Raw genomic sequence first — 56872 nt, forward strand, 5'->3', positions numbered from 1 at the left:
TCTCTACTTTCAAAATAAGCGCTACTTGAAAAAGTTGCTACAGCAGAATCGGTGAAAAAGTCAACGACACTTGCTTGGAAGCCTAGATAATTATTATTAGACTTGTAATTCATTAAAAATCGCTGACTAAGATTATCGGCCTCATTAGGCATTAAATGTTGAGCAACCAGCTGTTTTGATGTCTTTAGAACCGTCTGATGATGATACCCCGATAAGGATAAGTGATTGGTATTAAATTCAAATAATTGTCTTGCCTTTTCCGACGTTAGGGGGGGACGATTGTCTAAAACGTGTTTATCTTTCGTAAAAAATGGCATAGTGATCTTCCTATCTTATTCTACCAAACATATAGTAATTAGCAGGTACCACTTAGTACCTGCTAATTACCTCGAGACACTAGAACCAAGACGATTACCACTGCCTCATGTCCTAACACCTCCATTTAATACTAGTCTCACCAACTGTTACGATAGGTAACCTAGTCGCTAGCAAACTAATCACGTTGATATGCCATTAAATTGAGGTATTAAATAGATTATTTACCTGGTGTATAGCTTCCGCTACCACCTTGAGCACTACCGCCCCCAACGTTAATTGAGAAGCAACATGTAGTACAGCAGCAGCAGCAGCCTCCAGGAGCAACTTGAGTTGTTTCAGCTACACTAGTAGCTAAAATATTTGAAGTAAATTGTAACATAACGATTACCTCCTTATCCAACAAATAAACAACTGATAAGAGTTCGTATAATTGTTTTTTTAGATAGCCCTAAATGTGACCTCATGACAAGGCTAGCTTTTGTATGATTGTCACCAAACAACTATTCAATTCTTATCACCTATATTATAGTAAAAAATGATTTAAATGTAAACCCTTTCTTTCTCATTTTGGGAAATTTTTTGTCTAAAAATAACAATTAATTAATACAAAAATGATAATTAAGAAAGACTCAAAAAACTTTAATGGAGGAAATCGCGAGACAACGAGAACCTAACTCTCAAAATTACTTCTTTCATCTTTGTACTCCTCTACTAACTCCTTTTTATCGTGGCCATTCTAGTCAGCCTAACTGGGGATGCGACGACAAAATCGTATTCTACGAATGACCGATCTCTGTCTTACCGCAAAAAGAAAAGACTTGGATAACATATCCAAGCCTTCCTCAATAACTTTACCTCGCTAATACATTAGCTCAGGATAAATTAGTCCACAATTAGTTTTCACTCTTTACAAAGAAAAAAGCTTGGGATTTCCCAAGCTTTCTATTCTATCACTTTTGCGTCGTAGCTGTCTGAACGCTCACTCCTTTTGTCGTGACCAACCTAGTCAGCCTGACGGGTGGGGGCGACAACGAAATCGCATTCTACGAATGACCGATTTCTGTCTTACCGTCTATTTTTTTAAGTTATCCCAATATCAAACAGTTCAATAAAATATGCTAAATTACTAACCTACTTTTTACCCGTTTAACTCTAAAATGTAAAGTACAAACATATACAATATACTAAAGGGGTAGTAAAAAAGGTATTAAATTATGAGTTCAGCAGGCAAGAAAATAGCACCCTATGAGGTGCTATTTTTTACATATTTTACTTTTTATTTGCGCTTATCTAATTTTAAAATTTCATTATATACATCTTTAATCGTTAAGTCAATATCTTTTTGACTCAATTTTAGAATAGGAGAATTCTGTAATTTTAGACTTTCAGTTTGACTATGTTTAGTTTCTTGAGATTTAAAATAAGTTTGAAAAATTAGTGACATGAAAATCTACCTCCTTTTCCTATTAGAATACTCCAAATTTTTAGAGATGTCAAAATATTCTTTCCTATTAATCCAAATTGGCCCATCTCCTTTGGATATCACCAAGACATCAACTGGTCCCCCTACCGTTTCAAGTGAATCTGTTATATGACGTTTAAAAGATGTTAAGTTTACTAACGTTTCAGCCATATTCGCTAACTCTGGTAACGCTAACGTTCTTACGACACCTAAAATCGGATTTATAAATTGTTGTTTCTGCTGTTCACTAATTTGATTAATTATATTATATTTCTCATCTTCTGATAAATTGTCTAGACCGATAATTGACTGACTTACTACTTCATTCATAAAAGGATCCATGCCTGTCAAGATAGTTGAAATCATGTCTGACTGGGCAAATGGGACTATCGAGGCATCACTGTTTAGAAGATCTACATTATTACTATTAGTCTTCTCTATTTTTATTTCATCTCTAAATGCATAACTTATTTCATATGATACCAAGGAAGGGAATAATTCTTCACTACCATATCCACCTATAACTATCCCAGAAATCGAATCAAAACTATTTTTAGAAACGACAATCTGGTATGACAATTCTATAAAGATATCCGTTATTTTTTGTAAATACTCGTCTGCCAAGTAAACATTCTCTCGTAATATCCCTTTACAATATTCTGAGAAGTCTGAGTGAAAAGTTTCTTTATCAAGATTTTCTAATAATATAATATCATTATCTGTATTAAGGTTTTCAATAATAATTTCCGAAATAATTTCAATTATTTTTTCTGAAGAAATTGGGACTTCTGGATTATCTGCCTGTATATCATTGAGTTTTTTACTTGAAATATCCAGTAATTTCTGTAGTAATAATAAAATTACAGATTGGATCATTCGCTGTGAAATAGCATCATTTTTGAATTTTTCCTTCTTAAGAAATTCAAGGAAAGCTATAGAGCAATCTTCCAATCTAACAAATATTTTATTACAATACTCTTTTCTAAATTCCTTGATAATAATTTCCCAAGGTATATCCATAAACTCAGCATTTCCATAAATCATAATCCCTATATCATGATGTCCACCAAGTGAAAATAGTTTATTTACTGCGTTATATGTCTTTGCTTGCCCCTGTCCAAAACTAACAGTTACTGCACTATCAGCCGCTAGGACGATGCCATGTTTGTTTAATATACTAATTTCAGCCGTCATATTCTACCTCCTGTAATAAATCTAGCTTACCTGTTCGCCCTCTATGGGTACAACAGCTAAAGTCTTACCCAAACTAGCCAATACTTTTAGCACTGTATCAAGCTGTGGGCTTGTCTTTCCTGTTTCCATCCTAGCGATAACAGGTTGACTAACACCACTCATCTCCTCTAGTTTCTTCTGGCTAATGCCCTTTTCATTTCTAGCCTCGATAAGCTCGCTCATGATAGCCACGCGCATATCACTTTCCAAAATTTCTTCTTTGCTGAATAATTCAGCTCTTACATCTTTCCAGTTACTACCAATAGCATTATTTTTCATTATCTAAACCTCTTTCTTTCAAATCTGCTAGCTCACGTTTAGCTTGATCAATCTCTCTTTTAGGTGTTTTCTGTGTCTTTTTCATAAAGTGATGTAGTAAAACAAAACTACCATCAATCCAAGCCACAAATAAAATTCTATCTCTAAGTGGTCTTAGTTCCCAAATTTCAGCATCTAAATGCTTAATATAGGGTTCTCCTGCGCGTGTTCCATGCTGGCTTAGTAACTCAATATAATCATTGATTTTATTGAGTTTAATTCTACTATCTTTCCCTTTTTTACTAGCAAGCTCTCGCATATAATCTAAAACAGGCTCATTCCCATTCTTATCCTTATAAAAATAGATATTATGCACTATTAGCACCTCTTTCTAAGAGATATTATAACCTAAAAGTTATTATTTGTAAATACTTTTAAGTTATTAAAACAAAAAAAGCACCTAGTTTCCTAGATGCTAGCACAATGACACGGATTCGCACCGTGGCTACCTCTATCACAACATCCAAGGTTGTTCCTCGTATTTTTTCTTTCATATTTCTTTACTCCTTTATAAAAATTAGATGCTTAGCATCTCATGATATATCCCCCATGTTTGGCAAAGGTACAACGCTAAAATACAAATCAGAATAGGTATCAAACCACTTATTCAACTTGTCATAAGCTGGCGATTGGCTAATAAATAATATCCGCTGACAAGCTCCGATAACATTCATATGATTATACACATAAACCTCTTTTACAGCCTCTAAAATGTCAGCCTCGCTTGTTTTTACCCTAATATCTGTTATCTGCTTGATAGTTGCGTATTTTTGATAAGCTAGCATATCTTGATTTTTAGCAGCATCAAACATTTTTCGCTCAAGAATACTATACTTAGGCTGTTCTTTATCTCGCATGAAATACCACTTGAGCCATAAAATCTTTTCTCGGTGTATTACAGAAATACGCTCAATTTTTTTCTTAGTCATTGATACCTCCTAAATTATCAATCTAACAGCTCTAGCCATTCACTTTTAGAAATTGTCACATAGGGCTTGTTTATCGTATGATACAAAGGTTCTAGACCTTTGTTAACCCTAATATAGTCCATATTATCCTCATGAGTTGGAAAATAAATTATCTCTGAAAAATCATCACTTATGCTACGATTAGTATCGTCATCTATGATAATTGACACATCCCACTCATCCCACTTTTTGAGATTTCCCAAAAGTTCAACATCACTAAATAGCTCACCATCAACTTGAAAAAACTCACCTAAGTCATTGTTTCCCTCAACAATGATAAACTCTGGCAAATTTCTACTACTCAATAACTCCTTGAGTTCTTGTAACTCTTTGATTTCCTTTAGATACTTCTTCAATTTCCAACCTCAATTCTTCAATCTGCCTTACAACTCCAAAAATTTCATGGGTCTTATAAGATTGTTCAAGTATAGCCTTTGCTGCTTGTGTTCTTATAAACGGGTTGACCTTACTGTCCATCATAATATCATTGAGTACAGAAACAGCGTTAGACGAGGCTAGGTATAGCATTTGAGTTGTTTTATCCATCATCTCATCTTGCTTTATCCTTAACGTCTTTCTAACAGCTGCAATATTCAGATACTTATGCCCTGTTGCCCTAGCTATCCCTGCTTTTTCGCATGCTTTTTCTATCGTTGGTTCAGTAAGCATGGCATCTATAAACTTCACTTGTTTAGTTGTAAGGCTATCATTTTCATTTCCTGCCACTTACTACCTCCTAACATGTAAAGGGGGATAATACCCCCCTACGGACTAAAATAACCAACCATTTTAGCTATACCCTTTTTAATGACTTGCCTAACTTTCTGCCAACTCGTAAAGGGTGATGGCTGTGAAATTTGCCCCTTTTCAAAGGCTCTGATAATTCTTTTTGAGTATAGAATAGCTGATTTAATCTGATGTTTTGGTACTTTCTCTTGTTCCAAAATATCAGCATATAAATTAAACGCTTTTTCCTCTAACTTAGTATCTTTTAGCAGATGTTGCAAAACCAGCGTAAATACCAGCGCTGTATGATACTTCTTATAAATCATCCAAGATTAACCCCTAGGCTACGCCCTGCGGCATATAACTTTTGATATGTCTCATAGTCTAGCGGTAGCGCCGTAGCTAAAGAGTGATTATCAGCACCGATAAAAGTTGTTTGCCCACTGAATGCCTTTCTAAAATCTTCATTGACAATCTGTGACAGCACTTGTTTATTAAACTCTGATGGTTTCTTGGTATATTGACTAAGCAAGGAAACTGTTTCTTTAAAGCTATTTAATGTTTGTTCTGTCAGCTCCTTAACTTCTTCGTTTTGCCCCCATTGTTCAACTACATACGTATGATACAACTCTTCAACTTCACGTAACTTATTAGGTAACTCCGTATCAAGTTCGCGTTCTAAGGCACTGTATCGACTTTCAACACGCATGATATAATGGATGTATACTATAAAAGTAGACAAAACTTTGTGTGTTATAATCTGTTTTAAAAGACACAAAAACGAAAGGACAACCTATGTCAACAGTTAAACGCTACGATGAAGAATTCAAACAATCTCTTGTCAACCTTTATCAAACTGGAAAAACTCAGTCTGAACTCTGTAAAGGCTATGGGGTATCCGCTTCTGCGCTTGCAAAATGGATCAAACAGTATTCTCAAGTCAAACTCGAAGATAATTCTGTACTTACTACCAAGCAAATACAAGAGCTACAAAAACGTAATGCGCAGCTTGAAGAGGAGAACCTTATCCTAAAAAAAGCAAGTGCCATATTCATGCAAAACTTAAAGTAAGACTCCTCGCTGTCTATCGGTTACGCTTTGAACACGCCACAACAACCTTGTGTCGTGGTTTACGTGTCAATCGCTCCACTTACTATAAATTTCTAAAACATAAGCCCTCAAAAAGAGAATTGGATAATCAAATTTATAGAAAACAAATACTTGAAATTTATACCAAAGCAAACAAAAGACTTGGTGTGAAGTCTATCAAGGTCATTCTTCAAAGAGACTACGACACAAAAATCTCTGAAGGAAGAATTTACCGTCTAATGAAGAATATGGCGCTCCCTAAAATGGCTACCATTAAGCCAAAAACAGCTCTTAAAAAGACTCAAAAAACGTATCCTCAAAACTTACTCAACCAGAAATTTTATCCTGACAAACCTAATCAAGTATGGTCTACTGACTTCACCTATATTTCTATTGGATATAAGAAATATGTCTATCTCTGCGCAATACTTGATCTCTATTCTAGAAAATGTATTGCTTGGAAATTGAGTCACCGTATGGATGCAAAGTTAGCATGTGACACTCTAGAATTAGCTCTTAATAAAAGAAAGATTGAAGGAACACTTCTCTTTCATTCCGACCAAGGGTCACAATTTAAGGCCAGGGAATTGAGAAAAATAATTGATGACAACAATATCATGCATTCTTTTTCTAAACCTGGATATCCTTATGATAATGCCGTAACGGAAGCATTTTTCAAGTATTTAAAGCATAGACAAATCAACCGAAAACATTATCAAAATATCAAACAGGTTCAATTAGACTGCTTTGAATACATTGAGAATTTTTATAACAATTACAACCCACATACGGCTAATCTAGGACTAACCCCTAATCAGAAAGAAGAAAATTATTTTATCGCAATAAAATAACACGGTTTTCTGTCTACTTATTTGACATTAGTCCATAACTTTCTAACTCTGACACCTTATTGTCAGTTTCAAACGAGAAATTCTTTTCCCTGTTAGTTTTGGCTTGTTCTAATTCCGCCTTAACTGCATCAAGTTTTTGTTTGTGCTCATCCACCACATCACGTTTAGTATTTACTTGAGATACGATAGATTGAATTTTAGGTAATACATTTGACGTTGTCATTTTAAAATCCTCCTTATGACAAAATAAAAGAACCCAACACAATAACAAAGCTATACGCCTTGAAATTTGCATTGGGTTCTTCCTCTAGCATTATTTATTAAATTAAACTGTCAACATGTTCAGTCTTTTTGTATGGCACACCATCTCTAAAATGGATTTCTACACTACCATGACTTACGTTATTGACTTTCTTAATTATACCATCTTTTTCTAAAATTATCCAGCCTTGGTTTAATAACTCGGCTACTGATTCCATTGGTTTAATATCTTTAAAATACATGTTTTCGCTCCTTTATTTGATTTTATTATAATCTGAATATCCCTAGTCTATTGATTTCACTAGGTTTTTAGGGTTCGTATGCTAAAATACTACCCTTTTTGTATACCTTATGGCTGTTTTTCAAATTGGTTAGTTTGTCACGCTTGATTTATATGGTCAAGGAAAGCATGGCTATTACTTCTCAAAAGGGCGATTTCTCACCCCATGAAAAGTGTCTATTTTTGTTTAGGTTTGTAAGTTATTTCATTATCACATATTACTCTTTAACTGATTGATTGAGTATCGCTTATCTTTAATACCGAACGCCTTAAAAGTGTTACCCTCAAGCCCTTTTAGAATACGGCTATAATTCCGCTCGTTGTACACTGTCTTGAGTTCATCGCTATCAAGATTTGTATTAAATATAGTATTTTCTCGATTATTTAGTACATCAAAAAGTAAATCCTGCTCCCAATCGCTCTTAGGTTTAATGACAGCATTTTTTGCACCTAAATCATCAATAATTAAGTAATCAACAGATTTCATGAGTTCAATCGCTTCAAACTCTGTAAGCGTTGCACCTTTACCATAATTCCATCCCTCTTTTATCTGTTTGATGATTTCAGTCAAGCTAACAAATAATACACTCTTAGGCTCTCCTTTCGTCTTATAGCCCTCATTGATACTTTTAGCAATAGCAACCGATAGAAGTGTTTTGCCGATCCCTGTACCTCCTGTGATAAGCGTATTTCCTCTCATGCCATCAAGATATTTTTGTACCTGACCTTTTGCAAATTCTAAAAATCGCTTTTCTTCTGATGTTATAGCATTAAAATCATCAAATGTTTTAGTTTTCAACTCATTTGGTACATAGCTTTTATTGCTCATCAATACATTATAAGTTTTCAAGTATAGATTAGCATTCAAATTATCAGTAATTGCATTTTCTTCATCCTGCTTTTTCTGTTCTATTTGGCATTGTGGGCAGAAAGGGGGAACTAAACGCATTTCCTTTATTGGTTGTCCATTTTCATCCTGCCCAATAGTAACACTCATCTTCTTTGAAATTTGATAAAGTTTTATACCATGTTTTACACAAATTTCATCAACTTCAACTGTCTCAATATTTCCTAAACTAGATTGTAATGATTTCATTTTCTGACCTCCTAAAATAGATTTTCTTGTGTTGGTATCCAATCTTCATAGCTAGTAGGCTCTGGTTGATTGGTTTGCTGTTTCTTAGCGTCATGCGTTGCTCTGCTCTGCTTAACTTGTTCAACGGTATTAAGACCCTGCCCTTTCCATCGCTCAAGTATGGAACGTGTATATCTAATTGACCTACCATTATTCAAAATAGTTTCATCTAGGGCATGCATCACTAGGACTTTCCCATGGCTTTCTAGCAAATCCTCCACTTCTCGAACGATTGTGCCAGATATTGCCATCTCTCCAAAAGCCTCTTTTAGTTTTTCAAAGATTGGATTTTTACCAACTCCAGCAGCATTTTTTTCTTTTTGCTCTAGCTGTTGCTCTTTCTCTATATCTAACTCTTTCTCTAACTCTATCTCTGTTGGACATGAGTTGGAATTTGTCAAATTTGATTGGACATTATCTAACTTCTCCTTTTCCCTCTGATTTCTTTTGTATCCAGCCCAGTTTGTTTCACTCATAACAATAGCTTTAGCTTGGGGCATCTCGGCATTTTTATCTTCATCAATCTGAATTAGCCCACATTTTATAAAATATGCCATAGTCATGTCTATATCATCTTCTGACACATCCAACTTCAAAGCTAACTCCTCTTTCAGAGTTTCAAAATAACCCTCATAGTATAAAACGCAATCACGATCGAGACTTTCTAGCATTAGCCTAATGTAAATAACAATCATAGTATAGCCCCCCGGAACAGTCTTTAACCTTTTGATAAAAATGTTCTCAAAAAATTTTTTATCAATCTTGAGCCAAAAATATACTTTAGTTTTTGCCACGTTGTCGCATTTCCTCCATTCTACGCTCGTTCACTTTTTTAAATAGTTGATATAACGAGTTATCGTCTGGTATTATTGGCTTTGCTCTAGCAAATTCTTCTGATGTAAATTCAGTGTCTTTATCCAAAATAGTACCATCTCCAAGCATATAGCCCTTTGGTAGCACGTTTATTACTTCATAATGTTCATTAGGCATTCCCTCACCTCCAAATTGTTCTACTAATTGATTTCGTCACACGTTCAATCAGTTCATTGTGCGCGTGCTTATCTACTTTATTACTGATAAACACAACATCTAAACTGGGGCTATAATGCGCCATGCCTCTCCACGCATCACCATCAATAATAAATACTTTCAAAATAGACCTCCTAGCGTATTGTCAGAAAGTTAATCACATCAGAAACTTTAAAATAAAGTTTTTTGCTGCTTTCAAAGGGGGATTGGTACGAAACGAGACCAATATCCATCCAGTTTTTTAATGTTGTTCCGGAAATATCCAGCTCATCTTTAAGTTCCTTGGCTGTGATTAGACCTGTTTTCTTTTGCAACTTCTTCTCTAGCTCTAGTTTTTGTTGTGCCAGCTTATCAACCCTATCTAATAAACCCTGTTCAAATTCAACTGAAAATGTCGCCATGCTCCCCTCCTAATTGAAATGTTTGTTAGAAAGCCAAATATAAGCCCCGTAGCGCTCTTGTACGTAGTCAGTGGTATTTTCCTCTACCTTCTCAGTTTTTGGGATAATATCAAGCTCTACATAGCTCTCATAGCACAATAACAAGGCTAATATAACCAAACATATGATAATCAAGATAACACTTTGTGTTGGTGTTAGATTTAATTCATTCATTTTTAGACTTCCTCATATAGCTTGTCATGTAATTCTTGTAAATCATTTGATAAACATTGGTTAAGGTCATAAACTGCATTCAGTGCTTTTACAGCTGCCAAATTTCTAATAGCGTTATCCTCGATGCTGATAATTGCATCAAATGCAATAGATTGTAAATCTAACGCTCTCTTTACAGCCTCTGCCATATCTGCTAAATCAGCAAACTTCTTTTTCTTATTTTCTAGCTCTTGTTGTGATTTCATTTCTTCCATTTTGATTTTCTCCTTTGTTTTTGGTAAAATAAAAGTAAATATATTTGATAAGGGCGGCTTTTCCCTTACTAAATACCTAACAAAACCACGCGCCTTGCCTTTGCTTGAGTTTTGTTAATCCCTTAGCCGTGTACATTGGTTTGGTCCTCTGTACATGGCTTTTTTTGTACCTTAATAATCTTTTGCCAGCCATTCCATGACTGCTGCATAAATTCGCTTTGGTGCTTTATAGTTACCAGCTACTATTTTAGGAACTGTGCGACTAGCTACGCCAATTTCTTTAGCAAATTCATGCTGCTTTAGCTGCTTATCAGCAATCTTGCGGCGAATAGCTTTAGCTTGAGTTTCTGTAATAAGCATATTTCCCTCCTAGCTTTTTATTTATATTCTCTTTTTGAGAACAAATTTATTTTATATTCTCTTTTTAAGAATATCAATCTTTTTTGTTCTTTTTTTGAGAATTTTTTATTGTGTCATTCTAGATTTATGCTATACTTATCTTGAAAATACTTTATTCCCTTCAAGGAGGAACTATGGTTAATACGATAAATAGACTGAATGAATTACGTAAAAGAGACGGAATTTCACTAAAAAAACTCAGTGATGAGTTAAAAAATCGGTACGAAATAATAGTATCAAGTAGCCAACTTATGTATTATGAGAAAGGAGAGCGCCAGCCAAGAAACGGAGAAATTTGGGAAAAACTCGCTGAATATTTTAACGTTCCACTATCATACCTATTGGCTTACGATAAAGTTGTCGATACTATGAAGGAAGAACTTCCAAACATACAAAAAGCGGTTAATACACAGTATGATAGCTACTACAATATGTATAAACAAGCTGATAAACAAGTTGATGAATTAGTAAATAAGTTGATAAAACAACTAGACCCCGATAAATATTCAACCGAAGAAATACTTTCGCTTATTCAGCCTCTAATTACACAAGTAACCATCTTACAAGAAACAATAAAAATCCTACTGAAACTAAAAGATAGACAAGCTGAAGGGGAAATCATTAAGAATAAAATAGAAAACTTCAAAACAAAGAACTAAACTAACAAATCCTCATGTATAAATACCTAACAAAACCACGCGCCTTGCCTGCTGATGGAAAGAAAGGTACAAATACATGAATATCAAAGATAAAATCAAACAGAACGGTCAAAAAGTTTACTATGCTAGTGTTTATCTAGGTGTTGACCAACTAACGGGCAAGAAAGCCCGTACAACTGTTACAGCATCCACTAAAAAAGGCTGTAAAACCAAAGCGCGTGAGGCTATCAATGCTTTTATAGCTAACGGATGTACAGTTAAAGACAAGCCAACCATAACTACTTATAAAGAGCTTGCAAGTAGTTGGTGGGATAGTTATAAGAACTCTGTTAAACCAAACACGCGCCAATCTATGGAGGGGCTTGTTAGAGTTCATTTATTGCCTGTATTTGGCGATTATAAGCTATCTAAACTCACTACGCCTATTATCCAACAACAAGTAAACAAGTGGGCGGACAAAGCTAATACTGGGCAAAAGGGAGCGTTTGCTAACTACTCCTTACTCCATAACATGAATAAGCGTATTTTAAAGTATGGTGTTTCTATGCAAGTGATTACATATAACCCAGCTAATGATGTTATAGTGCCACGAAAGCAGCAAAAAGAAAAAACTGCTGTAAAATACCTAGACAACAAAGAGTTAAAACAGTTTCTTGATTATCTCGATACACTCGACCAATCAAACTATGAAAACTTGTTTGATGTTGTTCTATACAAGACTTTATTAGCTACTGGTTGCCGTATCGGTGAGGCTCTAGTCCTTGAATGGTCTGATATTAACCTAGACAATGGTATTATCAGCATCAATAAGACACTCAACCGATACCAAGAAATAAACTCGCCTAAATCAAGTGCTGGTTATCGTGATATACCAATAGACAATGCCACGTTACTTATGCTCAAGCACTACAAAAACCGCCAACAAGTGCAATCATGGCAATTAGGGCGGTCTGAAACAGTCGTATTCTCTGTATTTACAGAAAAGTATGCCTATGCTTGTAATTTAAGACAACGCCTAAATAAGCATTTTAAGGCTGCTGGCGTGACTAATGTATCATTCCATGGTTTCCGTCATACACATACTACTATGATGCTCTACGCTCAAGCTAGCCCCAAAGATGTGCAATACAGACTAGGACACTCTAATTTGATGATGACCGAGAATGTTTATTGGCACACTAACCAAGAAAACGCAAAAAAAGCTGTCTCAAATTATGAAACAGCAATCAATAGTTTATAAGGGTTTCCCCATCTTGGGTTACCCTCTTACTATACCCAATTTTACTAGGGGTAGTACATAGGGTAGTAAATTCTAAAAAAAGCACCTTGGGATGCTGCCCCAAAGTGCTTAATATCAAGGCTTTTAAGCCCTTAACCCCATAAAGAGATTATTTTTTTAAGTTATAGAATGATTTGATTCCTTTGTATTGAGCAACTTCACCAAGTTGATCTTCGATACGAAGCAATTGGTTGTATTTAGCAATACGGTCTGTACGTGACAATGAACCTGTTTTGATTTGGCCAGCGTTTGTTGCAACTGCGATGTCAGCGATTGTTGAATCTTCAGTTTCACCTGAACGGTGTGATACAACGGCAGTGTAACCAGCTTCTTTAGCCATTTCGATAGCTTCAAAAGTTTCAGTCAAAGTACCGATTTGGTTAACTTTGATAAGGATTGAGTTAGCTGCATTTTCTTTGATACCACGAGCAAGGTATTCAGTATTTGTAACGAAGAAGTCGTCACCAACCAATTGAACACGTCCGCCTAGGCGTTCAGTAAGAGCTTTCCAACCATCCCAGTCGTTTTCGTCCATACCATCTTCGATAGTAATAATTGGGTATTTGTTAACCAACTCTTCAAGGTAGTCGATTTGTTCTGCAGATGTACGAACAGCAGCGCCTTCACCTTCAAATTTAGTGTAGTCGTAAACGCCACGCTCTTTGTCGTAGAATTCTGATGATGCACAGTCGAAACCGATCATAATGCCGTTTTCACCAGCTTCGTAACCAGCTGCTTCAATAGCTTTAAGGATAGTTTCTACACCGTCTTCAGTTCCTTCAAATTTAGGAGCAAATCCACCTTCGTCACCTACAGCTGTAACAAGTCCGCGTTCTTTAAGGATTTTCTTAAGAGCGTGGAAAACTTCAGCACCCCAACGAAGACCTTCTTTGAAAGTAGGTGCACCAACTGGCATGATCATGAACTCTTGGAATGCAATTGGAGCATCTGAGTGTGATCCACCGTTGATGATGTTCATCATAGGAGTTGGAAGAACTTTAGTGTTGAATCCACCAAGGTAAGTGTAAAGTGGCACTTCAAGGTAGTCAGCAGCAGCACGAGCAACAGCGATAGAAACACCAAGAATAGCGTTAGCACCAAGTTTACCTTTGTTAGGAGTACCGTCAAGTGCGATCATTGCACGGTCGATAGCTTGTTGATCGCGAACATCGTAACCGATGATTGCTTCAGCGATAATGTTGTTAACGTTATCAACAGCTTTTTGAGTACCAAGACCAAGGTAACGAGATTTGTCACCATCACGAAGTTCAACGGCTTCATGTTCACCAGTTGAAGCTCCTGAAGGAACCATACCACGTCCGAATGCACCTGATTCTGTGTAAACTTCTACTTCAAGTGTTGGGTTACCGCGTGAGTCAAGGACTTCGCGAGCGTAAACATCAGTAATAATTGACATTATAATACTCTCCTTATGAGTTTAAATATTTTACATGTTAATAATACCACAAACTAGGCCTTTAATCAACTTAAAAAGCAATTTCGTGAAAACCTTACCTTGTTTTCAATTTATCATTCATAAACTTTCGTTGATTTACAGAAAACTTCCACAGTTGATTGAATTGGTATTTTTGGAGATAAATCGGTATAATAAAGAGACTAGAGAGAAAAGCGAGGAAAGTTATGGAGCGGTTAGACGATAAACTATTACAAGGCGCCCTAGGAGAAAAACGACTCAACCCTGACGAACAACGTCATTACTTAGGAACTTATGCTGAGCGAGTCGTTTTAAGCTTACCTTTGGAAAATGCCCAAGATAATCGGGTAAAAGATTACTTAGAAAGCGAATTACCAAATCTTGCTCTAATATACCAGCCCCTTACCTTAAAGATTTCTTCACTGTTAGCACCTAACTACCAGATGCTTTACATGAAACTAGCCAAACAATATGAGCTAGCAGCAACTATCGTAACCGAAAAACACATGACCTCGCCTTTTGCTTTTGTTCTTCACACAGATCACGTGGTAAACCTAGCTGAAACACGCCTAGAAGTTATTTTGACACAAACTGAAGACAGTAATACCATCAATCAACCGGCTGACAAACCTAAAACCTTTTGGCAAAAATTATTTCACTAAACTGACAAGACAAGCATATCTGTTTATTATGCTTGTCTTTTTCGTGGAGAGACAGGATAGGAGTCAAGACAGTCTAATACTAACCCTAAATCTGGCTGATCAATATGATCATCAGCAACTTCTTTAAGAACTGGTTTAGCACAGTAGGCTATCCCAAGACCAGCCTGCTGCACCATTAAAAGATCGTTAGCCCCATCCCCAACAGCTATGGTTTGTGACAACCTTAAACCATTCTCATCAGCCCATCTTTTGAGGCAATCGACCTTTGTCTGTTGAGTTACCACTTTTCCTATGACACTTCCTGTTAAACGCCCACAATTTATTTCTAAGTGGTTAGCTTTAACATAATCAATCTCAAGAGTAGCCGCCAAGTCATCAATAATCTCATGAAAACCTCCCGACACTAGACCAATTTTATAACCTCTTTTCTTCATCTCCGTAATAAGCTTTTTAGCCCCTTTATGCAAATGAAGAGATTGCGAAACCTTTTCAAAGACACTTGTAGGTAAACCAGCTAAAAGAGAGACTCGCTGAACTAAAGCTGTTTTAAAATCTAATTGACATGCCATGGCTGCTGCTGTTATGGCTACAATTTCCTCTTCTTGCCCTGCTTCTTTTCCAAGAAGATTAATCACTTCTTCTTGAATGAGTGTCCCATCGACATCCAATAACAATAACCCTGTCACAGTTTTCATATTGTTCCCCTTCTATTATCACAACCAATAAGCACTTTAATAACGATTTTTTCGCCTAAATCGCTTCTTTTCATTAGCAACTAAAACCAATAGCTAGCAAAAAAGCCGTGATAAATCACAGGCTTTTAGGTATTAAAAACGGATACGCTCACGCGTCTTTTCATAGGAGTTAACAAAACGGTCTGTCACTCCAGGCTCTACTGTTTCAAGTGCATAAGATATTTCATCAAATGATGCTTGATAATCATTGTCTACTTCAAACAATCTCAAGGCGTGCTCAAAACTATTTTGAACACCAGCTTCAAAGGAACGGTAACGGTTAGAGTATTGTAATAATTGTTCTGTCAAAGTCGCATTTTGAACGACTTGGTAAGTTAATTCTTCTAAGTTTGCAATAGCCACCGTAGCAACCTCAGATAAGCGTGAAACTGCTTCAATATTGATGCGGCCCCTGCTAAGTTCATCCATTAAAGCTTCTAATTGAGAACTAGTAGTGAAGAAAGCACTAAGGAAATCTTGAGGGATTCCAGGTAAGTTACGCTTCTCCATGTAACGTTTGATCATGTGAAGTTGAGTCACATAAATTTCAAGATTTTGACGGGCATGCGATTCAATTTTTTCAATATCTTTGACAGCTTCAAAAACATCCATTTGACCAGATTCAACCGACGCTAATGTTTTGATGCTGCGTTCAAAAATAAGTTGTAGTTCTGAGAATGGTTTTTCTTGTGTACCAAACTGCTCTGCAATTTCAAGAGTGTTTTCCTCAACGTCATTAATATCCTTCTCAAAAGCTTTAACATTGAACCCTTCATTTTCACTCAAAATGTATTTTCGAGATAGACGAGAAATTTCAGTTTTAAGTTGTTCGTTATTGCGTTTAGCATGAGCCAAGTATCGTGGTAATATTTTGCTATTTTTAGCGGCTACCTTATAAGCCGCGATTTCACGTTCAAATAACTCATATAAAGAATCGATTCGCTCTTGAATATGAGTGTTTTCTTCTCTAGCACGATCTAAATCCAAAGTCACCAATTCTGAAGAGTTGGCACGAATAGACTCGCGAATTTCTTGAAAACGAGCTTCAATATTTTTCTCTGGGAAATGGTAATTTTCTTCAAGTAAGCGACGATAACCAGATTCCAAATCATCTAGTTGATCTGGGAAATCATCTTCTAATTTAGCCACAATGGCTGGAATTTGCTCAGTGATTTGTCCCAATGCAATCGTATGCTCTTCAGCTCGATCGAGTACTTCAGCCGCTTCAACAGGATCTCCAGAAGAATTGAGAGCAACGAATTGTGAAAATTCAGTTTCAATATTCTTCATCTGTTTGTCGATTTCAGCCATAGTAGAACCGAAGTTGTCTTCATTTTCAGAGATAGATGCTTGTAATTTTTCATACAAATCAAGGGCATGTGTGACCCGTGCACTATTTTTCTCTTCTTGCTCTTTTAAGATACCAAGCGCTTCACGAATAGAGGTAATATCTTCTTCAACAAGGTTAAGCTGACTTTCAACACTACTAATTTCATGTTTGGCACGAATAAAGTTAAACGTGTCATTCAAATTCTCAGCTTCAAAGATATGATTTTCAATATCTGCAAAAGAGTTGAGGGTTAAATCCGTCCACTTTTGGTTCCATTCACGAAAAGACGTTTGACTTTGTCCAATCAAATGCAATGATTTCACTTCTTCAATCTCATCATTAACAGGCAGGGCAAACAAGGCCTGTTTTCGTTCTTCTAGACTGGTAATTAGTGAATCATTACGTTTTCGTATAATGACACCTACTAGATAGGCGATAATCACTAGTAGGACTATAGCCACAATCAGCAAGATAATTCCGCTTGACATCTGAATCTCCTTATTATTAGATGCGATTTGTCAACGTGTGTCTCAGCAAAAATCGAGACTCCTTAATCGCCTTTTATTAAAATTTTATCAAAAATACACTATAACGTTACGATTATAACATACTTTCAAGTGCATTTCAAAACATATTTGACTAATTCAACAATCTCCTACAAGCGACTCACATGGCTTTCTTAGTAGAGACTAGCATAGGTGTCGAAGCCTGGCCTCAACACCTATTCATTAACACTATTCCTAGAGATAGCGACATGCTAAATCAGCACCCTATCGGCACAGGTTTTAGTCAGTTCGTCCTCTTTGGTAACAAATCCTTATACGGCTAACAAGGTCATTAAATATCCAAAGTACTGTAAACCGCATTTTCCTCGATAAATTCACGTCTTGGCTCAACACGGTCTCCCATGAGCATGTCAAATACTTTGTCTGCTTCTGCTGCATCATCAACAGTAACACGTGCCATCAAACGATTCTCAGGATCCATTGTCGTTTCCCAGAGTTGGTGATCGTCCATTTCTCCCAGACCTTTATAACGCTGGACAGTTGGTTTTGAACGGCCGACACTGTATTTTTCAAGAGCTGTTTTTAATTGTTCTTCCTGTTCAATACCAGGTTGAATGTATTCTTTGATCTCACTACCAACTTTCACCCCATAAATAGGTGGTTGAGCAATGTAAACATAACCTGCTTCTAAAACCGGTCTCATAAAGCGATAAATGAGTGTTAGTAATAAAGTTCTAATATGGGCACCATCGACATCCGCATCAGTCATAATCACCAACTTTTGGTAACGAGCTTTTGACACATCAAAATCTGCACCAAAACCCGTTCCCATAGCAGTAAAGAGACTTCGAATTTCTTCGTTGGCCAAAATTTTATCCATAGTTGCCTTTTCCACGTTTAAGATTTTACCTCGAATAGGCAAAATGGCCTGAAACTCTCTGTTACGACCTGATTTAGCTGATCCCCCTGCTGAATCTCCTTCGACGATGAAAAGTTCGTTTTGGCTGGCATCATTTGAAGAGCAATCGGCCAATTTACCAGGCAAGTTGGAAATTTCCAAACCGGATTTTTTTCGAGTCACTTCACGAGCTCGCTTAGCTGCAATTCTAGCCTTAGAGGCTAAAATGCCTTTTTCCACAATTTTACGAGCAACTTGTGGATTTTCTAAAAGAAAACGTTGAAAGGCTTCACTAAAGAGACGGTTAGTGATTTTAACAACCTCTGAATTGCCAAGTTTTGTCTTGGTCTGTCCCTCAAATTGTGGATTTGGATGTTTGACAGAAATGACTGCTGTTAAGCCTTCGCGGACATCTTCACCTGTCAAATTATCATCATTTTCTTTAAGGATTTTATTTTTCTTAGCGTAATCGTTAATGACCCGAGTAAGAGCTGTTCGAAATCCTTGTTCGTGAGTTCCACCCTCGTGGGTATGGATATTGTTGGCAAAACTCATGACCACCTCATGGTAACTAGTGGTGTATTGCATCGCAACTTCTACGGCAATCCCTTCTAACTCACCATCAGTATAAATAGGAGTGTCAAAAATAACCTCTTTTTTATCATTTAAAAACTCAACATAAGAGCCTATACCACCTTCGTAGTGAAAATGCTCTTCTTGTTCCATACCTGAGCGTTTATCTGTAATAGAAATTTTTAAACCACGGTTCAAAAAGGCTAATTCTTGAATACGTTTTGCTAAAACCTTGTAATCAAATTCAGTCGTTTCGGTAAAAATTTCTGGATCTGGTGTAAAGTGTACCGTTGTCCCAGTCACATCAGTGGTTCCAATGACCTCAAGATCTGCTACGACAGCTCCGCGTTTAAATTCTTGGTAATGTATCTGACCATTTTTATAAACACGAACATCTAATTGTGTCGATAAGGCATTCACAACAGAGGAACCAACACCATGTAGTCCTCCAGAAACCTTATAGCCTCCACCGCCGAATTTCCCTCCGGCATGTAAAACGGTAAAGACAGTTTCAACGGCTGGACGACCTGTTTTAGCTTGGATATCGACGGGGATACCACGCCCATTATCAACGACTGTGATTGAATTATCTGCCTCGATAAACACCTGGATGTGAGTAGCAAATCCGGCTAATGCCTCGTCAATAGAATTGTCGACGATTTCCCATACTAAGTGGTGCAAGCCCTCTTTAGCTGTAGATCCGATATACATTCCGGGACGCATCCTTACCGCTTCAAGGCCTTCTAAGACCTGAATCTGACTGGCATCATATTCTTGTGCTTTCTCTTCAACTTGTTTGTTTTCTTCAATCATCTAAGTTACTATCTCCAATAGGTTTTTTCTACCATCAACAAGCAAGGTATCAAAACCTGCTGCCTGTCCCGCTTGCCTATCAAGGTCACGATCCCCGATAACCAAGCCACTCTCAATGTTATATTTTGCTTTTAAATAAAGTAAACTCTCAGGATTAGGCTTACGAGCGAAACCATTCGAAGCTGTTACCACTTCGGTAAAATATTCCGAGAGTCCAGCTTGTTTTAACAGCTGGTTAACTTGCTGATCACGATGAGACACTAAAAAATTACGTGATCCCGACGCCACAATTTGAGCCAAAATTTCCCTAGCTCCCAGACACCAAATCGGTTGAGTCAGCTTTGCCGCTTCATTTTGCTTGTACTCTTGCAAAAATTGAGGTTGGTATGGAGCAAAGGTCGCAACCGCAATGGCTGTAGATTCCTTCAATTTTTGGTAAACTGCATCATGTTCACCTGGAAGGTTAAAAAAGGCTAGCGTCTGAACAAAGGCCTGGGTCGAAATTTCGTAATTATCGAGTAAGGTACCACCCAAATCCCATATATAATCGTGATAATCCATGCCTTTCATTATATCACAAATTCACTTAATTTTACAGTGATTTCCGTAAATAAAAAGGGACTAGTAACAACTTGCCTCACAAGCACTAGGTCCCTTATTTTCTAATGATAGCGTAGGCGTCTCTTTAAGTTTTTTTCGCTTTCTTTGTCACGCGCTAGCACCTGTTGATAATTCATCGATAAAATCAGACCGACCCCAATCAAGTTGGAAATTAAGGCTGAGCCCCCTTGTGAAATAAAGGGCAGAGGAATTCCCGTAAGGGGTAGAATACCAATCGCTGCTCCAATATTTTCAAAAATATGAAACAAAATCATCATGATAAAGCCTGTTGAAATATAAGTGTAAAAGAGGTTATTAAACTCAAAAGTGACTTTTAACATTCTATAAATCAAGAGCAGGTAAAGCATTAATAACAGAGCTGAACCCATAAAACCAAAATTTTCAGCAATAACAGTGAAGATCATATCACTTTCTCTAACAGGAACGGGCAATTCTAAAACATTAAACCCTTTTCCAAACAGTCCCCCACTGCCGATTGCAATCATACTTTGTGTTTGCTGATAAGCGATAGTTTCTGAAAAAGCAAAAGGATCTAACCACGCTGAAATACGATTCAATTGGTAAGTATCCATTCCCAGTTTTAAAAGCAACTCTTTGCCTTCAGGGAATAAAAAGATAAGGAAAAAGGCCACAAGAAATCCCACTACGACAAAAATTAAAGGAATGATTAACCACCAGGAAATCCCAGACATGAGGACCATTCCCGCCAAAATGGCAAGAAAAACCATAGCAGTCCCTAAATCTTTTTGCAAAGCAAGTAAGAGTAGCACAGGAAACGTTATAATGACATAAAACCCCAATAGAATCCAATCGTCTTTGAAGTGGATACGCTCTTTTTTTCCTTTAAACCAGACTGTTGCTCTTGCCATCAATAAGATATAAGCGATTTTCATAAACTCAGAGGGCTGAAACAAGGTCACCGATCCAATCGTAATCCAGTTTTTAGCTCCTGTTGCCGCTACCAACTGAGGGCTAAAGAAAATTAAGGGCAAAATCATTAAACCGAGTCCCAGAAGGTACAACCAGGGCGTCAATTTCCATAGAGTGGCTGTAGTGAAAAACATCAGGATAAAGGCTAAGGCTGCTCCAATAGCAATCCATAGCACCTGCTGTCCCATAACGGCTATCACATGCTGTGGAAAATCATAACTTGTCGCCACATAAATAGAAACCAATCCTAACACTAGTAAACAACAAACAGGAAAAACAATGGCATAGTCAATACGACGTTCAATAGATTTCCTTTGAGACAAGAGGCAACCTCCTTTTTAAGTGACCATAGTGGTAAAATACGGTTGTTGAAGTTCATTTAGCCAAAAATGAAAAAGAGCCCCAATCTAAGGGCAAACCAGCCTATCATCAACACCTTTTCTCTAGGAAAAGCTATCCTAGACTGTTCAACAACAGATTGCTCATGTTCATGATGACTAACAAAATGGTTCAGGCGGCCAGTTCAAAGCTCTGAACCCGATATGACCCCTGCCGGAATCGAACCAGCAACTACTCCTTAGGAGGGAGTTGTTATATCCATTGAACTAAGGGGTCTACTGGATATCTGTAGTATCTATTGTAACCTAGAAAAAGAGGGAATGCAAGTTCAAATCTCAGTCAAGAGGTCTCATTTTCATGATGACTAACAAGATGGTTCAGGGAGTCAGTTCAAAGTTCTGAACCCGATATGACCCCTGCCGGAATCGAACCAGCAACTACTGTTTTCGGTGTTTCTATTGTCTTCTTTCTAGACATAATGGATCATCTACTTAACCTGTTTTGCCAAACTCACATGACTTCTACCTCTCCAATAAACGCTATAAAACAAGAAAAAAAGACTAGAACACTCTAGCCTTTTGTCATTCCATCGCCTCTTATTCGGATTAACGACGAATTTCTTTGATACGAGCAGCTTTACCTTGTAATGCACGCAAGTAGTAAAGTTTCGCACGACGGACTTTACCGTGGCGGATAACTTCGATTTTGTCAACACGTGGTGTGTGGATTGGGAATGTACGCTCTACCCCGATACCACCTGAGATTTTACGAACAGTGTACATTTCTGAGATCCCTTGACCTTTACGTGAAATAACAACACCTTCAAAAATCTGGATACGTTCGCGAGTTCCTTCGACAACTTTTGCGTGAACGCGAACAGTGTCACCAGGACGGAAGTTAGGGATATCAGAGCGAAGTTGACCTTCTGTCAAACTTTGGATTAATGGATTCATTTTTATTCTCCTATCTTACTAATCTTAAGTACTTGTCTTAGCGGATTAGCCGTAATTTTCGTGTGTCCATTACACACAAATTTTATTCTAACAAAAAGCTTCTTTATTGTAAAGCTATTTTTTTAAATCCACCTGATTTACTGTCATGTCTTCCAAATTAGTCATTGCCACTTTTTGATAACTGTAAATGGAATGTCTGTGACTGACCATATAGGCTGCTGCTGCTGTCACAAAATAAGCCAAGGCATTATCCGGTCCAAAGACCTCTATCCCAATAAAAATAGGGGCCCAAAACGTATTAGTGGCACTTCCAAATACCGTGGCGTAACCAAGTGCAGCAACTAACAGTACAGGAAGACCTAAGTAAGGGGCCAAAACGAGGCCTAAAGAAGCTCCAATAGCAAATAGAGGTGTCACTTCACCACCTTGAAAACCTGCGGACAAGCTGATAACCGTCACAATCATTTTTAAAAGCCAGTCGTAAGTTAGGATAGTTTGACCAGAAAAAGCTGCCGCAATCAAATTGGTTCCTAGACCACTATATCTTCCGACGTGACCAATCATCAGACAGATAGATAACAAAGCACCGATAAAAGCAATCCGGAAATAAGGATTTGGTAGCTTTTGACTGAGGTAAGGTTTAAACCAGCCAAGTAAATAGGCAAAACTATTTCCCACCAGACCAAAAATAAGGCCTAACCCAATTAATTTAACCAATGTTAAGGGAGTTATGGTCAATGTTTCTTCAAGAACAATCGTAAATTTCTCTAATCCCAAGGCATGGGAAGTCCAAGAAGCCACGTAAGCAGCAACTAAGGAAGGCAATAAAGCGGAATAACGAAGCGTTCCTACTAATAAAACCTCGAGGGCAAATACGACAGCAGCAATTGGCGTTTGAAAAAGCCCTGCAAAACCGGCTGCCATCCCCATAATCAAAAGATGTCGTGCGGCTTCTTGACTAGTCACAAATCTCCGACAATAATGAGAGATGGTAGCTCCTATTTGAACGGCTACCCCTTCTCTACCCGCACTCGCTCCAAATAAGTGGGTTACCCAAGTTGAGAACAAAATAAGAGGAATGAGAATAGGAGGAATCTGATTTTTTTGACCATGCCCTACCTGAAAAACCAATCCCATCCCTTGACGAACCTCTTTGCCTAACTTATCGTAAAGAAAAACGATAACAAGGCCTGCTAGGGAAAGAAAAGGAAGAAGCAAGAAAAGGTGTTGGTCGCGATATTCGGAAAGAAACAAAAGCCCTTTGCCAAAAATAACATCAACCACTCCAACCACGACCCCTATGGGAAGCGCCAAGCCTACTAGTCCTAACACTTCTTTCAAGGAAGGTTTAGGCAGTGTTGCAATTGATTTAATCATTAGTCTCACCACCTGTTAAGTGTTGCGTTTGATACTGTCGTGAAAGAGACATAATGGTTTTGAATGTCTCATGGATAACTGGTTTAAATGCTTGGTCTTTAACAAGACGAGAAACCCTATCTAGGATTTGATTTTCCCTCGCCTGATCTAAGACAGGCAATTGATTAGCTAGTTTATAAGCTGTTACTTGCTCCACAAGTGCCATCCGCTTTTCTAATAAGGCAACCAAGTGTTGATCAATACCATTGATTTCTTGTCGTATCTCTTCTAAACGCATAACTTTCCTTTTCTAGATGTATTAGATTATCTTTTTATTATAGTTAATAAGAGGATCAGAAGCAAGGTGAAGCTGATTGTTTTTTTCAATTCCTACCCTGAAGTGACATTCCCTTTATTTTAGGTTAAAAAGCTAAAAATGCCAAGGAAGCCCCTGACATTTTTACTAAATAGTTTTATAGATTATTAACAGCCTGTGAGAGTTGCTCTGCAAAGGCCTCTAAACGGTCGATGTCTTCATCTTCTGCTGCCAAGTCTACTTTGACAGGCTCTGCACCTTTGGTTGCGCCAGTAAGGGCAAATTGCTCTGAAAAGTCATCGACAGACTTGCAGAAATAATCATAGAATGTATCACCAGAGCCGACCACGCCATAGATTTTACCTTCTAAATCTAAATCTTGTAGGTCTTCGTAAAAATCAACAATTTCATCTGGTAAATCACCATCACCATAAGTATAAGTCGCAACGATTGCTATATCAGCATCCTCAAATTCTGAAGCGTCAACTGTTGTGCACTCGTCAATGTCAACATCATGGCCCAACTCTTGCAATTTATTTGCAACGATATCAGCGATTTCTTCAGTATTTCCTGTCATGCTGGCATAAACGATTTTTGCTAATGCCATAAATTCCTCCCAAAATTACTAAACTATTTTTATTTTAGCACACTTTTTAGGGAAAAGCACTAATTCTTTAAAGATAAGGCTGATATGATTGTTCAAGACGATTCAGAAGCTCTGCTTTTTCGATTGGACTGGCAAAACTAGCCTTGATAGCATCTTGATTGTGCAACAGAAAATCTGCTGCGCCTGTTTGGAAATGTTGGGCAAAGAGTTGGTATTCTTTGATTAAATTGGTATCAGAAACCGTGCGATTGTCTGTATTAATCGTTACCTTAGCTCCTGCTGCTTTCATTTCTAAATAAGGAAAATCCGCTATCGACCTCGCAGCTTTCGTCTGGAGGTTGCTAGTCAGGCAGAGTTCTGCAGTCACCTCATTTTCAATAAACTTAGACAGTAACTCTTTTTGATGATGAATAGCTGAGACATGACCTAAGCGCTTGATTCCTAAATCAATAGCATCTGAAATATAGTTAGGACAGCCACATTCTCCAGCATGCAAGGTAAAAGGAAGACCCCGTTCTTTGGTTTGCTTAATTATTCTTTCTAATACAGTTGGCGGGAAGTCAAGTTCATTACCTGCAAAATCAAAACCGACTAGGCCTTTTGGCGCCAAAGAAACCACCTGGTCAAAAATAGTTTGACTCACTGCTTGAGACGATTGACGAAGCCCACACACAATAGCCTTGCCCACAATACCAAAGTCTTCTTGACCTTTTTGAATACCTGCTAACACAGCTTCTACAACATCCACAGCTGTTAGTCCTTGATCCATCGACAATTCTGGTGCAAAACGAATCTCAATATAAATCACTTGGTCAGCTGCCGCTTGCTTCATTACGTCATAAGCAGCTAATTCCAAGGCCTCTTGCGTCTGTAAAAGAGGTCTTATAACATCAAATGTTTTAAGGTAATCCATCAATGATTCGCAGGTTTCTGGAGCTGTAACCAAGGTCTTTAAGCTAGCGTCGTCTTCGGGTAAGGTTACATTCGCTAAGGCTGCTAATTGACGAATGACCTCTAAGGAGAGGGAACCATCAAGGTGGCAATGCAATTCTGTTTTAGCTATTGTGTTAAAGTCTATCGTTTCCAAAGCAGGTCTCCTTGTAAAGATTTTTTTAATATCATACCAAAACTAAAGGAAAAAGCAAGCAATTTTTGTCACATTTTCGGGTGTAATGTCTGTATTTTATAAACTTTAGAAAGGCTGAAAAATTTATTTTCATAAAAATCAAACAAAACCCGAACTTTATCTTCAAAAAGATAACTTGTAGCAAATTTTTGTGCTTTATTTGGGCTTCTGCTATGATGACAATAAGAAAAAGCGAACAGGAGGTTTTTAAATGACAAGCTATCATATTCCCGAGATTTGGGAAAATAAAGGGCGCATGTCAGGACTCAATGCTGACACTGCAGGAAGTCGGTTTGAGGAAATTTTACCTAAAGGGAAGAAGCCTTACCAACTCTACTCCCTTGGAACACCAAATGGCATTAAAGCTACTATTATGTTTGAAGAGTTAAAAGGATTAGGTGTTTCAGGAGTTGACTACGACTTGTTTCGTATCGATATCTCTAAAGGAGAACAATTTGGCAGTGACTTTGTAAGTATCAACCCAAATGCTAAAATCCCTGCTCTGCTCGACTTATCAGGAGAAGAGCCCATTCGTGTCTTTGAATCGGCACATATTTTACTTTATCTTGCTGATAAACACCATCAACTGATCCCTCAAGCACCCAAAGAGCGTGCTGAAGTCCTCAATTGGTTATTTTGGCAGACTGGTGCTGCCCCCTTTTTGGGCGGTGGCTTTGGTCATTTTTTCCATTACGCCAAGGAAAAATTAGAATACCCTATTGACCGCTTTGCTATGGAAGCTAAACGCCAACTTGATTTATTAGATAGAGAATTATCCCAAAAACCTTACATTGCTGGTGATCACTATACCATTGCCGATATTGCCATCTGGTCATGGTATGGGCAATTAGTCCAAGACAAGCTTTGGAACAGGGCTGGGCAATTTCTTCAAGTGAATCATTACAAGCATATACAGGCTTGGAGCCACACTATCGCCAAACGTCCTGCTGTCAATCGAGGACTAGCTGCAGACTACCAAGCTATATCTTAACTGTTTTCTTGACTGCTTTTGGCAATTTTAAAAGAAGATTGTGCTATAATATGAGACAAAGAAGACAACAATGGAGGAAGTAAGATGATGTGGACCCTAAAACCTTTTGACCAATTATCTACAGAAGAGCTTTTTGCGATTTATAAGGAGCGTGTTGCTGTCTTTATTGTAGAACAGGCCTGTCCTTACCCTGAAGTGGATGAGCTCGATAAAGAAGCCCTACACCTCTTTACTAAAGATGAGCTTGGTATCACGGCTTACTGTCGCTTAATCCCCACAAAAGACCAGCTGAAACTAGGAAGAGTTTTAGTGGCTAGTCGCGTTCGAAAAATTGGTCTTGGTCGTGACTTGGTCGCCAAAGCCTTAGAGGTAGCTGAGAATCAGTTTCCAGATTTACCTGTTTATGCTCAGGCACAGGCTTACTTAGAACAATTTTATGCCTCATTTGGTTTTAAACCAATCTCTGAAATTTATTTAGAAGATGACATTCCCCACCTTGATATGCTGAAAGATTAAAAAACATGACAACAACTTTTGAAACTATTCTAGAAACCATTAAAGCTTACCAGACGATTATTATCCATCGTCATCAAAATCCCGATCCTGATGCTCTAGGGAGCCAGGCAGGCTTAAAAGAAATCATTAAACAAAATTACCCAGATAAAAAGGTCTTGATGACCGGTTTTGACGAACCCAGTCTCACTTGGATAAGTCAAATGGATCAGGTGGATGATGAGGATTACAAGGAAGCCTTGGTCATCGTCACTGATACTGCTAATCGACCAAGAATTGATGATGACCGTTACCTCAATGGCAACTGTTTGATGAAAATTGATCATCACCCAAATGAAGATATCTATGGTGATGTCTATTATGTGGACACAACTGCTTCCAGTGCTAGTGAAATCATTGCAGACTTTGCCTTTAGTCAAAACCTGATGATTTCTGACAAGGCGGCTAGTCTCTTATACACTGGTATTGTTGGGGATACTGGTCGTTTCCTCTATGCATCAACTACCAGTAAAACCCTCACCATTGCTAGCCAGCTTAGACATTTCCATTTTGATTTTGCAGCTATATCTACGCAAATGGATTCTTTCCCTTTTAAAATTGCAAAGCTACAAGGTTATGTTTTTGATCATCTCACAATTGATGAGAGCGGCGCTGCTTATGTCCTTCTCAGTCAAGACACCCTTAAAACCTTTGACGTGTCCTTAGCTGAAAGCTCTGCCATTGTCTCAGCTCCAGGTAAAATTGATATCGTTAAGGCCTGGGCTATTTTCGTTGAACAAGCTGATGGTAGCTACCGCGTTCGCATGCGCAGTAAAGAAAAAGTTATCAACGGTATCGCAAAGCGCCATGACGGTGGGGGCCATCCTCTTGCAAGTGGAGCCAATTCAGCTAGTTTAGAAGAAAATCAAACGATTTATCAAGAGTTGATTGCTGTTTGTCAGGGAAATTAGTTTTTCTGTGAAATAATCAGAGAAAAGGCTTGTCAAGTCTTTCAACTTCTGTTAAACTAGAATGGTTAATAACTATGATGCAGAACGTGTCATGGCAGAAAGGAATTTTTTTAAGATGAGAAAAGACATTCATCCAGATTATCGTCCAGTTGTTTTCCTTGATACAACTACAGGTTACCAGTTCCTTAGCGGCTCAACAAAAGCTTCTAAAGAAACTGTTGAGTTTGAAGGTGAAACTTACCCACTTATCCGTGTGGAAATTTCATCAGATTCACACCCATTCTACACAGGACGTCAAAAGTTCACTCAAGCAGATGGACGCGTGGACCGCTTCAACAAAAAATACGGTCTCAAAGACGCAAACGCAGCAAAATAAGCAAGACAATACGAAAACCCTTCCTGTTTCAGGAGGGGTTTTCTTTTATGTCAATAGCATCATCGAGGCTATTGCTTCTAGTCAAAGCACCTAAACTTTGCTTCCTTTTCTGCAGCTTCTTTTATAAAAGAGTAGGGAGTTTTGTCGCATAGATAAGATTTGGCTCAACTCAATAAGCTGTCTGATGACTCAAAATACTTTGAAAGAGGGTTACTCGTCGTCATCATCTGGAAATTGCTTAAGTAGAGCCTTAACATCATGAATATTCTCACTTGCAAATGCTTTAAGGTCAACCGTTTCTCCGAGGAGATTAGCATTGATGAAACCGATAACCATAGGCATATTCATACCAGCATACAATTCGAATTGATAGCCCTCCATCAAGAGACGACTAAGAACATTACAGGGTGTTCCTCCCATTAAGTCTGCAAAGACAACAACTTCTTCTATTCCTTCGATGCTTGTTAAGAATTTTTGACGAAAGTCCTCAATTCCTTCTGAAGCCAGTAAAGGAACTGTTATAATACCTTCCTGAGCTCCCATAATCATTTCTGTACTGGCTTTTAAGGCCTCGCAAAAAGGACCGTGACTGACTAATACTAACTGTTTTCCCATTAGCTCATCCCCATGATAAAATGACCAAAGGCTGAGCAAGCAATAGCAATCACAATGATAACTAAGATAGCTTTCGTTGATGTCATGCCCTTACGCCCAAGCAACCAATAAACAAAACCAGTAAAAGCTGCTGGGACCAGACGAGGGAAAATCATGTTAAGCAAATTTTGCACATCCAGCCCTGCCCCCATAGGGATGTTGAGACTAACTTCAAAATTAATCATGCTAGCAATGAGTGCTCCGACCATAAAGACGCCCATGACAGAAGCAGCATCAACAATAGCTGTTAAATGGTTGCGCATAGTAGTAACCAACTTGGTTCCTTGTAGGTAAGCAATTTCTAATTGTTTCCAACGGAAAATATTAATGAGCCAGGCCACAGCTATCCAAAGAAAGAGGCCTAAGGGATTATTTTCTTTAGCCAAACCAGCTGCTAGCGATCCCATAATCGTTGGCACAAGGGAAGCGAAAAGAGAATCTCCAATCGGAGCAAATGGTCCCATAAGACCTGTCTTGACCCCATTGACCGCATCTTTTGAAGCTAAACCTTCATTTTCTTCAAGCGCCAAATCAATCCCTGTAATAATAGTGTGGAAGAAATTTGATGTATTGAAGAATTGGGTATGGGTCTTCATCATCTCTTTTAATTCAGGTGTACCATCTCCATACATTTTGCGCAGTTGTGGCAAGATAATATAAAGGTAACTAGAACCTTGCATCCGTTCGTAATTCCAGCCCCATTGGAAAGTAAAGAGGCTACGCTTATTGATCTGCTTAAAATCTTCTTTGGTTAAGGTATACTTAGATTTCATCATCTTCAATTTCCCCACTTTCTGACACTTCTGCCTTTGGCTCAACAAGAGTTACCTGTTGACTATTTTTATAATGAAGGGTTGCTAGAGCTCCACCAATAATCGCAATCCCAATCATTGGTAAACTTTTAAAAGGTGCCCCATTAAAGACTGTTGTCTTCAAACCTGCTTCTTTAATTACATCGGTCAATGTTCCTGACACGGTTTGTAAGTTTGTATAAATCACAGTTAACATAGCAGTGAGACCAAAGCCAAGGGCGAGGTAGTGAAGATTACGTTTAACTGGTAAGTAATGAAGTAAGATAGCAAAACCAAGCCCTGGTAGCATCATACCAGCTAATTTAAGCCCATCAGCCAACCATTTGACACTGTCAACCCAATCCACCAAGGTTTGAACAGCACCAGCTCCAAAGGCAAGAGCAATAAAGACAGGAAGGGCACGAGATAAAGCCCAAGGCAAGGCTCCCATTAAGTAATTTCGTTCAATCCCCTTATAGTTAAAGTTTTCCACGTGACGGTCAATGCGGTGAGCAAAGAAGGTTGTTGAAAAACGTCCAAGAATATCAGTGTAAACCATCAGAGCTGCTACGGGAACAGCAATTGTTGAAACGGCTAACTCCGCATTAATGCCCTGTGCCACTGAGAAAGCAGTTGCTAAGACCGCACCTGACGTTGCATCAATCCGGGAAGCACCTCCAAAAGTACCTACACCAAGGACCATTAATTGTAAGCTACCACCAATAAGAAGACCTGTTTTCAAATCTCCCATGATAAGACCTGCTATAAAGCCCGCAAATACAGGAGAACCCGCTGAGGTATTAATGGTCAGTTCGTCCAAAATTTGGTAAGCCGAATACAAGGTTAGAAGTAAAATTTGCCACCATTGAATCATAATGATTTCCTCCAAAAAAGTAATGTCTTAAGGTGTACAGAATTATCTCACTTTATCCAATAAAGGTATAAAGTCTGCGGGAGTATCTCCTGGAACCATTTGAGCAATAAGGTGTGTTCCTTTAGCCTGAATAGCATCAAAGTCTTGGATATCTTCATCCACCACATTGATGGAACGGGTTACCGAACGGGTTTCAGGCGTTTGAGACATGTTGCCCACATTCAGTTCTGTAAGAGTCACCCCTTTGTTCATAAGGCCTAGAAAAGTTTTAGGGCGTTTAGCCACAATCAATAAACGTTGGGAATCATAACGGCCTGCCAAGATATTGGTGGCTGCTTTGTCAATCGTTAGAACAGATAATTTTATGCCTGCTGGAGTCGCTAACTTCAGAGCTGTTTTTTCTAAATCACTATTAACAATATCCTCATCTACAACCATGATACGACTAATGTTTAACTTAGTTGTCCATAGATTTGCGACTTGGCCATGAATTAACCGACCATCAATACGTGTTGCTACAATTGTCATCCTTCTTCTCCTTTTATAGTTTGATAAATGGGGGTCTTGGTTAAATGAAGGGTCTCACTATATTGCCCTTCGGTTTCAAAAATCACCAAACGATTCTTTCCTTTCTGTAACAATCCTTTTGGTAAATAGAGGGACAAGATAGGGCCTTTTTGCCAAAATCTACCCAAATTAAAGCCGTTGATTAGAGCAATCCCTTTACCAAATTGACTTAAGTCAATATAAGTATCAGTTGGCACTTGGCAGTCAAAATCATAGGCATAAAAACTCGGGAGCCCCTCAATCCAACCCTGTGAAAAATCCAGCCAGGACAGTTCTTGAAAATCTAAAGGAATCTGTTCCCACTGCCCTATAAAATGTAAATCACTCATTACGCCACGCCCCAGCCCCTTGTGTTGACTAGGAGCAGTCAACTTATGACCATAGCTGACTCGTCCCATGTTTTCAACTAAAATGGTTAGTTGAGACCTCTGCTTTGAAAGAGTCATCAAAATATCCTTTCCAATGTCCTCTTGATACTGGGTTTGGATTCGCCTATCATCTAAGAATACCTGAACACGATCTCTAGCATCAATGATTCGCAACCTTTCTTGATCACCGTACTTGGAAAGCCTACTACGATACAACATATATCCCAAAGAATGGTTTAAGGCTTCCATAGATTGCGGGTAAAAACTAAAAGTGATACCGCTTACATTTTTGAGCGTCGTCATCAAACTTACTTTTTGTGTAAGAGGGATAGGACCGATAGCCATGCTCGGGCTGACTAGCGGTTCTGCAAATGCTAAATCTGGGTAAGTAGCTTTTAAGGCTTTCTGCAAAAGACTGTATTTGAGGGTAGGATTTCCTGCTTCATCCAGCAGGGCATCGTAATCGTAAGAGGTCACTTGCGGGAGGTCCTTTTGCAGTCTGGCTGATGAGCCATTCATGAACCCAAAATTGGTACCGCCACAGAACATATAAAGGTTGATACTTCCTTGTTCAATCATATCCATGATAGTAGCTACGGTTTCTTGAGGATCCCGTCGAATAATCGCCTCTCCCCACCGATTAAACCAACCCAGCCAAAATTCCATGCACATCATGGGCCATTCTTTGCCATGTTTAGACATAAATGCCCTAAGGCTGGCCACATTTTGAGAAACCTTAGAACCGAAGTTTCCTGTTACTAAAAGATTATCTTCAATTAAGCTTCCTGCCTCCAAGGCACTTTCCCAAGCCCCATCAGAGGTAAAAAGCGGTGCTTCAATGCCTCGCGCTAGCATCATGTCTTTCAAAGCACGAAGATACTCCTTGTCCTCTCCATAAGAGCCATATTCATTTTCTACTTGGAACATGAGGATATTACCCCCGCGGTCCAGTTGACGTTTGGCTAATTTGGGGAGAAGCACATCATAGTAAGCTGCGACATGGTCTAAATAGACCTTATCTCGTGAACGAACTCTACATGGCTCTTCTAGTAACCAAGCAGGTAAACCACCAAATTCCCATTCAGCACAAATATAAGGAGAGGGTCTCACAATGGCATACAAGCCAAGATTCTGAGCCAAATCGAGAAAGGCTTCTAAGTCTGCAAGACCTTCAAAGCAGAAATGTCCTTTTTGTGGCTCATGCAAGTTCCAAGGCACATAAGTCTCAACCGTATTAAACCCCAGAGCTTTTAGGTTATACAAGACACGGTACCAACTGTCTGGGATAATTCTAAAATAATGAACCGCTCCAGATAAGATTTTAAAGGGTTTCCCATCAAGGTAAAACACCTCTTTGATTTGAAATCGTTCCACTTTTCCTCCTTTTAAGTTAAGCGTAGGCTAGAGGGGATCTCATGCAAGGGAAGCATGCTATCTTCTGGCTTTTTTGTTATAATAGCTAATAATAACTTGTAAAGATGAGATGCTATATCAATGAAACGCCCTAAATATCAATTAATTAAAGAAGAATTACAAGACCAGATTTTATCAGACCATTACCATGTTGGTGACAAATTTTTCACCGAGGCAGAGCTAATTAATCGCTTCAACGTTAGCTCCATTACCATTATTCGAGCTTTAAAAGAGTTAGAAAAAGAAGGGTTTATTAACCGTAAACAAGGGATTGGCAGTTTTATTGCCAGAACACGCAAAGAAAAGCTGGTGCAGTTCGCCTACCTTGACACCCTAAAAAATCAATCTGAATTAGTTCGCGTCATCAGTCTCACCAAAGGAAATGACCCTGCCTATTTAAAACGTCTGGAACTACATAAGACTGAATATTATTATGTCCTTACAAGAGAACGAACTCTCAATGGCAGGCCCTACCTTTACCAGTTGTCTTACATTCCTCATGATTATTTATTATCAGAGGATCGTGACTTGAGTACCTATCAATCGCTTTATAAACGCTTCTTTCTTGATTTCACCATTCAAATGGCTAATCAGACATTTAGACAAGAAACCTGCTTGACCACCCAAATGCCACAAGCTGTTAAAGACTTTCTGCAGCTAACAGACAGTGCTCCTTGCGTGCTTCAAACCAAAATCACTCGATCTAAAAGTAATCAACGCGTTCTAGAATACGCCCAAGTTTACAAACACTGGGAATTCTTCTCGTATGAACTGTCTTCCAGTGATTATCAATAAGCTTCTTGCAATACCTACTGCCATATCGCCTTGGGTATTGTTTTTTTATGCCTCATTTTCCACTAAAGATATGGGCTGGTGATTTTTTCTGTCCAAGGAGTAGCTGTTGCTTCCAACACCTTGTTCAACTCGTCAATATTTTGGAAACCTTCAGTACGGAGCCAGTTCCTAGCTGCCTCCTCGCCCTCTCTAATATAAACCGGAACAGCTCCTGCCCAGGTAGCACGTCCACAAAGCACCCCACTAAATTTAGCACCTGCTGCTGCCGCAAAACGCAAAGTTTCTTGGAAGAGTTGGGCAGATACACCAGCACTCAAATAAATATAAGGTAAATGGCTAGCGGCTTCTTGATCTCGAAAGGCCTGAGCAGCCTCTTCTTGACTGTAAAGCACTTCACCTTTAGCAAAACCGTCCACATAGGCCATGTTAACCGGCACTTCAACTTTAAGAACGTCAATGCCAAACCGGTCATCAGAGAAAACAGTCATTGCTCCGTTGACCTTATGAGGCTTCACCTTTGCAAAAGCTGCGCTGCTATTGTCTGCAATGGTTTCGTCATAGCTCAGTATTTCAAGGAAGAAAGGAATATCTTCAGCGGTGCACTCAGAACCGATACGTTCAATGTAGGCCTGCTTTTGCAAGTTGATTTGCTCATCACCATCCACATCATAGTAGAGTAGAAATTTGATGGCATCAGCCCCAGCTTCTTTCAGTCGCTTAACAGACCATTCTACCAGACAATCAGGTAGACGACTAGTTGTAGTCGCATCGTAGCCTGTTTTTTCATAGGCTAGGAGCAAGCCAGCATTGTCATCACGAACCTTGATTGCTGGTAAGCCATATTCAGGGTCTAACAAAATGGATGAGGCATAAGGGGTCAACTCCTCTGATACCAAAACTTTCAGGGTTTCCATTTGCTCAACCCTTGGCTCTGCTTCCTGATGAGCTGCCATCATGCGTTTTAAGGCGCCACGTTGGTCAAAAGCCAGAGCTGAAATGATTCCTCGGTGGCTCACTTTTTCTAAATAACTGTATTTTGCCTCTGATAATTGATGCATATCAACCTCCTACTTGCTAGGATAAGGGTGAATCGTTACCCCTTTGACCACACGATTAACTGTACCTGTTGCAGATGGGGTGTCAGGACGATTTCCTACTGTAATAGCTGTCAAGAGAGCTAGCATTTGTGCCACTAAAATCATTGGAAAGGCAAGATAGGCATCCGGCAATAACTGACTAGCTTCCAATAAAAATTGATCTCCTGAAAAATTGGTTGGACCTTTTTGCAAGAGAGCTAGTGTTTTAAGTGCAATGCCATCTGCTCTAACTTCTTCTAATATCTCTAAATCATATTGTCTAACATAAGGGTCACTATTGACAAATCCTATTACCAAGGTGTCCATGTTGATAAAGGACTTTGGCCCATGCCTAAATCCCATCGAAGACTCATAAACTGTTGCAACCTGACCAGCAGTCAATTCTAGCATTTTTAGTTGAGCCTCCTGGGTTAAGTTAGCTAGACTTGCTGAACCCAGATAAACTAGACGTTCAAATCCTAAATCAGCTAGCTCTTGTAGCCGTTCTTCTTGATCAAGAATAGCTTGTCCAGCAAAAACCATATCAGCCACATAAGACTGCTTCTGAGATAAGTCGGTCGCATCATCAAAAATCAAAAGAGCTGCTAGCATCATGCAAGTGAAGCTACCTGTCATTGCAAAACCAGCATCATTGGCAGCTTCTGGCATTAAATAGAGAAGAGAATGATCATCTTGCTGTGCTTTTTTCGCCAGCTCCCCATCTTTGGCACACGTAATGATTAAATGATAACTATTCGGTACCAGTTGATTGATCAGATTAACAGCTGCCACACTTTCTGGACTATTACCACTCCTAGCAAAGGAGACTAATAGTACCGTCTCTTCCTCAGCAAGATAATATTCTGGCGCCGCAACCAGATCCGTTGAAGCAATACTATCAAAGAAATAGCGCTGCCGATTCCCTACCTTATTCAAGTAGGGACAAATAGTATTGCCAACATATTCTGATGTTCCTGCACCTGTAAAAATAACACGAACTCTATTTCCGTTAGCGCTTTCATATACTGCCTTTAAAAAAGAAACTAGGGCTTCTTTTGTTATGTCAAAAGAAGTCATGGTTTCTTGCCACAAAGCTGGTTGTTGCTTGATTTCTTTGGTAGTGATAGCTGCACCAAAAGCTTCCAAAGCTTCCTGCGATTTTGTAAACATGTATTAACCTCCCATTTCTTTAACCGTTGGGGTGATGTTGTACCCTATACCTAAACTGGTCTGCTCTTGCAATACTGAAAGTAAATTCGATCAAAATATTTTTATCGTTATAAGTTTTACGAATAATATGTAAGACAGGATCTCCTTTTTTGATTCCCAAAAGGTCTGCTTCATAGTCCAAGGCAATGCTAGCATAAAACTCTTCTTCTGCTAGGCGAATAGTTTCTTGGTAATCCTCTGCAAATAAATCGTACATTGGCTTACACTTCAAGTCCGCAATGCTTAACCCTTGAAAAAGCTGAGCAGGAATATAGGATCGTTCAAACATCAAGGGCATATCATCTGCAATCCTTAGACGCTCTAATTCAAAAACGTCAGTATCAACATCTATCTCCAAGAGACCAGATAAGTAGGGTGTCACTTGATACTGTTCAAAGGAAAGAATTTCTGTTTTAGGCATTTTTCCCATTTTTTTCATCTGCTCTGTAAAGCTATATGTACTTGATAAATCAGTGGCGGGTTCCTTGATACCAGAAACATAGGTTCCCTTGCCCTGCTTTTTATAAATTAAGCCCCGTAGTTCTAATTCTTTAAGAGCAAGTCTAATCGTGATGCGGCTAACACCGTAAAGGTCGCTTAGTTCTCGTTCTGACAGTAACTTATCGTTCGCTGTCATGCTCTTTCTGATTTTAACTTCTAGGGCATCAACAATCTGTAAATAGAGTGGTTGTTCTTTTGGCATCCTATTCACCTCTAACTTGTTATAACCACCTAAAGTATATTATAATAATAAGACTTAGTCAAGCAAATATTTAGAAATATTAAAAATTTTTGATTAAAAATAAAAGAAAGAAAACAAAAAGCAAACCTAATCTTTCTTAGGTTTGCTTTTTTTAGCATTAATGAGCGTTAATTTCCTGGGCAATTTCACGACCAGATAAGTCTGAACCGTAGTAAGTTGGCCAATGTTCTAACTCTTTATGTAATTTTTCTTGGCTATCACCACCCCAATACAAGTGGAAATGCTCTGCTTTTTCCGGAGCAATGGCATGGTCACTGAATTGAACGTATTTGAATTCGCCAGCATCTGCTTCTTTAGCTTCAAACATGAAACGAACCCCACGATTTCCTTTTGGATAAGTCAATATTTCTTTACCAGTATATTTGTAAGTAAAGGTTTTCTTTTCACCATTTCGCACAAATGTCATGGTGTTTTTCTTACCATTAATGTTGATTTGCTCCACATCAGTTTTGTAACCAGTAGTGTAGTAATCTTTGTATTCAGCTGCTGTCATTTTACCTTTAGATTTTTTAGCCTTGTAATCCCAAACTTGGTCTAAAGTGCCATCTTGAAGGTATGGGTAAACAGACTGCCAGTTACCAGACCAGTCAGATAATTTACGGTCTTTGACATCTTTATCTTTGAAGTAACCATTATACACTGTCTTAGTGGTATCTTCTTCTGGAAGGATTTCTTTACCGGCAACATCAGTCGTCAAGCGTAATGTTTCAAGGTTTTTGCGCATGACTGTAAAGTAATCTTCGCCTGCTTTCATTTCTTTTTCTGTTAAGCCTTCAAGAGGACTAAGAACAGCTGTTTTAACTCCTGCTTCCTTAGCTAACGTTTTAGCTACCTTATTTGAAGCATTTTCCTCAAAATAAATGTATTTGATGCCATATTTTTTAACGTATTTTGACAAAGTAGCAATACGTTTTGCTGATGGTTCTGTATCTGGTGTGACACCATTAATAGAAATTTGGTTCAAGCCATAGTCAAGTGCCATGTAGCCAAAAGCAGCATGTTGAGTGACAAAGCTCTTTTGCTTAGCATCTGAAAGTGCTGCCGTATAGTCTTTGTCAAGCTCTTTTAATTTTTCAATATAAGTAGCGGCATTGGCTTTGAAGTTCTCTGCTTTTTCTGGGTAAGCTTTTGAAAGACTGTCGCGAATATTTTCAACGACCGTAATGCTACGGTATGGTGACAACCACACGTGTGGGTCAAAAGCATGGTTGTGTCCTTCTTCGCTATGTTTATTATGCTCATGCTTTTTGTCAGCATCCTCATGGTGATGGTCATGTCCAGCTCCTGCTACAAGTAGCATGTTACCAGTTCCTTTAACAATGGTTACTTTTTTAGATTTCAATGATTTTTTAACATCAGAAATCCATGTTTCCATGTTGTCGTCCATATAAACGAACGCATCTGCATCTTGAATTTTTTTAATGTCTTTGGTTGACGGTTCAAAATCATGAGGCTCTGTTCCTGCCTTCATCAATAGTGAGACATCGCCATCATTACCAATAACACCTTTTGTAAATTCGTAGACAGGGTAGAAAGTTGTGACAACCTTAACTTTACCCTCTGCTAACACTTGTTTTGCTTGGCTAAGTTGCCAAGCAAAAAACACACCGATTAAACTAATCATTAAAAGAATTTTCTTCTTCATGATTCCTCCTTTGTACTTAACTGGTTAAAAATTGACCAGTTAAGTATAACACACTCTCATCGTTTTTCCAAGTTTTTGATGTTTTTAATCTTATCATTCATGAAGAGAAGTAGAAAAAGGCTGAGCTCTTCTGCTCAACCTTGGATTTGTTTAGTCACTAAGACTGAAACGATTGGTCATTAGATTGCTAGCGTCAAAGAGAATCTTGTTCAACAGCGTCTGCGTTTCTCCTTGCACATAGTCACTCATTTTTTGATTTTCCTCTTCCAAATCGACTGTTTCACCAGCCAATAACTGTGCTTCCACAGCATGTAACATGGCATGACCTTTTGCCATGGTTTCTTCCAAGTAATTGTCCAAATCAGTTTCATGATGATCGTAGTGAGGATCTGCTAGAGCCGCAATCAGACGGTTGGTCCAATAAAAATTATCGGTAGACACATTTTCGTGAGTGTTAGCAAAATAATCTGGAATAGTCTTCACCTGTGTGAAAAAAGGTACCATGGTATTAAATGGCATTGACCCATAAGCCATCCACTGGATAGCCGCAATTTCTTTAGGTTTATGAGGACGAATTTGCAAAATAGCCGTTTGGCTTGTACGATTAATGCCAATAGGACGAAAGACTTTCTTACTAACAGGAGTTCCTTCTGAACCATAAGGATCATAAACCGTATCCTGATAGTGACTGCTCAAAACGTATTTAACATCTTCTACAGTGATTTTACGGTAAGGTTTTTGACACCAAGGAAGTTCAAAACTACGTGGGTCTTGCACAATTTCTGGGTTTAAGAATTTTTGCATGATCCAAGCACGTGGCGTATTATAGTGACGGTCTTTATCACGTTGGCTACCAAAAGCATAGCGCGGATTAAAATGCTCATGGCTATAGGTTAAATCTAAGTGATACATGTCAATAAAGTCCTTTAAATCAACTGAGCAAAGGTAATCTTCAGGATTGTTAAATTCAAAATGATCAATGCCAAATTGATTGGGATTGGTGACATAAGCATCATCTGGCACCCGTCTTGCAATCCAGTGATGACCACCAATCGTTTCCAGCCACCAAATGTCATGTTCATCTGAAAAAGCCACACCATTTGACTCGTAAGTGCCATAGTCTTCTAAAATGGCACCAAGGCGCAAAACCCCTTCACGCGCAGAACGGATATAAGGGAGCACTAAGGTCACCATGTCCTCCTCACCAATACCAGAAGCTACTAGAGGATCTGCCCCTAAAACACGAGAATTGGTAGTGATGGTTTCAGTTGCTGACATGGCCACATTAGCCTCGTTCACGCCTGCTTCTGCCCAGATACCATCTTTACCAAGCGCATCGGGAACAGACGTGTAAGTCATGGGATTGTCCGGTAAGTCCATTTCAAAGGAAGATTGCACCGAACGGTAATGTCTCGGTTGATCTTCTGGTTTCACCACAATCATTTTTTTAGGCGTGAAATCTCCATTTTGAGAATCTTCTGTTCGAGCAACCATGGTTGAGCCATCATAAGATGCCTTTTTACCGACGAGTATAGTTGTACATGCCATTATCAGTCTCCTTTACAAACGTTATTATCCCTTTTATCATATCACAGAACATCAGACACTTCAAAAAAACAATGGAAAACGACTTTTAGACAAAAAAATCGTATGAACAAAGGCTCATACGATAAAAATGTTCTATAAGTCATCTGCAATTTTATTGATTTTACGCAAGCGATGGTTGACCCCGCTCTTGGTGATTGGGAACTCAAGGGCATCAGCAACTTGTTGAATGGAATAGTCTGGATGCTTAACCCGAAGTTGTGCTACCTGTTGTAATTCAATTGGTAAACTTTCTAAACCAATTGTATCCATAATCTTAATAATGTTATTAATGGTTTTCATGCTAGCACTGATGGTCTTTGCTATATTAGCTGTCTCTACATTATTGGCTCGATTAATGTCATTGCGGGCTTCGCGCAACACCTTAATCCCTTCAAACTCTTCTTTACAAGTCATCGCACCGACAATTATCAAGAAATCCATGATATCTTCTGCCTTTTGTAGGTAGGTCACGGCACCACTCTTATGCTCGATGGTTTTAGCATCCAGCATGAATTTTTGCATCAACTGGGCTAAATCCTGCGCGTGATCAAGGTAGACAGAATACATTTCTAGCTGGTACTTGCCTGACTCGGGATCTCTGATACTTCCTGACGCTAAAAAAGCACCTTTGAGATAGGAACGACCAGCATCATCATTCAATAAGATTTGAGGTTCAATGCCTGTTTCCAAACCAAAAAATGAATCAGCCAGCTTTAAGTCAGCTAAAATAGTGTCAACGCCTTGCTCCACATAGACGGTATACACACGATTTTTGCGAAGATTTGTCTTCTGATGATACCTGATTTCTGGCACAATGGCATAATCATCTTCAATTAGCGAGTAAATGTAGCGAGCGATTTTAGCATTTTCAGTTGTAATAGACAAATGAAGCCCTTGATTGACCAAACCCAAACTACCTGATAATTTGATGATAGCTGCCAGCTCATTTTTATCTGCAGTGGATAAATGAATTAATTCTTCTTTAACTTTAGTTGTGAAACTCATGGTTTAGCAATCCTCACTAAGTTCATCAATTCTTCAACCACCAGGTTACCATCATGAAAGGCTCCGCCATTCTCCAATCGTAAAAAATGAGAAGAAATCACCCGTTTAGCAGACTGACATAGCCCAGCAAAATCGTGATCAACCTGAACAAGGTACTCATCAAATTTGTTAGAATTCATATAAGCTTGAGGGACTTTAGCCACATTTACCAATACTGTATCAATAAGATCTGTTCCCAAATGCTGATTTAGAACAGCCACGTGATCAGCATCCGAAAATTGTTCAGTCTCTCCATATTGGGTCATGATGTTGCAAATATAAACGATTTCAGCTTTGGTTTGACGCAGGGCTTCTTTAATTTCTGGAATCACCAAATTAGGTAGAATGGATGTAAAAAGAGAACCTGGCCCCAAAACAATCATATCGCTTTCTAAGATGGTATCAACCACCTTACGACTGGCTTGAGGTTTTTGATCATTATAGGTATTGGTCACATAAACGTGATCAATCATCCCTTGGTATTTGGCAATGGAGCTTTCGCCTGCTACTTCGTGTCCATCTTTAAAAACCGCATGAAGGGTCAAAGCTTGCTCGCTAGAGGGGTAAATTTTACCTGTGATGTGAAAAAATTTGGTTAAAATCTGAACAGCATTGTAGGTTGACCCCTGCATTTCAGAAATACCAGCAATAATCAAATTCCCCAGAGGATGACCAGCTAGAGCACCATCACGCTCGTTAAAACGGTATTGGAAAACCCGCTCATAAAATTTAGGCATGTCACTCATGGCTAACAAGACATTACGCAAATCACCTGGAGGGGTTAATTGCATAGCATTACGAAGTTCTCCTGAGGAGCCTCCGTCGTCAGCAACGGTCACAACAGCAGTAATATCAACAGCTTCTTTCCGAAGACTTTTTAAGATAACGGGAATCCCAGTCCCCCCACCTATCACAGTAATTTTAGGATTTTTCATGAACGATTTACCGTTTCCTTACGACGATTTTGATCACGATGGCTTTCATTAACTGACCAGTCTTTAGCTAAACTTTCAGCTAAGCGATGCGCAAAAGCAACACTTCGATGCTGGCCACCAGTACAGCCAATAGCCACCGTCAAGACCGATTTCCCTTCCTTTTGATAAGCCGGCAAAATGGGTGCAATAAGGTTTAACAAATGCTTGTAAAACTCTTCTGATTCGGGGTGAGCCATGACATAGTCATAAACCTCTTGATCTAGACCTGTTTTTTCTCGCAAACTCACTTGGTAATAGGGATTGGGTAAAAAGCGAACATCAAAGACCAAGTCTGCATCTAAAGGTAAACCATATTTAAACCCAAAGCTCATGACTTCAATCCGGAAAGCAGCTTGATTAGAATCTCCTGCGAACTGATCTGAAATAACTTTACGCAGCTGTCTAGGCGTTAATTCTGTAGTGTTGACCACATTTTGGCTCATACTTTTCAAAGGAGATAAAAGTTCTCTTTCCAAACGGATGCCATCAAGCACACGGCCATCGGACGCGAGCGGGTGGCTTCGTCTGGTTTCTTTATAGCGAGAAACCAATTCCCCATCTGTCGCATCTAAAAACAGAATACGACAGTCAATATGCTCATTCGTTTCTATACTATCTAAGACAGAGGTGATTTCTTTAAAAAAGAGACGACTTCTCATATCCACAACCAGTGCTACCCTGCGATCTTCATTGGTTTGTTCGATTAACTCTAAAAATTTCGGAACTAGGGCTGGTGGCATGTTGTCAATGGTAAAATAACCAAGGTCTTCAAATGACTGAATGGCAACGGTTTTCCCTGCACCGCTCATTCCTGTCACAATGACCAAATTAATGTGTGTATCTGGCATCTGCATCTTCCCTTTCTTTATTGGCACGATTATCTTTTATTATACCACATAAGGTGACCTCCCAAAACGTTTAAAACGATAAGGAGTATTCTACCTTGTTTGATAGAAAAAATTTTGTTGGTAGACACATGGCTAAGGATTCTCTTCTGAAGAGGTAACGTCTTCACGAGATTGCCGAGCTAATTGTTTAGTAATTGAAATAAGAATATCTGTTTGTAGCTTTTGAATCTGCATCAAATCAGACTGATCTTGTAATACCAAGTGATCAAGCTTGGTGTGCAACAAGCGAATGCCTTCTTCAGATGCTTTGTTGACGTCATAGTCATTTTTAGCTTGTAAACGGTCATATTCAGAAGCCCGATTCTGACTCATCATAATAAGCGGAGCTTGAATGGCCGCAAGGGTGGATAAAGCAAGATTCAGTAAAATAAAAGGGTAATGATCAAACGCCCAACCAAAGGGACTAATCTCATTAAAGAGCATCCACACAGCCATAAAAATAACAAAGGAGATAATAAATGTCCACGTTCCTCCAAAATGAGCCACCTGATCAGCTAGCCGTTGTCCAAACGTAATTTGGCTGTCTAAGGCCTCTTGGACATTTAAAATATGATCTTTTTGTTTTTTAGAAACATCATAAACCATGTCTCGAATGCTATCGTTTTTTAATTTAGCGCTTGTCATCATGCCATTAAGGTAACGCAAGCGGTAATCAGCTAAATGCTCTTGGCTAATAAAATCAGAAGGTCCCAGTTTGGGGTAGTCAGCTATGATGAGTTCTTGCAAAGGCTGGTCTAATTCAAAGAGAAAGACACCTTCTGAAATAAGATAGTTTTTGGCATCAATAGCATCTTTTACCCATTTTTTATTTGTCATATGCTTCCTCTTTTCTCCTTTCTAAAAGAAATCAGCACCTCTTTTAGAAAGCAGGGCAACCTAGTAATCACAAGCTTTATTTATCTCTGAAATCAATTCTAATGATTGCTCTTGTAACTTTGCCCTTGGAGATTATGTTCCTTCTAACTTAAAGATTTCTTAACGCCACTTTAGAATAGGAAATACTTTCATGATCACTACTTGTAGGTGTATCAATTGTGACGTGTTTTATTTTTTCAAGCCTTTTTAGCAACCAAAAAGCCCATGGGGTCATGGGCTTTTACGACAATTAAGGTTTAATGCGGTGTAACATACGTGGGAATGGAATAGCTTCACGGATATGCTTGGTACCAGCTACAAAGGTAACCATACGTTCCAAGCCAAGTCCAAAACCACAGTGAGGAACCGAACCATATTTACGAAGGTCAAGATAGAAAGCATAGTCATCTGGGTTCAGACCTTCTTCTTCGATTTTAGCTAATAGTTTGTTGTAATCTGTCTCACGTTCTGAGCCGCCGATGATTTCACCGTAGCCTTCTGGAGCCAATAAGTCAGCACAAAGCACGCGCTCCTCATTGCCAGGAACAGGCTTCATGTAGAAAGCTTTAAAGCTAGCTGGATAGTTAACGACAAAGGTCGGTACACCAAAGTAGTTTGAAATCCAAGTTTCATGGGGTGAACCAAAGTCATCACCATGTTGGATAGCTTCGTAATCAGCGTCCTCATCAGAAGCATGCTCTTGTAACAGGCTGATGGCATCATCATAGGCTACACGTTTGAAAGGCTCAGCAATGTATTTTTTCAAGAGATCTGTGTCACGCTCTAAGGTTTCCAAGGCTTGTGGTGCACGATCAAGAACTCCTTGAATCATCGCTTTGACATAAGCTTCTTGTAGATCCAGTGATTCCTCATGTGACAAGAATGGGTACTCAGCATCCATCATCCAAAATTCAGTCAAGTGGCGGCGTGTTTTGGATTTTTCAGCACGGAAAACAGGACCAAAGTCAAAGACACGACCAAGTGCCATCATTCCCGCTTCAAGGTATAATTGACCAGATTGGCTAAGGAAAGCTGGATTTCCAAAATAATCCGTTTCAAAGAGTTCTGTGGTATTTTCTGCAGCATTTCCTGATAGAATTGGGCTATCAAATTTAATAAAGCCATTTTGGTCAAAGAATTCGTATGACGCGTAGATAATAGCATTACGAATTTGCATAATAGCAGCCTGACGACGGGAACGTAACCACAAGTGACGATTGTCCATCAAAAAGTCTGTTCCGTGTTCTTTTGGTGTGATTGGATAGTCTTGTGACTCACCGATGACCTCAATATCTGTCACATCAAGCTCGTAACCAAATTTTGAACGCTCATCTTCTTTGACAATCCCTTTAACAAAAACAGAGGTTTCTTGACTTAAACGTTTGATAGTATCAAATTTATCAGCTCCTTCTTCCTCGCCAAAACGCTCAATAAAGTTTGGTTTAAAGGCAACAGCCTGGAAAAAAGCAGAGCCATCGCGTAATTGAAGAAAGGCAATTTTTCCTTTACCTGATTTATTGGCAACCCAAGCGCCAATGGTTACTTCTTGTCCTACATAATCTTTTACATCACTAATGGAAGCGTATTTTTTAGTCATTCTATCATCTCTCTTTTCTATAAATTGCTTGTACCATTTAATTCATTACTGTGCGGCGTTCCATAAAGACCGTCAACCGTCTCACAGCTTCTTTTAAAGTCTCTAAATCAGTAGCATAGCTCAACCGAATATTCTCAGGTGCTCCAAATCCTTCACCACTGACGACAGCCAGACCAACCTCTTCTAAGATAGCATCTGTAAAGGCTGTTACATTTGTAAAACCTGTCATTGTCATAGCTTTCTTGACATTTGGGAAGAAGTAAAAGGCTCCTTGAGGTTTCATCACCTCAAATCCTGGCACCTGATTTAAAAGTGGGTAAATAGTATTTAGACGTTCTTCAAAGGCCAACCGCATGCCTTCCAACGACGACTGATCACCTGCGAAGGCTTCAATAGCCGCATATTGTGAAACCGTTGTTAAATTGGATGTTGTCTGTCCAATAATCTTGCTCATAGCGGCAATAATCTCAGGATCCCCAACAGCAAAACCAACTCGCCATCCTGTCATGGCATAACTTTTAGCCACCCCATTAACTGTAATGGTTTGACGACGAATTGCCTCTGAAAGCGTTGAAATAGGAACAAACTGATTGCCATTATAAACTAAGGAACCATAAATATCATCAGCTAAAATGATAATATCATGTGCCACTGCCCACTCACCAATAGCTCTTAATTCATCAGCTCCATAAATCATCCCAGTCGGATTTGACGGCGAATTAATCAAAACCACTTTGGTTCGATTAGTTCTGGCTGCTTCTAGCTGATCAACCGTAACCTTGAACTGATTTTCTTCTAATCCTTGGATAAATATTGGCTGTCCTTCTGCCATTTTCACTTGATCTGAATAGGACACCCAGTAAGGCGTTGGAATTAAAACTTGGTCTCCAGGATTTAAAACAGCCATAAAGAAAGCGTAAAGGATAAACTTAGCACCTGTCCCTGCCACAATTTCATTGGCAGCTAAAGGATAGCCATATTGATTCTCCATGTAAGTAGCGATGGCAGCCTTTAATTCTGGGAGTCCTGAAGCAACGGTGTAAAAGCTAGCTTTTCCATTTCGAATGGATTCAATAGCCTTATCTTGGATATTTTTTGGTGTGATAAAGTCAGGCTCGCCTAAAGTTAAACTTAAAATATCGCGTCCCTGAGCTTTTAAAGCCTTGGCTCTAGCACCAGCTGCCAGAGTCACACTTTCTTCCATGTCCAACACACGCCTCGATAGTTTGGTCATCACATCTCCTTTTTCATCAGTCTTCCTGTCTTAACGCCAATCACCACTTTACTCGTCTGTGTTTGGTAGCTATTGCTACTGTAACTCTAAGCCAGCTTTTTCTCTTACCTCATTAGAAGGGCTTTTCGACATTAACTAACCATTTGAAAAAAAGCCATTGAGAAAGGCTCAACACAGGTCATTAAAAGAGACTAACAAAGGTCGCAAACCAAGGTTTCTAGACCGTTGGTGCGTCACCCTTATCCACGTTAAGGGTCTCTTTCACTATATGATCCTTTCTATTATAGCAGAAAACGAGCCATTTCTACTAGACTATCTGGGAAATTTTGTTGAGAAATCACGAATTTTTGACCTAAACTATCCCAAATGGCATGACCATAGGACTTGGTAAGTAGGCGGCGATCTAATATTAACACAACTGACTTTTGATCTTGTCGACGCATCGTGCGACCAATAGCTTGTTTTAAGCGTAAAATAGCCATCGGAAGAAAATAGTCTTTGAAAGGATTCTTTCCTTTTCCTAATAGATAATGACCCATTTTTTTCACAAAAAGATCTTCCGGATGATCAAATGGTAAACGAGTGATTACAGTTATCATCCGATCAGCCATGACAAAATCCACTCCCTCCCAAAAAGAGCCTAACCCCAGTAAAATCGACTGTTCTCCTCTATCAAAACGCTTTTTAATATTATAAGCTGTTCCATTCTTCTCCTGCGCTAAGTGAGGCACCTGCCATTGGTCTAAACAATCCGAAACCATCAGCAAGTGTTTTTTAGCGTTAAAAAGCACCAAAATAGGATAACCCTCTTGCTTCAAGGTTTCAATTCGTTTCGCAATGGCTTCCACATAGGTTTGGTCACTGACCTCTGTCACAATAGGCATGTCTTGATCAACAAGCACCAATTGGTCTTCCTTTTTATCCGTTGCAATAACATGATAGAGATACTCTTCAAAACCTAATAAGTCAGCTAAGGTAACTTCTGGGCTAATGGTTAAGGTGGCAGAGACAAAATAGGTTTTCACCGTTTCTGGTAAGAATTGTCGGAAATGGATAAATTCTTTACTAGCACTGTTCAGATAAGTCACGCGCTTATCCTCTTGCTTGTCACTGCTTAACCAGTAGTCATCAGTAGCAACGGCAAAAAAAGCCTGCAAATCCTGATAATCAGCTCTGGGCAATTCTTTTGCATAGCCAGCAATACGGGACCAATCAGGCGTTTTTTGTTCCCCTTGATTCTGATAAAAATCACTTGATAGCTGTCCTAACTCAAACACAAGGCTTTCTAACAGGCGTTTTTCTAAAAGAGGTAAGGGAGTGCCTAACTTGACCTGTAATGATTGTAACAGATGACTAAGGTTCAACTGGTGACGAGATAGTTGATCCAACTGCAACATTAATTTTTGAGCCTCATCAAATACCAAAACCTTGTTTTTAGCAAAGTCTTTATCATCTTGAACCCGATGTAAAAAGTAAGCATGATTGGTAATAACTACTCGAGCTGTTTGGGCTTTAACATAACTGTTTTGCCAAAAATCATAGTCGTAAAAATCAGAAGATTGACTTAGGGTTCCATCATGTTTAAGCTGGTCAAAATAGGCAGCAAAGCGTTGCTTTTGCTTAATCTCATCAAGGTCCCCTGTTTTTGTTTCCAATAGCCAAATCAGTAACTGCATTTTATACCGATTCACCAAGCGGTTTTGGTCCTCTTGTTCCAAACTCTCTGCAAAGGCCTCTAATTTAAGGTAATTCGCAGGGCCTTTTAAACTATGGCAAGTGATGTGAAACCGTTCTTGAATAGCTGCTATTTCATTAGCCATTAATTGATCCTGTAATATCTTGGTCGGGACACTAACAATAATTTGGCTCTGGTCTTCTTGGGCTAAAAGAGGCAACAAATAGCCATAGGTTTTTCCAATACCGGTCTGGGCTTCGATAAAACTCGCCTGCCTTTGATGATAATCGGCTTCAATCAGTTGAGCAAAGCTAGCTTGTTTAGAGCGCTCTTCTAATCCCAAAAGAGCCATATTGATAGCAAACTGCTTCGATAATTGATATGGAGATGATTGCCTTTTTAGGTGCTTAGGCAATAGCATCTTACCAAGATGAACATACGTTCTCGGATCATAGGGCTTGGCTTGATTAAACCCCTGTTCAATGACCATCGCCGTTTCAAACAAAAGACTATCAGCATAAGGCAGCAGACTCTCCAAGCATTCTTTTGGGAGGCTTTCAATTTTCTGCAAAAGCTTAATAAATAAGGTTGCCGTGGCTCTAGCATCTGCAATAGCTGTATGCGCTTCTTCCAGTTCCAGACCCAATTCAGCTGACAAATGGCCAAGGGTATACTTTTCAAGACTAGGGTAAAAAATCTGAGCCAATTCGACAGTGTCTACCCGAGGTGTCAATAGCTCATAGCCTTCAAAAAAAAGAGCTTCCGCTAATAAATTAGCATCGAACTTAACATTATGGGCCACAAAAACACAATCACTAATTAACTCATAAATGGTTTTAGCAACCTGTGAAAACTCGGGAGCTTGAGCTAACTGGGCATCTGTAATTCCTGTCAAAGCCTTAATATGATCGGATAAGGGCTCATGGGGATTAATATCTGTCTGGTAAGTTTCGACAACTTCTTTTCCCTCAATAATGACAATCCCCACCTGGATAATAGCTGCGGTTGCTCCTACGTTAGTTGCTTCCAAATCAACAACCGCATATTTTCTCGTCATTTCATTACTCATAGTACTCCTATTATACCATGTTTTCAAAAGAGCGTTCGGCTGAACGAGGCATTTCGCCGTCCATTAATTCCTTTTAACAGCGAATCACATCTAGGCGTGGTATAATATCACAAAGGGTATCTTTTAAATGGTACGCCTTTGCTCATTTTTCTGATAGAATATGGCAAATGAAACTGTTTGACTTAACCTAATAACCAAAGACACATTAGAAAGGACATCACGTTTAAAATGACTCAGCATATGACACCTATTACAATAACGAATCCCGTTGCAGAGGAAAATACTTACCTACTGGTAACTGACCAAGGCATTTTGGTGGTCGATCCTGGTAGCAATGGTAAGGCTATTATTGACCGTATCAAAGAATTAAATAAACCACTTGCGGCTATTTTGCTGACGCATACCCATTATGATCATATCATGAGTTTGGAGGCGGTTAGGGAAGCATTTGGCCAGCCACCTGTCTATGTAGCTAACGAAGAAGCCACTTGGCTTTACACTCCTGAGATGAACCTTTCTGGGCTGATTCGTCACGCAGATCTTCCTGATATTATCTGCCAACCTGCTGAAGAGATTTTTCAATACCACACCGCTTATGACATCGCAGGTTGTCAATTCATTGTGGTTCCAACACCTGGACACTCAGCTGGAGGTGTTTCTTTTATCTTTCCTGAGGAAGCATTCGTCATTAGTGGTGATGCCTTATTCCGAGAAAGCATTGGTAGAACAGACCTGCCAACGGGGAACTTTGAGCAGTTGATTGATAGCATTAACACTCAATTGTTCAGCCTTCCTAATCATTATCAGGTCTACCCTGGACATGGCCCTTCAACCACTATTAGCCATGAAAAAAATGCCAACCCCTTCTTCCACTAATGCGAAAGAGAAGTAGCTTTCGTTAGACATCTATTTTAGCAATCAGCCGTCGTTTTACGACGCTGATTTTTTCGTTAGCCATATCAAAAAAGAACTTCTGATCACTTCAGAAGTTCTGATGGTTTAGAATTTCAAATAACGTCTCATGGAAAGAACTGAACCAAGCGAACCGATGATAACACCGATGACAAACAAAGCCCCAATCAAACCATAAACATAAGGATTGATAGGATACAGTGATAGATTGTTCACTTGTAATTCTGGCATGAAGTGCTTATAGGCAAAGTCATAACCATAATAAATAAGTAAGGCTGGCAAAATAGCTCCTAATAAGCCGACCCAAGCCCCTTCAAAGAAGAATGGACCACGGATATAAGAATTCTTAGCCCCTACTAAACGCATGATTTCAATGTCACGTTGACGAGACATGATGGTCATCCGAACAGTGTTAGAAATAAGGAAGATGGCTACAAATAAGAGCAAGGCAGTCCCAATCAGTCCCCAAGTTTGAATCATTTTGGAGAACTTAAAGAGTTTGTCAGAGTTGATGCCTCCGTAATCAGCATCCTCTACCCCTTCAATAGCCTTGATTCGTTTGGTCACCCCTTTTACCTGCTTGGCTGTCTTGGTTTCAACAATGTAGATATCTTGCAGAGGATTAGTGTCCTCATCATACATGTCCCAAACATCACCTAACGTATCTTGTAATTTTTTCAATTGCTCATCTTTACTTGAAAAGGTGATTTTTTGAACCCCTTTCAGTTGAGCAATTTGGTCATAGACCTTATGGTAATTCTCATTATCAACCTGTTCACCGGCGGTATTTTGTACCACTTTAGCAGCATCGGTTGAATCAACTTGAAGGTAAGTATTAATTTGGATATTGTTTTCAACACCCGAAGCAACCCGCTGAATATTTAGTAGGGTGGCTGCGAAAACTCCAACCAATGTCAAGGTGACAGTGACCATACTGACAGAAGCAAAGGTCATCCAAAAGTTACGTTTAAGGTTTTTAATGGATTCCCAAATATGACGGAAAAAGTATCTAATCATCGTAACCGTAATCTCCTTCCATTTCATCACGGACCACACGACCATCTTCAATGGCAATCACACGGTGGCGTAAGGTGTTTACAATGTGACTATTGTGAGTGGCCATCAAGATTGTTGTCCCTTGAAGGTTAATACGTTCAAGCAACTGCATGATTTCCCAAGAAATTTCAGGGTCTAAGTTACCAGTCGGCTCATCAGCAATCAACAGCTTGGGATTATTAACAATGGCGCGTGCAATTGCGACACGCTGCTGCTCCCCACCAGATAACTGATTAGGGAAAGATCTCATCTTGTGTTTCAAACCAACTAAATCGAGAACTTCTGGGACGCGTTTTTTAATATGGCGGCGCTTTTCTCCAATAACTTCCATGGCATAAGCAACGTTTTCAAACACCGTTTTCTTTGGAAGTAACTTGTAGTCTTGGAAAACTACCCCTATATGACGGCGTAGGATAGGAACGTCTCGAGATTTAAGCTTGGTCAAATCAAACTCACCGACGTACAGCTTACCTGAACTTAATTTTTCTTCCCGGTAAAGGAGCTTGATAAAGGTTGATTTCCCTGCTCCTGACGGACCAACCAGGTAAACAAATTCACCTTGGTTAACAGAAACATTAATGTCTCTAAGGGCGGTCGTTGAGCGGCGGTATTTCTTTGAAACACCTTTCATTTCAATTAATGCCATCTTATTCTTCTTTCTTTACAATAATCGTTAGCACATGATTAGTTTAATCATCACTCATGCGCCACTTAAGGTAAGCGTCGATAAAGCCCTCGATATCACCGTCCATGACCTTATCCACTTGAGCCACCTCATAGTTTGTTCGGTGATCCTTAACCATGGTGTAAGGGGTGAAAACGTAGGAACGAATCTGGCTCCCCCAAGTGATTTCTTTTTTATCCCCTTTAAGGGCGTTGACCTCAGCAGCTTTTTTCTCCTGCTCTAATTGATAGAGTTTGGCCTGCAACATTTTTATGGCACGGTCTCTATTTCCGTATTGAGTACGGTCAACCGTTGAGGCCACAACAATGCCTGTGGGAATATGGGTCAAACGCACCCCAGTTGATACCTTATTGACGTTCTGACCACCAGCACCGCCTGAACGGAAGGTATCCATTTTAATGTCATCATCACGGATGTCCACTTCAATGGTGTCATCTAATTCTGGCATAACCTCCACAGATACAAAAGATGTGTGGCGGCGTTTGGCCGAATCAAATGGTGAAATCCGAACTAGACGGTGGACACCCATTTCGGATTTTAAAAAGCCATAAGCATTTGGTCCCTCAAAAGAAAGGGTGACCGACTTAATACCAGCCTCATCGCCTGCCTGATAATCCAAGGTTTCTACCTTAAAACCTTTGGCATTCCCAAAGCGCGTGTACATGCGAAAGAGCATGTCTGCCCAGTCCTGAGCCTCCGTACCACCTGATCCTGGATGAATCTCTAAAATGGCATTGTTATGGTCATAAGGCTCTGATAAGAGCAAGGTCATCTCATAACTCGCCAAAATCTGACCTAATGTCTCTAAGCTAGCCTCCAAGTCGTCCTTGACACTGTCATCTTCTTCAAGCATTTCTAAGTACAATTCTGTCTCATCAGAGAGTTCTTGCATATTGTGGAAGGTCTCGTAGGTAGACTTCAACTCATTCAGTTTTTGTGAGATTTTTTGAGCTGCGATATTGTCATTCCAAAAATCAGGCTCTGTCATTTGATGCTCCAAAAGAGCAATCTCTTCTTCTAGACCCTCTAAGTCAAAGAGACCTCCTGAAGCTAGTCAACTTCTCTTTGTTTTCTACTATTTTTTGGCGCATTTCTGCTATTTCCATATAGATTCCTCTTTCGTTTCATTTCTTTTAAAAGCAGATTCGAACTTATCAATACGTTCTCTCTATTTGCTTGCTAAACGTTGTTTATTTTATCATAAAATCAAGCCTTCTGCCACTTTGTGAGTAGCCTTTCAAGCTCTTCTTTGGACTCTTCATGCTCTAGAGCAAGGTCTTTCATAAAGGCCAGCATGTCTGGATTAGGCTTTTTGATTAATTCTCCTAGAGCCCAGATAGCTGTCGCTGTATGAATCGGATTATTGTTCTGATCAATGATTTCCAAAAGTTTTGGAATGGCACTTCGATCATGCGCATTGGCTAGTGCAATAATAGCATTACGCTGAAGAATGTTTTTCCCCCGCCAAGAACCTGCAATCATACCAAAGGTTTTTTTAAACGACTGATTGCTCAATTCCAAAAAAGGTACTAATTCTGGCATAGCTAGTTCTGGATCAATAGGTGATGCCAAGGGATTGTCAATCCCTTTATTATAAGGGCAACAAATTTGGCAAATATCACAGCCATAGATAACCGTTTTGATTTTTTTACGGAACTCGAGTGCCATCATACCCTTATCCTGGGTCTGGAAAGACAAACAACGCCTAGCATTCATAGTGCCATCCCCAATCAAACATGAGGTCGGACAGGCATCTAAACAACGTCTGCAATCTCCACAGTCGTAATCCACAGGCTGATCAGGCTCAATGTCAAGGTTTGTAATCAATTCCCCCAAGTACATATAAGAGCCAAATTCTTTAGAAATGACCAAGCCATTTTTGCCAATGAAGCCAATTCCTGCCCGTCTTGCCACAGCAGTATCGACCAAAGCACCTGTATCTACCATGCCCTTGTATTCAAAATCAGCCGTTAAGGCTTCGATACCTTCTGCTAATCGCTGCAATTTATCTTGCAACACATGGTGATAGTCTAGCCCCCAAGAATTAGGGGTGATTTTTCCCCGTTTATAACTTGTTTTTGGAGGTTGTACAGGTAATTTATGGGGATAAGCAACGGCAATGGAAATAATGGTTTTGGCAGAAGCCAGCGATAATTTTGGCTTAATTCTCTCCTCAATCACCTTGTGTTCAAAGCCAGTCGTGCGCCCCTCTTCGACACCAAGGCGCAAGGATTTCTCTAAATAAGAAAAATCATCTGCGGTGGTAAAGCCGATTTTTGAAATGCCAATTTCCTTAGCCAATGCCTGAATGTCTGCCTTAATGTTCATACTACTATCATAATCGAAATAAGTTAAGACTTCAAGACGAAAGGATGACAATTCAACAAAAGCTTGACCATCAGAAAAGTCACCTTAAAAGTCCGCTACTGTAACAACAAAAAAGGGAAGACAAAAGTCCACCTTTTTTGCTTTTAGTTTAGCAAGGTCATCACTCAACACAAAAGAGACTTATGTTCTCCACATTTTCCTTACTTGATAGGAAAGTCCTGTTAAGACTTGGCTATTGTCTCAAAAGAACCTTAAACAAGGCTTAATACTCATCAAAATGGTGGTAGAGGTAATGCAGGTCTTCAATTTCTTTGAGGAGCTCCTTGCCATTATCTGTCTGTTTGACCAAGGTACGTTCGGCCACTTCTTCGACCAATCGCTTGATAAAAATAATGTCACATTCTCCATTTAAAACATCTTCCACTGATGAAAAGGGGTTATGAGCCACCAACTCTAAGCCGTAACTGTTGGAAATTAAGGTATAGCCTGCGATACCTGTTTTTTTCTGATAACCTTTCGCCAATCCACCATCAATAATAATCATTTTCCCACCAGCTTTAATCGGAATCTCACCACTCTTTTCCTGGACAGGCGTGTGCCCATTGACAATATGCCCTGTCTCATCCAAGGTAAATTCAGCCAAAAGACGTTGGCAGATGTCTTCTTTTTCCCTTAAGTGATAATAAGGATTTTTCTTTTCTTTATGGGTTTCCTTATCCTCGATATAATAACGTTCGAAAGTGGTCATGCGCTGCTTGCCAAATAGAGAAGACCCTTCTCCACACCACAAATACCAAAACAAATCGGTCGCAAAATCGTCCTGAATATCAGGGTGTTGGTAGGCCTGCCTCACTTTTTCTTCGTAAAAATCCATCAGGGTTTTGCCAGATAAAAAGTGTCCCTGTAAGCAAATGGATTTAAAATCACCGTTGGAATGCATGGGGATACAACCGTGATAAAGCAAGTGATTATTGGAAATATGATAGATAGCACCTTTCGAAAAGAGGAATTCTATGTGATGACGCAGGCGGTCTGATTGTTGGAAACGCTCAAGCAAATCATCCAATAAGTCCTCTTCTTCTGTGGTTAGGCTTCCAGGAGCTTGCCAGTCCACCATGTCAAAAGGAAAATCAGTTAGTGGGTAGGTTTTCTCACCCACCAGCATTTCCTCACTTTCTGGTCGAATGCGGTCTAAGGCGCTCGATGCCATCATCTCAAATTCAGGCCGACGGTGAATCAATTGATGTTCCAACTTGAATTGTAGTAAAGCTGTAGCCTGCTGCAAACAATTCAACACCCGCTCATCTTGTTCTGAAATCACATCCCCATCCAAAATAGGCTGAAAAACGACCTTAGGGGTAAAGTAGGTTTGGCTATAATCAATCAAGCGACGAAGGTTAATTCCGTAGCGGTCTTCAATGAGCTCAATGCTGTTGTACCTCGCTGCAATCCGAATCACATTGACCATGCAAATCATCGACCCAGAAACTGCCCCCATCCAGGTGATGTCGTGGTTGCCCCACTGAATATCAATATGCTGAAAAGTCATGAGCCGATCCAAAATCAAGTCTGGGTATTTCCCGCGGTCAAAAATATCTCCCACCACATGCAAATGATCAATGGCTAATTGCTGAATCAAGGTCGCAAAAGCAATAAAGAGATTTTCCAACTGCTTGAGTTCAATCACTTTACCAATAATTGCTGAATAATAATTTTCTTTATTTTTATCAGGTTGGCCTTCCGTCAACAATTCTTCCATGATATAGGCATAATCTTTGGGTAACAATTTTCTCACTTTAGAGCGAGTATACTTACCTCCGATGTACTTAACCAACTGTAATAAGTCGGGTAGAAAGCTGGTTAATTCTTCTTGCAATGCTTGTTCCGAC

The 56872-nt window shown here is 39.2% G+C and carries 64 protein-coding genes and 1 tRNA gene (2 of these 65 only partly in view); 10 read left to right on the forward strand and 55 right to left on the reverse strand.

Going from position 1 to position 56872, the window contains the following annotated elements; all coding sequences use genetic code 11:
• The 11 genes from FQT67_RS06650 to FQT67_RS06695 all read right to left on the reverse strand — a co-directional run.
• Nucleotides 1–317, reverse strand: partial view of a SagB family peptide dehydrogenase gene (locus FQT67_RS06650; RefSeq protein ID WP_003061458.1) — the beginning only. 634 nt of this gene lie to the left of the window's left edge; 317 of the gene's 951 nt are visible here — the first part of the coding sequence; its start codon is at nucleotides 315–317; its stop codon lies off the left edge, out of view.
• A gap of 218 nt (nucleotides 318–535) precedes the next feature.
• Nucleotides 536–697, reverse strand: coding sequence for a TOMM family cytolysin streptolysin S (sagA, locus tag FQT67_RS06655; protein ID WP_012766767.1), 162 nt, complete (start codon nucleotides 695–697; stop codon nucleotides 536–538).
• Between the two features lie 897 nt (nucleotides 698–1594).
• A complete protein-coding gene (locus FQT67_RS10775) occupies nucleotides 1595–1762 on the reverse strand; it encodes a hypothetical protein (RefSeq protein WP_165626014.1) in 168 nt (55 codons plus the stop codon).
• 6 nt (nucleotides 1763–1768) lie between these two features.
• Entirely contained in the window at nucleotides 1769–2974 is a 1206-nt protein-coding gene (locus FQT67_RS06660; protein ID WP_046177188.1) for a hypothetical protein, read from the reverse strand.
• Between the two features lie 21 nt (nucleotides 2975–2995).
• Nucleotides 2996–3292: a helix-turn-helix transcriptional regulator gene (locus FQT67_RS06665; RefSeq protein ID WP_027971722.1), complete on the reverse strand. Its 297-nt coding sequence runs from the start codon at nucleotides 3290–3292 to the stop codon at nucleotides 2996–2998.
• Complete coding sequence (locus tag FQT67_RS06670; protein WP_046177189.1) at nucleotides 3282–3647, reverse strand: type II toxin-antitoxin system RelE/ParE family toxin; 366 nt, start codon at nucleotides 3645–3647, stop codon at nucleotides 3282–3284. The genes FQT67_RS06665 and FQT67_RS06670 overlap by 11 nt, the downstream gene beginning before the upstream one ends.
• A gap of 217 nt (nucleotides 3648–3864) precedes the next feature.
• Nucleotides 3865–4260 carry a hypothetical protein gene (locus FQT67_RS06675; RefSeq protein ID WP_046177190.1) on the reverse strand — a complete coding sequence of 132 codons (396 nt, stop codon included), beginning with the start codon at nucleotides 4258–4260 and terminating at the stop codon, nucleotides 3865–3867.
• A 17-nt stretch (nucleotides 4261–4277) separates the two neighbouring features.
• Nucleotides 4278–4604 (reverse strand): hypothetical protein, encoded by a 327-nt coding sequence (locus FQT67_RS06680; RefSeq protein ID WP_046177191.1) that lies wholly within the window; start codon nucleotides 4602–4604, stop codon nucleotides 4278–4280.
• The gene (locus tag FQT67_RS06685; RefSeq protein WP_053042316.1) at nucleotides 4597–5025 is read right to left on the reverse strand and encodes a hypothetical protein; all 429 of its coding nucleotides are present in this window, start codon (nucleotides 5023–5025) and stop codon (nucleotides 4597–4599) included. The genes FQT67_RS06680 and FQT67_RS06685 overlap by 8 nt, the downstream gene beginning before the upstream one ends.
• A 38-nt stretch (nucleotides 5026–5063) precedes the next feature.
• On the reverse strand, nucleotides 5064–5351 hold the full coding sequence (locus FQT67_RS06690; RefSeq protein WP_046177192.1) for a hypothetical protein: 288 nt from the start codon (nucleotides 5349–5351) through the stop codon (nucleotides 5064–5066).
• Nucleotides 5348–5734, reverse strand: a complete 387-nt coding sequence (locus tag FQT67_RS06695; protein WP_232619998.1) for a hypothetical protein — start codon at nucleotides 5732–5734, stop codon at nucleotides 5348–5350. The genes FQT67_RS06690 and FQT67_RS06695 overlap by 4 nt, the downstream gene beginning before the upstream one ends.
• 86 nt (nucleotides 5735–5820) lie before the next feature.
• Between FQT67_RS06695 and FQT67_RS06700 the strand changes: the two genes are divergently transcribed.
• Nucleotides 5821–6965, forward strand: a protein-coding gene (locus tag FQT67_RS06700; protein ID WP_115256952.1) for an IS3 family transposase whose coding sequence is annotated in 2 segments (ribosomal slippage) — nucleotides 5821–6055 and nucleotides 6055–6965 — 1146 coding nt in all. Because the reading frame shifts where the segments join, the coding sequence is not laid out codon by codon here.
• Nucleotides 6966–6978: 13 nt separating this feature from the next.
• Here the strand turns inward: FQT67_RS06700 and FQT67_RS06705 are convergent.
• The 10 genes from FQT67_RS06705 to FQT67_RS06745 form a co-directional block, all read right to left on the reverse strand.
• Entirely contained in the window at nucleotides 6979–7188 is a 210-nt protein-coding gene (locus FQT67_RS06705) for a hypothetical protein (RefSeq protein ID WP_046177305.1), read from the reverse strand.
• 97 nt (nucleotides 7189–7285) lie between these two features.
• Entirely contained in the window at nucleotides 7286–7468 is a 183-nt protein-coding gene (locus tag FQT67_RS06710) for a hypothetical protein (RefSeq protein ID WP_000273649.1), read from the reverse strand.
• A 249-nt stretch (nucleotides 7469–7717) separates the two neighbouring features.
• A complete protein-coding gene (locus FQT67_RS06715; RefSeq protein ID WP_053042318.1) occupies nucleotides 7718–8602 on the reverse strand; it encodes an ATP-binding protein in 885 nt (294 codons plus the stop codon).
• Nucleotides 8603–8613: 11 nt separating this feature from the next.
• Complete coding sequence (locus tag FQT67_RS06720) at nucleotides 8614–9435, reverse strand: phage replisome organizer N-terminal domain-containing protein (protein WP_046177304.1); 822 nt, start codon at nucleotides 9433–9435, stop codon at nucleotides 8614–8616.
• Nucleotides 9422–9631, reverse strand: a complete 210-nt coding sequence (locus tag FQT67_RS06725) for a hypothetical protein (protein WP_046177303.1) — start codon at nucleotides 9629–9631, stop codon at nucleotides 9422–9424. Before FQT67_RS06725 ends, FQT67_RS06720 begins: the two co-directional genes overlap by 14 nt.
• A gap of 4 nt (nucleotides 9632–9635) precedes the next feature.
• The gene (locus tag FQT67_RS10780) at nucleotides 9636–9794 is read right to left on the reverse strand and encodes a hypothetical protein (protein WP_165742490.1); all 159 of its coding nucleotides are present in this window, start codon (nucleotides 9792–9794) and stop codon (nucleotides 9636–9638) included.
• Between the two features lie 10 nt (nucleotides 9795–9804).
• Nucleotides 9805–10071, reverse strand: coding sequence for a hypothetical protein (locus FQT67_RS06730; RefSeq protein ID WP_000190301.1), 267 nt, complete (start codon nucleotides 10069–10071; stop codon nucleotides 9805–9807).
• Between the two features lie 9 nt (nucleotides 10072–10080).
• A complete protein-coding gene (locus FQT67_RS06735) occupies nucleotides 10081–10284 on the reverse strand; it encodes a hypothetical protein (protein ID WP_046177302.1) in 204 nt (67 codons plus the stop codon).
• A 2-nt stretch (nucleotides 10285–10286) separates the two neighbouring features.
• On the reverse strand, nucleotides 10287–10538 hold the full coding sequence (locus FQT67_RS06740) for a hypothetical protein (protein WP_046177301.1): 252 nt from the start codon (nucleotides 10536–10538) through the stop codon (nucleotides 10287–10289).
• A gap of 171 nt (nucleotides 10539–10709) precedes the next feature.
• On the reverse strand, nucleotides 10710–10898 hold the full coding sequence (locus FQT67_RS06745) for a hypothetical protein (protein WP_046177300.1): 189 nt from the start codon (nucleotides 10896–10898) through the stop codon (nucleotides 10710–10712).
• A gap of 173 nt (nucleotides 10899–11071) precedes the next feature.
• Here FQT67_RS06745 and FQT67_RS06750 point away from each other — a divergent pair, with 173 nt between their 5' ends.
• Nucleotides 11072–11596, forward strand: coding sequence for a helix-turn-helix transcriptional regulator (locus FQT67_RS06750; RefSeq protein ID WP_053042317.1), 525 nt, complete (start codon nucleotides 11072–11074; stop codon nucleotides 11594–11596).
• Nucleotides 11597–11672: 76 nt separating this feature from the next.
• Nucleotides 11673–12836 carry a site-specific integrase gene (locus FQT67_RS06755; RefSeq protein ID WP_115256955.1) on the forward strand — a complete coding sequence of 388 codons (1164 nt, stop codon included), beginning with the start codon at nucleotides 11673–11675 and terminating at the stop codon, nucleotides 12834–12836.
• 148 nt (nucleotides 12837–12984) lie between these two features.
• On the opposite strand, the gene eno is transcribed toward FQT67_RS06755, so the two are convergent.
• Nucleotides 12985–14292, reverse strand: coding sequence for a surface-displayed alpha-enolase (gene eno / locus FQT67_RS06760; protein ID WP_003050115.1), 1308 nt, complete (start codon nucleotides 14290–14292; stop codon nucleotides 12985–12987).
• A 224-nt stretch (nucleotides 14293–14516) separates the two neighbouring features.
• Between eno and FQT67_RS06765 the strand changes: the two genes are divergently transcribed.
• Nucleotides 14517–14972, forward strand: coding sequence for a DUF1694 domain-containing protein (locus tag FQT67_RS06765; RefSeq protein ID WP_012766765.1), 456 nt, complete (start codon nucleotides 14517–14519; stop codon nucleotides 14970–14972).
• A 26-nt stretch (nucleotides 14973–14998) separates the two neighbouring features.
• Here the strand turns inward: FQT67_RS06765 and serB are convergent, their stop codons facing one another.
• The 11 genes from serB to add form a co-directional block, all read right to left on the reverse strand.
• Nucleotides 14999–15667 (reverse strand): phosphoserine phosphatase SerB, encoded by a 669-nt coding sequence (serB, locus tag FQT67_RS06770; RefSeq protein ID WP_012766764.1) that lies wholly within the window; start codon nucleotides 15665–15667, stop codon nucleotides 14999–15001.
• A 132-nt stretch (nucleotides 15668–15799) separates the two neighbouring features.
• A complete protein-coding gene (gene ezrA, locus FQT67_RS06775) occupies nucleotides 15800–17524 on the reverse strand; it encodes a septation ring formation regulator EzrA (protein WP_003054074.1) in 1725 nt (574 codons plus the stop codon).
• A 349-nt stretch (nucleotides 17525–17873) separates the two neighbouring features.
• Nucleotides 17874–19826, reverse strand: coding sequence for a DNA topoisomerase (ATP-hydrolyzing) subunit B (gyrB, locus tag FQT67_RS06780; RefSeq protein ID WP_003061244.1), 1953 nt, complete (start codon nucleotides 19824–19826; stop codon nucleotides 17874–17876).
• Nucleotides 19827–20387: an HAD-IA family hydrolase gene (locus FQT67_RS06785; protein WP_100206401.1), complete on the reverse strand. Its 561-nt coding sequence runs from the start codon at nucleotides 20385–20387 to the stop codon at nucleotides 19827–19829.
• A 101-nt stretch (nucleotides 20388–20488) separates the two neighbouring features.
• The gene (locus FQT67_RS06790; RefSeq protein WP_046159397.1) at nucleotides 20489–21700 is read right to left on the reverse strand and encodes an FtsW/RodA/SpoVE family cell cycle protein; all 1212 of its coding nucleotides are present in this window, start codon (nucleotides 21698–21700) and stop codon (nucleotides 20489–20491) included.
• A 220-nt stretch (nucleotides 21701–21920) separates the two neighbouring features.
• Nucleotides 21921–21992 (reverse strand) — tRNA-Arg (locus FQT67_RS06795).
• 329 nt (nucleotides 21993–22321) lie between these two features.
• The gene (rplS, locus tag FQT67_RS06800; RefSeq protein WP_002985298.1) at nucleotides 22322–22669 is read right to left on the reverse strand and encodes a 50S ribosomal protein L19; all 348 of its coding nucleotides are present in this window, start codon (nucleotides 22667–22669) and stop codon (nucleotides 22322–22324) included.
• Nucleotides 22670–22783: 114 nt separating this feature from the next.
• Nucleotides 22784–24046, reverse strand: a complete 1263-nt coding sequence (locus FQT67_RS06805) for a voltage-gated chloride channel family protein (protein WP_003061692.1) — start codon at nucleotides 24044–24046, stop codon at nucleotides 22784–22786.
• Nucleotides 24039–24323, reverse strand: a complete 285-nt coding sequence (locus FQT67_RS06810; RefSeq protein ID WP_003056806.1) for a chorismate mutase — start codon at nucleotides 24321–24323, stop codon at nucleotides 24039–24041. The genes FQT67_RS06805 and FQT67_RS06810 overlap by 8 nt, the downstream gene beginning before the upstream one ends.
• Before the next feature lie 175 nt (nucleotides 24324–24498).
• Nucleotides 24499–24948: a flavodoxin gene (locus tag FQT67_RS06815; RefSeq protein ID WP_003056802.1), complete on the reverse strand. Its 450-nt coding sequence runs from the start codon at nucleotides 24946–24948 to the stop codon at nucleotides 24499–24501.
• Nucleotides 24949–25015: 67 nt separating this feature from the next.
• Nucleotides 25016–26035, reverse strand: a complete 1020-nt coding sequence (gene add, locus FQT67_RS06820; RefSeq protein WP_003056813.1) for an adenosine deaminase — start codon at nucleotides 26033–26035, stop codon at nucleotides 25016–25018.
• A 250-nt stretch (nucleotides 26036–26285) separates the two neighbouring features.
• Between add and yghU the strand changes: the two genes are divergently transcribed.
• From yghU to FQT67_RS06840, 4 genes are all read left to right on the forward strand, one after another.
• Nucleotides 26286–27065, forward strand: coding sequence for a glutathione-dependent disulfide-bond oxidoreductase (yghU, locus tag FQT67_RS06825; RefSeq protein WP_012766760.1), 780 nt, complete (start codon nucleotides 26286–26288; stop codon nucleotides 27063–27065).
• Nucleotides 27066–27152: 87 nt separating this feature from the next.
• A complete protein-coding gene (locus FQT67_RS06830; RefSeq protein ID WP_041781637.1) occupies nucleotides 27153–27581 on the forward strand; it encodes a GNAT family N-acetyltransferase in 429 nt (142 codons plus the stop codon).
• Nucleotides 27582–27586: 5 nt separating this feature from the next.
• On the forward strand, nucleotides 27587–28528 hold the full coding sequence (locus tag FQT67_RS06835; RefSeq protein WP_046177299.1) for a bifunctional oligoribonuclease/PAP phosphatase NrnA: 942 nt from the start codon (nucleotides 27587–27589) through the stop codon (nucleotides 28526–28528).
• A gap of 115 nt (nucleotides 28529–28643) precedes the next feature.
• On the forward strand, nucleotides 28644–28904 hold the full coding sequence (locus tag FQT67_RS06840) for a type B 50S ribosomal protein L31 (protein ID WP_002985307.1): 261 nt from the start codon (nucleotides 28644–28646) through the stop codon (nucleotides 28902–28904).
• Nucleotides 28905–29114: 210 nt separating this feature from the next.
• On the opposite strand, the gene FQT67_RS06845 is transcribed toward FQT67_RS06840, so the two are convergent.
• From FQT67_RS06845 to FQT67_RS06865, 5 genes are read right to left on the reverse strand one after another with little or no spacing between them, the layout of a single operon-like run.
• Nucleotides 29115–29519, reverse strand: a complete 405-nt coding sequence (locus tag FQT67_RS06845; protein ID WP_003059425.1) for a PTS fructose transporter subunit IIA — start codon at nucleotides 29517–29519, stop codon at nucleotides 29115–29117.
• Nucleotides 29519–30334, reverse strand: coding sequence for a PTS system mannose/fructose/sorbose family transporter subunit IID (locus FQT67_RS06850; RefSeq protein ID WP_012766753.1), 816 nt, complete (start codon nucleotides 30332–30334; stop codon nucleotides 29519–29521). The genes FQT67_RS06845 and FQT67_RS06850 overlap by 1 nt, the downstream gene beginning before the upstream one ends.
• Entirely contained in the window at nucleotides 30321–31223 is a 903-nt protein-coding gene (locus FQT67_RS06855; RefSeq protein WP_003059426.1) for a PTS mannose/fructose/sorbose/N-acetylgalactosamine transporter subunit IIC, read from the reverse strand. The genes FQT67_RS06850 and FQT67_RS06855 overlap by 14 nt, the downstream gene beginning before the upstream one ends.
• A 42-nt stretch (nucleotides 31224–31265) precedes the next feature.
• Nucleotides 31266–31751: a PTS sugar transporter subunit IIB gene (locus tag FQT67_RS06860; protein ID WP_003059439.1), complete on the reverse strand. Its 486-nt coding sequence runs from the start codon at nucleotides 31749–31751 to the stop codon at nucleotides 31266–31268.
• The gene (locus FQT67_RS06865; protein WP_046177298.1) at nucleotides 31748–33532 is read right to left on the reverse strand and encodes a beta-galactosidase family protein; all 1785 of its coding nucleotides are present in this window, start codon (nucleotides 33530–33532) and stop codon (nucleotides 31748–31750) included. Before FQT67_RS06865 ends, FQT67_RS06860 begins: the two co-directional genes overlap by 4 nt.
• Before the next feature lie 120 nt (nucleotides 33533–33652).
• Between FQT67_RS06865 and FQT67_RS06870 the strand changes: the two genes are divergently transcribed.
• Nucleotides 33653–34366, forward strand: coding sequence for a GntR family transcriptional regulator (locus FQT67_RS06870; protein WP_003059428.1), 714 nt, complete (start codon nucleotides 33653–33655; stop codon nucleotides 34364–34366).
• 62 nt (nucleotides 34367–34428) lie between these two features.
• Here the strand turns inward: FQT67_RS06870 and lacD are convergent, their stop codons facing one another.
• The 12 genes from lacD to FQT67_RS06930 all read right to left on the reverse strand — a co-directional run bounded on the left by lacD (nucleotide 34429) and on the right by FQT67_RS06930 (nucleotide 50002).
• Nucleotides 34429–35424, reverse strand: a complete 996-nt coding sequence (lacD, locus tag FQT67_RS06875; protein WP_015016845.1) for a tagatose-bisphosphate aldolase — start codon at nucleotides 35422–35424, stop codon at nucleotides 34429–34431.
• A gap of 9 nt (nucleotides 35425–35433) precedes the next feature.
• Nucleotides 35434–36612: an SIS domain-containing protein gene (locus FQT67_RS06880; protein WP_046177297.1), complete on the reverse strand. Its 1179-nt coding sequence runs from the start codon at nucleotides 36610–36612 to the stop codon at nucleotides 35434–35436.
• Between the two features lie 19 nt (nucleotides 36613–36631).
• Nucleotides 36632–37354, reverse strand: a complete 723-nt coding sequence (locus FQT67_RS06885; protein ID WP_003055878.1) for a GntR family transcriptional regulator — start codon at nucleotides 37352–37354, stop codon at nucleotides 36632–36634.
• A gap of 157 nt (nucleotides 37355–37511) precedes the next feature.
• Nucleotides 37512–39059 carry a zinc ABC transporter substrate-binding protein AdcA gene (locus FQT67_RS06890; RefSeq protein WP_046177296.1) on the reverse strand — a complete coding sequence of 516 codons (1548 nt, stop codon included), beginning with the start codon at nucleotides 39057–39059 and terminating at the stop codon, nucleotides 37512–37514.
• A 150-nt stretch (nucleotides 39060–39209) separates the two neighbouring features.
• On the reverse strand, nucleotides 39210–40607 hold the full coding sequence (locus tag FQT67_RS06895) for a C69 family dipeptidase (protein WP_046177295.1): 1398 nt from the start codon (nucleotides 40605–40607) through the stop codon (nucleotides 39210–39212).
• Between the two features lie 132 nt (nucleotides 40608–40739).
• Nucleotides 40740–41651 (reverse strand): DNA-binding protein WhiA, encoded by a 912-nt coding sequence (gene whiA / locus FQT67_RS06900; protein ID WP_022554427.1) that lies wholly within the window; start codon nucleotides 41649–41651, stop codon nucleotides 40740–40742.
• On the reverse strand, nucleotides 41648–42625 hold the full coding sequence (locus FQT67_RS06905) for a YvcK family protein (RefSeq protein ID WP_003050082.1): 978 nt from the start codon (nucleotides 42623–42625) through the stop codon (nucleotides 41648–41650). The genes whiA and FQT67_RS06905 overlap by 4 nt, the downstream gene beginning before the upstream one ends.
• Nucleotides 42622–43512 carry an RNase adapter RapZ gene (rapZ, locus tag FQT67_RS06910; protein ID WP_046177308.1) on the reverse strand — a complete coding sequence of 297 codons (891 nt, stop codon included), beginning with the start codon at nucleotides 43510–43512 and terminating at the stop codon, nucleotides 42622–42624. Before rapZ ends, FQT67_RS06905 begins: the two co-directional genes overlap by 4 nt.
• A gap of 132 nt (nucleotides 43513–43644) precedes the next feature.
• Nucleotides 43645–44388 carry a DUF1003 domain-containing protein gene (locus FQT67_RS06915; RefSeq protein WP_015057456.1) on the reverse strand — a complete coding sequence of 248 codons (744 nt, stop codon included), beginning with the start codon at nucleotides 44386–44388 and terminating at the stop codon, nucleotides 43645–43647.
• A 289-nt stretch (nucleotides 44389–44677) separates the two neighbouring features.
• Nucleotides 44678–46024, reverse strand: coding sequence for an asparagine--tRNA ligase (gene asnS / locus FQT67_RS06920; protein WP_003059492.1), 1347 nt, complete (start codon nucleotides 46022–46024; stop codon nucleotides 44678–44680).
• Nucleotides 46025–46061: 37 nt separating this feature from the next.
• On the reverse strand, nucleotides 46062–47258 hold the full coding sequence (locus FQT67_RS06925; protein ID WP_046177294.1) for a pyridoxal phosphate-dependent aminotransferase: 1197 nt from the start codon (nucleotides 47256–47258) through the stop codon (nucleotides 46062–46064).
• 281 nt (nucleotides 47259–47539) lie between these two features.
• Nucleotides 47540–50002, reverse strand: a complete 2463-nt coding sequence (locus FQT67_RS06930; protein WP_143936390.1) for a bifunctional DnaQ family exonuclease/ATP-dependent helicase — start codon at nucleotides 50000–50002, stop codon at nucleotides 47540–47542.
• A 240-nt stretch (nucleotides 50003–50242) separates the two neighbouring features.
• Between FQT67_RS06930 and FQT67_RS06935 the strand changes: the two genes are divergently transcribed.
• The gene (locus FQT67_RS06935; protein ID WP_046177307.1) at nucleotides 50243–50878 is read left to right on the forward strand and encodes an MBL fold metallo-hydrolase; all 636 of its coding nucleotides are present in this window, start codon (nucleotides 50243–50245) and stop codon (nucleotides 50876–50878) included.
• A 123-nt stretch (nucleotides 50879–51001) separates the two neighbouring features.
• Here FQT67_RS06935 and ftsX read toward each other — a convergent pair whose 3' ends face one another.
• The 5 genes from ftsX to FQT67_RS06960 form a co-directional block, all read right to left on the reverse strand.
• A complete protein-coding gene (gene ftsX / locus FQT67_RS06940; protein WP_003059499.1) occupies nucleotides 51002–51931 on the reverse strand; it encodes a permease-like cell division protein FtsX in 930 nt (309 codons plus the stop codon).
• Nucleotides 51924–52616 (reverse strand): cell division ATP-binding protein FtsE, encoded by a 693-nt coding sequence (ftsE, locus tag FQT67_RS06945; RefSeq protein ID WP_003050069.1) that lies wholly within the window; start codon nucleotides 52614–52616, stop codon nucleotides 51924–51926. Before ftsE ends, ftsX begins: the two co-directional genes overlap by 8 nt.
• 43 nt (nucleotides 52617–52659) lie before the next feature.
• A protein-coding gene (gene prfB / locus FQT67_RS06950; RefSeq protein ID WP_100206414.1) for a peptide chain release factor 2 occupies nucleotides 52660–53761 on the reverse strand; the annotation gives its coding sequence in 2 pieces (ribosomal slippage) (nucleotides 52660–53688 and nucleotides 53690–53761; 1101 coding nt in all).
• Nucleotides 53762–53861: 100 nt separating this feature from the next.
• A complete protein-coding gene (gene queG, locus FQT67_RS06955) occupies nucleotides 53862–54983 on the reverse strand; it encodes a tRNA epoxyqueuosine(34) reductase QueG (RefSeq protein ID WP_003060122.1) in 1122 nt (373 codons plus the stop codon).
• A gap of 262 nt (nucleotides 54984–55245) precedes the next feature.
• On the reverse strand, nucleotides 55246–56872 hold the 3' portion of the coding sequence (locus tag FQT67_RS06960) for a fructose-bisphosphatase class III (protein ID WP_046177293.1). 287 nt of this gene lie beyond the right edge of the window; the window shows 1627 of its 1914 coding nt (coding positions 288–1914); its start codon lies off the right edge, out of view; the stop codon is at nucleotides 55246–55248.

Origin of the sequence: Streptococcus sp. NCTC 11567 (genome assembly GCF_902141215.1) — a bacterium.
GTDB lineage: Bacteria > Bacillota > Bacilli > Lactobacillales > Streptococcaceae > Streptococcus > Streptococcus dysgalactiae.

Excerpts from the sequence above, each read along its gene's own strand:
- sagA (WP_012766767.1), bottom strand. The coding sequence starts at position 697 with ATGTTACAATTTACTTCAAATATTTTAGCTACTAGTGTAGCTGAAACA.
- FQT67_RS10775 (WP_165626014.1), bottom strand. The coding sequence starts at position 1,762 with ATGTCACTAATTTTTCAAACTTATTTTAAATCTCAAGAAACTAAACAT.
- FQT67_RS06660 (WP_046177188.1), bottom strand. The coding sequence starts at position 2,974 with ATGACGGCTGAAATTAGTATATTAAACAAACATGGCATCGTCCTAGCG.
- FQT67_RS06665 (WP_027971722.1), bottom strand. The coding sequence starts at position 3,292 with ATGAAAAATAATGCTATTGGTAGTAACTGGAAAGATGTAAGAGCTGAA.
- FQT67_RS06675 (WP_046177190.1), bottom strand. The coding sequence starts at position 4,260 with ATGACTAAGAAAAAAATTGAGCGTATTTCTGTAATACACCGAGAAAAG.
- FQT67_RS06690 (WP_046177192.1), bottom strand. The coding sequence starts at position 5,351 with ATGATTTATAAGAAGTATCATACAGCGCTGGTATTTACGCTGGTTTTG.
- FQT67_RS06695 (WP_232619998.1), bottom strand. The coding sequence starts at position 5,734 with ATGCGTGTTGAAAGTCGATACAGTGCCTTAGAACGCGAACTTGATACG.
- FQT67_RS06705 (WP_046177305.1), bottom strand. The coding sequence starts at position 7,188 with ATGACAACGTCAAATGTATTACCTAAAATTCAATCTATCGTATCTCAA.
- FQT67_RS06710 (WP_000273649.1), bottom strand. The coding sequence starts at position 7,468 with ATGTATTTTAAAGATATTAAACCAATGGAATCAGTAGCCGAGTTATTA.
- FQT67_RS06715 (WP_053042318.1), bottom strand. The coding sequence starts at position 8,602 with ATGAAATCATTACAATCTAGTTTAGGAAATATTGAGACAGTTGAAGTT.
- FQT67_RS06725 (WP_046177303.1), bottom strand. The coding sequence starts at position 9,631 with ATGCCTAATGAACATTATGAAGTAATAAACGTGCTACCAAAGGGCTAT.
- FQT67_RS06730 (WP_000190301.1), bottom strand. The coding sequence starts at position 10,071 with ATGGCGACATTTTCAGTTGAATTTGAACAGGGTTTATTAGATAGGGTT.
- FQT67_RS06735 (WP_046177302.1), bottom strand. The coding sequence starts at position 10,284 with ATGAATGAATTAAATCTAACACCAACACAAAGTGTTATCTTGATTATC.
- FQT67_RS06740 (WP_046177301.1), bottom strand. The coding sequence starts at position 10,538 with ATGGAAGAAATGAAATCACAACAAGAGCTAGAAAATAAGAAAAAGAAG.
- FQT67_RS06745 (WP_046177300.1), bottom strand. The coding sequence starts at position 10,898 with ATGCTTATTACAGAAACTCAAGCTAAAGCTATTCGCCGCAAGATTGCT.
- FQT67_RS06750 (WP_053042317.1), top strand. The coding sequence starts at position 11,072 with ATGGTTAATACGATAAATAGACTGAATGAATTACGTAAAAGAGACGGA.
- FQT67_RS06755 (WP_115256955.1), top strand. The coding sequence starts at position 11,673 with ATGAATATCAAAGATAAAATCAAACAGAACGGTCAAAAAGTTTACTAT.
- eno (WP_003050115.1), bottom strand. The coding sequence starts at position 14,292 with ATGTCAATTATTACTGATGTTTACGCTCGCGAAGTCCTTGACTCACGC.
- FQT67_RS06765 (WP_012766765.1), top strand. The coding sequence starts at position 14,517 with ATGGAGCGGTTAGACGATAAACTATTACAAGGCGCCCTAGGAGAAAAA.
- serB (WP_012766764.1), bottom strand. The coding sequence starts at position 15,667 with ATGAAAACTGTGACAGGGTTATTGTTATTGGATGTCGATGGGACACTC.
- ezrA (WP_003054074.1), bottom strand. The coding sequence starts at position 17,524 with ATGTCAAGCGGAATTATCTTGCTGATTGTGGCTATAGTCCTACTAGTG.
- gyrB (WP_003061244.1), bottom strand. The coding sequence starts at position 19,826 with ATGATTGAAGAAAACAAACAAGTTGAAGAGAAAGCACAAGAATATGAT.
- FQT67_RS06785 (WP_100206401.1), bottom strand. The coding sequence starts at position 20,387 with ATGGATTATCACGATTATATATGGGATTTGGGTGGTACCTTACTCGAT.
- rplS (WP_002985298.1), bottom strand. The coding sequence starts at position 22,669 with ATGAATCCATTAATCCAAAGTTTGACAGAAGGTCAACTTCGCTCTGAT.
- FQT67_RS06805 (WP_003061692.1), bottom strand. The coding sequence starts at position 24,046 with ATGATTAAATCAATTGCAACACTGCCTAAACCTTCCTTGAAAGAAGTG.
- FQT67_RS06810 (WP_003056806.1), bottom strand. The coding sequence starts at position 24,323 with ATGCGTTTAGAAGAGATACGACAAGAAATCAATGGTATTGATCAACAC.
- FQT67_RS06815 (WP_003056802.1), bottom strand. The coding sequence starts at position 24,948 with ATGGCATTAGCAAAAATCGTTTATGCCAGCATGACAGGAAATACTGAA.
- yghU (WP_012766760.1), top strand. The coding sequence starts at position 26,286 with ATGACAAGCTATCATATTCCCGAGATTTGGGAAAATAAAGGGCGCATG.
- FQT67_RS06830 (WP_041781637.1), top strand. The coding sequence starts at position 27,153 with ATGTGGACCCTAAAACCTTTTGACCAATTATCTACAGAAGAGCTTTTT.
- FQT67_RS06835 (WP_046177299.1), top strand. The coding sequence starts at position 27,587 with ATGACAACAACTTTTGAAACTATTCTAGAAACCATTAAAGCTTACCAG.
- FQT67_RS06840 (WP_002985307.1), top strand. The coding sequence starts at position 28,644 with ATGAGAAAAGACATTCATCCAGATTATCGTCCAGTTGTTTTCCTTGAT.
- FQT67_RS06845 (WP_003059425.1), bottom strand. The coding sequence starts at position 29,519 with ATGGGAAAACAGTTAGTATTAGTCAGTCACGGTCCTTTTTGCGAGGCC.
- FQT67_RS06850 (WP_012766753.1), bottom strand. The coding sequence starts at position 30,334 with ATGATGAAATCTAAGTATACCTTAACCAAAGAAGATTTTAAGCAGATC.
- FQT67_RS06855 (WP_003059426.1), bottom strand. The coding sequence starts at position 31,223 with ATGATTCAATGGTGGCAAATTTTACTTCTAACCTTGTATTCGGCTTAC.
- FQT67_RS06860 (WP_003059439.1), bottom strand. The coding sequence starts at position 31,751 with ATGACAATTGTAGCAACACGTATTGATGGTCGGTTAATTCATGGCCAA.
- FQT67_RS06870 (WP_003059428.1), top strand. The coding sequence starts at position 33,653 with ATGAAACGCCCTAAATATCAATTAATTAAAGAAGAATTACAAGACCAG.
- lacD (WP_015016845.1), bottom strand. The coding sequence starts at position 35,424 with ATGCATCAATTATCAGAGGCAAAATACAGTTATTTAGAAAAAGTGAGC.
- FQT67_RS06880 (WP_046177297.1), bottom strand. The coding sequence starts at position 36,612 with ATGTTTACAAAATCGCAGGAAGCTTTGGAAGCTTTTGGTGCAGCTATC.
- FQT67_RS06885 (WP_003055878.1), bottom strand. The coding sequence starts at position 37,354 with ATGCCAAAAGAACAACCACTCTATTTACAGATTGTTGATGCCCTAGAA.
- FQT67_RS06890 (WP_046177296.1), bottom strand. The coding sequence starts at position 39,059 with ATGAAGAAGAAAATTCTTTTAATGATTAGTTTAATCGGTGTGTTTTTT.
- FQT67_RS06895 (WP_046177295.1), bottom strand. The coding sequence starts at position 40,607 with ATGGCATGTACAACTATACTCGTCGGTAAAAAGGCATCTTATGATGGC.
- whiA (WP_022554427.1), bottom strand. The coding sequence starts at position 41,651 with ATGAGTTTCACAACTAAAGTTAAAGAAGAATTAATTCATTTATCCACT.
- FQT67_RS06905 (WP_003050082.1), bottom strand. The coding sequence starts at position 42,625 with ATGAAAAATCCTAAAATTACTGTGATAGGTGGGGGGACTGGGATTCCC.
- rapZ (WP_046177308.1), bottom strand. The coding sequence starts at position 43,512 with ATGCCAGATACACACATTAATTTGGTCATTGTGACAGGAATGAGCGGT.
- FQT67_RS06915 (WP_015057456.1), bottom strand. The coding sequence starts at position 44,388 with ATGACAAATAAAAAATGGGTAAAAGATGCTATTGATGCCAAAAACTAT.
- asnS (WP_003059492.1), bottom strand. The coding sequence starts at position 46,024 with ATGACTAAAAAATACGCTTCCATTAGTGATGTAAAAGATTATGTAGGA.
- FQT67_RS06925 (WP_046177294.1), bottom strand. The coding sequence starts at position 47,258 with ATGACCAAACTATCGAGGCGTGTGTTGGACATGGAAGAAAGTGTGACT.
- FQT67_RS06930 (WP_143936390.1), bottom strand. The coding sequence starts at position 50,002 with ATGAGTAATGAAATGACGAGAAAATATGCGGTTGTTGATTTGGAAGCA.
- FQT67_RS06935 (WP_046177307.1), top strand. The coding sequence starts at position 50,243 with ATGACACCTATTACAATAACGAATCCCGTTGCAGAGGAAAATACTTAC.
- ftsX (WP_003059499.1), bottom strand. The coding sequence starts at position 51,931 with ATGATTAGATACTTTTTCCGTCATATTTGGGAATCCATTAAAAACCTT.
- ftsE (WP_003050069.1), bottom strand. The coding sequence starts at position 52,616 with ATGGCATTAATTGAAATGAAAGGTGTTTCAAAGAAATACCGCCGCTCA.
- queG (WP_003060122.1), bottom strand. The coding sequence starts at position 54,983 with ATGAACATTAAGGCAGACATTCAGGCATTGGCTAAGGAAATTGGCATT.